Origin of the sequence: uncultured Stenotrophomonas sp. (assembly GCF_963519925.1) — a bacterium.
Taxonomy (GTDB): domain Bacteria; phylum Pseudomonadota; class Gammaproteobacteria; order Xanthomonadales; family Xanthomonadaceae; genus Stenotrophomonas; species Stenotrophomonas maltophilia_AE.
In genome coordinates this window covers 1-57,671 of sequence record NZ_CAUQPH010000007.1, presented here as the reverse complement: position 1 = coordinate 57,671, position 57,671 = coordinate 1, and the positions used below count along the sequence as shown (strand labels likewise).

Genomic DNA, 57,671 nt, shown 5'->3' with positions numbered 1-57,671 from the left:
TAGCGTCCCTCCGGGGGCTACCCGCCGGCCGCCCCCGATGGATTGCGCGGATCGGAACGAAGGGCATGCGTTGCACGTTCTTCGACGCGGCTGGTTCGGTAGGGTCGGTCGCCAGACGACCGCCCTCACCCTCCCAACACCCGATAACGCATTGCAATCATCACCCCGGTAGATATCGACCGTTGGTCGATACGCTCTTACCGCACGTCCACCCACACCAGGTGGTGGTCGCTGCCATCGGCAATCTTCGCCTCCGGGCTTTCATTGGCCGGCCAGAACACGCCGCTGCCGACGTACTCGAAACCTACCGACGGCAGCACGTAATCCAGGCGCATGGTGCCGGACTTCGGGCCGAAATCGCCGGTGGCGTGGAACGGCGCACCCTTCCGCACGATGCCCTTTTCGGCATAGGCCAGGCTGGTCTGTTCGGCACCCACGCTGCGCGGGGTCGGGTAACGCAGCACGCGCGCGTTTTCGATCAGTTCGACAATCGCCTCATGGCGGCCGTCGCCGTCCACCGGATCGTTGTTGAGGTCGCCGAGGATGACGAAGCGTGCGTCCTGGGCGAGGCCGCCGCACTGGCCGCGGTCGTCGCACAGCCAGGGCTTGTCGCCGGCCGACAGGTACTCCTGCCACAGCCGCAGTTCGTCATGGTTGCGCGCGGCGTTGCGCTTTTCCGGACCGTCGAACACCGGCGGGGTGGGGTGCGAGACCAGCGCGTGGACCACGCCGTTGGGGGTGCGTACCGGCACGTCCCAATGCGACTTGGACGACAGCCGCAGCTGCGACCAGACGTGGTCGTTGTAGAAGGATGTACCGGTACGCGGGTCGATCGGGCGCAGGGCACCGGGCAGGGTGCTCCACTTCAACAGCTGGAAGCTGCGCACTTTGGCTTCATCGATCGGGTAGCGCGACAGCACCAGCATGCCGTACTGGCCGGGGTGCAGGCCGTAGCCCCAGGCGTCGTTGCCACGGTTGCGGCCGTCGCCGCCGATCTGGCCGTTGTTGTCCAGGTCCAGGCCGCTCTGCACGCCGGTGTTGACCGGGGCCAGGTAGCGGTAGGCGAAGTGCAGCGGTTCGCCGCCGCCGGGCTGGGCGACGTCCAGGTAACGCTGCTGGAACAGGTCGGCGGCGCGGTGGGCGTCGTCGAAGTCGAATTCGTTGAGCAGCACCAGGTCCGGGCGCACCTGCTGCAGCACGGCGGCGATCTTGCGCGCGTGGGCGCTGTCGCCTTCGAGCTCGGCGATCAGGCCGCCGGTCTCGTCGCTGTACAGCGAGGTGTTGTAGGTGGCGATCCGCAACGGTGCGGCGGTGGCATCCGGCATGGCGGCGGTCTGGGTCGGGGAGTGGGCGCAGGCGCCGCAGAGCAGGGCCAGGGCAAGGATCAGGGGATGGGCTTTCATCCCGCTATTCTGCACAAGCGCGCGTTGCAATGGCGGGTCAAATGCCGTCGCGGGCGTCGTCGAACTCGTGCCAGCGGCGGCCGTCGTAGGCCTCCAGCGGGCGGAAGCGGCGCTTGTAGTCCATCTTGCGGTGGTTGCGGATCCAGTAGCCCAGGTACAGGTGCGGCAGCTGCTCGCGCCGCGCCCAGGCGATCTGCTGCAGGATGGCGAAGGTGCCCAGCCCGCGATGGGCGTGGTCCGGGTCGAAGAAGGTATAGACCGCCGACAGCCCGGTGGGGGTGACGTCGGTGACCGCCACCGCCAGCAGCGGGCCACGGTGGCCGTCCACGGCCGGGCCGCGGATCTCCAGGAAGCGGCCCTGCGACCACTGCCCGATCAGGAACTGGTCGAACTCGTGCGGACCATGTTCGTCCATGCCGCCCTGGGCGTGGCGGTGGGTCAGGTAGCGGTGGTACAGGGCGAACTGCTCGTCGGTCTGTTCGGCGGCGACGATGCGGACTTCCAGGTCGTCGCTGCGTGCCAGGCAGCGCCGCTGGCTGCGGTCCGGGGCGAAACGTGCCACCGGCACGCGCACCGACACGCAGGCGTGGCAGTTGGCGCAGTGCGGGCGATAGACCAGGTCGCCGGAACGGCGGAAGCCCCAGCTCAGCGCCATCGGGTAGAGGGTGCCCAGGCGCTGGTCGTGCGGGTCCAGCACCAGGTCGCGCGCAGCCCGTTCCGGCCAGTAGCCGCAGGGGTGGTCCCCGGTCTGGAACAGGCGCAGCTCGTCGTCGCGGTCGGTGTGGATCGCCATGCCCACAGCATAGCGCGGGGGCGTCGCAGGCGCCGCGACTGTCTGCCGGATTAACGCAGCCGGGCGCGCTGTCAACGCCGGCCACGCCCGGGCGTTTTCTCTCCCGTGGGTGCCAAGGCACCGCACGCGGATTCCCCCAAACACCCGGAGCAACTCATGCGCAATCGCAAACCCCTTCTGCTGCTGGCCCTGCTGCTGACCACCGGCGCTGCCGGCCTGGCGGTGGCCGCCGAGACCCCGGCACCGGCCGCCAAGCCAGCCCGCGCGACGCTGGATACCAACGGCGATGGTTTCGTCGACCGTACCGAAGCCGCACCGCGCCTGTCGGAAAAGTTCGACAGCCTGGACACCAACAAGGACGGCAAGCTGTCGCGCGAAGAGATGCCGCGCTGGCACGGCAAGCGCCACGGCCGTGGCCCGGGTGGGCATGAACGCCTGGAGAAGCTGGACGCGAACAAGGATGGCCGGATCAGCCGCGACGAAGCCAAGGCCGACCCGCGCCTGGCGGCCCGATTCGACCAGATGGACGTCAACAAGGACGGTTACCTGGACAAGACCGATCGCGAGCTAGGCATGAAGCAGCACCGTGACGCCTGGTTCGCCGCCGCCGACACCAACAAGGACGGCCAGCTGAGCAAGGCCGAGTTCGATGCGGCCAAGGGCCCGTTCGGTGGCCCGCGTGGCGCCAAGCCGCCGATGCCGCAGAAGCCGCGCTGACGTAGTGCCGGGCTCTGCCCGGCAACCACGCAAACGCTTGATCAACCAACATCGCGCCGGGCTCTGCCCGGCGCTTTTCCGTCATCCCTCAAAGCACCCCATGCGTGCGCGCCATCGCCAGCACCATCCCGATCACCACCAGGTTGGTCACCAGCAATGCGGGCCGTCCATACGTCGACTGGTACACCCAGCTCGGTCCAGTGCGCCCCTTTCGCGCCGCATCGCGCGCGATCATTGGGGCCATGATCCGCTCCAGCGGCACCATCAACTGATAGTTCACCAGACCGGTGCCCACCACCATTGCAATCAGTCCCCAGTACGGGGGCGCGTGCAGCAGGGTCAGCAGCAGCACGGTCATGCAGCACGCCATCGCGGTGAGGGTGCTGTAGTGCACGAAGCGCATCACCGCCGCGCGCTCGGTCGGCGTTTCGGTATAGCAGAGCAGGTAGCGGCCGGCGAGGTAGCTGCCGAGGACACCGCCCACCATCGCGCCGACCACCACGCTCCAGCCCATGCCCGGGCCGACGAGGGGGGTCTGGCTGGCCGCAGCGCCCAGCGACCCCATCGCCGCGCCACCGGACACGCTGGCGCCGCCCAGCCCGAGCTTGCCGCCACCGACACCCACGCTGGTGCCGAAGAGGATCGCCGCACTTGCGGTGCCGGGCGCGGCCACCATCACCATCGACACCACGGTGGTGGCGAAGGCGGCACTCGGCGCACTGCCGCGCGCGAACTCGCCGAATCGGCGCAGCATTTCCTCGCGCACGCTGGCCCGCGCGCGTGACAGGCGCTTGCGTACCGCGGCATCGCTCAGCCCGAGCAGATCGGCCACCTGCTGCGAGCGCTGGCCTTCGCGGTAATACAGCAGCAGGGTCTCGCGGCTGTCTTCGGGCAGCGCCGAGATGATCTCTTCGGCGGCCAGTTCTTCTTCCACCCGCTGCAGGTAATCGGGCGCGCTCGGGCCGGGATCGGCCGCCATGCTGATCGCGATCTCGGCGGCCTCGCCCGACAGCGGGCGACCGCGGTTGGCGCGCAGCCAGTCGCGGGCCAGGTTGCGGGTGATCTGGCGCAGCCAGGGCAGGAAGCTGGCCGGGCTGTTGAGCTGGTTGAGCTGCTGCCAGGCCTTGATGAAGGCTTCCTGCGCGATGTCCTCGCTGGCCTGTACGTCGCGCGTGATCGCCAGCGCGATGGCGGTCACCGTGTTCTGGCAGGCCTGCACGATGCGGCCGTACGACTGCTGGCAGCCGCCGGCGGCGGCAGGCAGGTCGCGGTCCAGCGTGTCGATCAGCAGCGTGGTCATGGCGTCGGTCCCGGTGGGTGGTGACATCATGACGGGATGGGGCGGGGAATGTGACCGCCTTGCTGGCGTCTTCGGATCGATTGAACCTCGGAAACGCGATCGGCAGGGTGCCGGCCGGTCTTCGGACGCTTGGGCCGCGCTGGCGCGCGGTTGCCGACTAACAGTCGGCACTACGGATTTTTTACGTGTGCACGGTGATCCGGATACGTCAGATACGGGCGCAAGGAGATCCGGATACGTCGTGTCGGCTCACGGTTGTTGGGTCGGAGGCGTGATCCGAACCCGGACCTCTTCTTCTTCCTGCGCAGGTGCCGGTTCGGCTGCCGGGGTTTGGGGTTGTGCCTGTTGCGTCTGTACTGGCGCAGCCGTCGGGGCGCTGCGGTGGCGCATCATCACCACCATGGCGACCGCGGCGATGACCAGCAGCAGGCCGATGCGGATGCGCCAGGCCCAGTTGCGGCGCGGGGCCACGTCGTCGACCTGGTCGCGGAAGGCGAATTCGGCGGTGGGATGGTCGCGGCGGGTGGTTTCCAGCAGGCGGGCGTCGCGCAGGATTTCGCGCGCGCGCGGCTGGTCGTTGGCATGCACCACCCACAGGGTCGGGTGAGTGCTGGCCTTGCTGGTGTCCAGGTAACTGAACTGGCTGCCGCGCTTGCTGTGGTACGAACGGCCGTTGGTGATGCGCACCTCGATGCCGGCATCGCGCAGCAGTTTGGCCACGCCTTCCACGGTTTCCACGCGCTGGCTGGTGAAGATCTGACGCATATCGAATTATTCCTTGGCCGGTACGGCGGCGGCCGCGGCGCTGTCATCCACCACGCGGATCAGGCCTTCCTGCGCGGTGCTGGCAACGAGTATGCCGTTACGGGTGAAGAACTGGCCGCGCGCCAGCCCGCGCGAATCCTGCGCGCTGGGGCTGTCCAGCGAATACAGCAGCCAGTCGTCGGCACGGAACGGGCGGTGGAACCAGATCGCGTGGTCGAGCGAGGCCATCTGCACGTGCGGCTGGTAGTAGCTGATCCCGTGCGGGAAGGTCGCGGTGCCCAGCAGGTGGAAGTCCGAGGCATAGGCCAGCAGCGCCTGGTGCAGCTCGGGCGCATCGCCCACGGTTTCGTTCAGGCGCAGCCACACCTGGTGGTAGGGCGGACGCTTGGGCGGGTGCAGCTCATCGCGCGGATAGACGTGGCGGAACTCGAACGGACCGCCGCGCGACAGCCAGCGCTGCACCTTGATCGGCAGGCGTTCGAGCACTTCCGGCGGCAGCGGGCGGTTCGGTTCGATGTCTTCCGGCTGCGGTACTTCAGGCATCTTGTGCTGGTGCTCGGCACCGCTCTCCGCCTGCTGGAACGAGGCCGCGCAGAAGAAGATCACCTTGCCGTGCTGGATCGCGGTGACCCGGCGCACCGAGAAACTGCCACCGTCGCGGGTGCGGTCCACGTCGTAGACGATGGGGTGGTCGATGTTGCCCGCGCGCAGGAAGTAGGCGTGCAGCGAATGCACGTGGCGACCGTTGTCCACCGTGGCCTGCGCGGCTGACAGGGCCTGGCCCAATACCTGGCCACCGAACACGTACTTGGTGCCGATGTCGCGGCTCTGGCCGCGGAACAGGTTGTCTTCCAGGCGCTCGAGCGTGAGCAGGTCGATCAGCTCGGAAACGACGGGTTCGTGCGGCTGGGACAAGGCGGCGGCCTGGCAGGAGCGGAAGGCGATTATACCGGGGTCGGTTGATTGCGACTCCGCGGGATCGGGGAGCGCGTGGGCCGGCTAACGGCCGGCGCTACCGGGTGGATGTCGCGCGATCGGACGGGATGCCGGTTCGATACCGCGCGCGGTCGGCCGGGGTCACCGGGTTGCGCGCCGGTAGCGCCGGCCGTTGGCCGGCCCTCGGGGTATATGGCTCAGCCTTTCCCCAACCGCGCCACCAGCGTATGCAACGCCTGCTGCGCATCCGGCGCGAACCAGGCCTCGACGAACCGGTGCAGCTGGATCAGCTCCGGGTCCAGCGCCTCATGCAGGTCCACACGGGCGGTAGCGCGGGTCAGCAGCATCGGCTGGCGCGGCTGCGCCAGCAGCCGCTGCAGCCAGGCCAACGCCCGCGGCACCACCTGGTCGCCGTCGGCCAGCTCGTCCACCAACCCGATCTGCAGCGCCTGCTCGGCCGGCACCAGCGCACCGGTGGTCAGCAGCACGCTGGCCCGGTGCGGGCCGACCACGCGGCGCAGCAGGCGCTGGATGCCCTCCGGCGCCACCAGTCCCACCTGCACCTCGTTCAACCCGATCCCATACGGCTTGGCCGGATCCACGCTGCGCGCCATCACCCGGTAATCGCAGCACAGCGCCAACACGCAGCCACCGGCCGGGGCGTGCCCGGTCAGCGCGGCCACAACCGGAATGCGGCTCTGCGCGATGGTGCGCACCGCGCCGAAGAACGCGTTCCAGCTGTCCAGCAGCTTGTGCTTGTCCTCGCCGTGCGACAGCAGGTGCGGAACGTCCATGCCGCCGGTGAAGATGCGTTCGCTGCCCGAGAGGATGATCCCGTGCGCGTCCTCGGCCATGGCCAGCTCCACCTCGTGGATCAGCTGACGGCACAGCTCGGTGTCCAGCGCATTGACCGGCGGGCGGGCCAGCCGCAGCTCGCGGATGGGGCCATGGTTGATCACCTCGATAAGCGTCGTCATGCTGCGATCTCGTTGCGGGCAGGGAACTGAGGCGATGATAACCAAACCATTCGTGTGCGTATTGTTGGCGATGTGTGCGGCTGCAGCATCGGCCACAGCGGCGGAGCCGTCGTGTGTGACGGTGCGCGAGGGCTGGGTGCGGTTGCCGCCGCCGGGGGTAACGATGGCCGCCGGATACGGCGAGATCCATAACGGCTGCAGGACGCCGGTGACCGTGGTGGCTGCCGGCAGCAAGGCGTTCGGCGATGTGTCGCTGCACGAAACCACGCTGGTCGACGGCGTGAGCCGGATGCGCGCGGTGGAGCGGTTGCCGATTGCGCCGGGTGCGAGCGTAGCGTTGAAGCCCGGCGGCCTGCACCTGATGTTGATGCAGCCGGAAGTGGCGTTGGACGTTGGCAGGACGTTGCCGTTGCGACTCAGCCTGCAAGGCGGGAGCAAGGTCGACGCAACGCTGGTTGTGCGCACGCGCTGACCATGGCGTTCGGCGCGTTGCGCCGCCGCCCGACCAACGGTCGGGCGCTACCGGGAAGGGTGGTGGCACGCATCATCGGTAGGTACCGACCGTTGGTCGGTACGCCCTGGTAGGTACCGACCGTTGGTCGGTACGCCCTGGTAGGTGCCGACCGTTGGTCGGCACATGCTCAGCTGCAGGCCGCGCGCAGCGCGTCCGGCAGCGGGGCGCTCTTGCCGGTCTGGGTATCCATCCACACCACCACTACGTTGCCGTCCGAATACAGCGTGCTGTCGTTCTTCTGGTCCACGATGCGGTGGCCGATGGTCACGCTGCTGTTGCCGAGGCGCTCGACGAACAGCTCCACCACGATGTCGTTCGGCCACACGATCGGCAACCGGTAGTTGACGTTGGTGGCCGCCACCACCGGCGCGATGCGGTCGGTCATGGAAACGCCTTCCACGCCCAGCATCCAGCGCACGCGCGCCTCTTCCAGGTAGGAGATGTACTTGGCGTTGTTGACGTGGCCCATGCTGTCCATGTCGCGCCAGCGCACGCTGATCGGTACGCGGGCCAGGATCTTGTGTTCGTCGCTCATTACTTCTTCTTCGCCTTCGTGGTCTTGGCAGGGCTGGTCTTGCTGGGGGTGGTGGCGCGCTTGGCGGCCACCGCCTTTTTGGCCACCTTGGCCGGCTTCTCCGGCTTGGCCTTGCGCGGCGGACGGGCGTCGGGCTTGTTGGCCACCGCCGCCGGTGTTTCCGGGCGCGCGCTGACCGAGGGCAGCATCTTGGCAAGGAACTGGCCGGTGTACGACGCCGGGTGCGCGGCCACGTCTTCCGGGGTGCCGGTCACCAGGATGGTGCCACCGCGGTGGCCGCCCTCCGGACCCAGGTCGACGATCCAGTCCGCAGTCTTGATCACGTCCAGGTTGTGTTCGATCACCACCACCGTATTGCCTTCGTCGCGCAGCTTGTGCAGCACGCCGAGCAGCGCTTCGATGTCGTGGAAGTGCAGGCCGGTGGTCGGTTCGTCCAGGATATACAGCGTGCGCCCGGTATCGCGGCGCGACAGTTCCTTGGACAGCTTCACGCGCTGCGCTTCACCGCCGGACAGGGTGGTCGCGCTCTGGCCCAGCTTGATGTAGCTCAGGCCCACATCGACCAGCGTTTCCAGCTTGCGCGCGATGCTCGGCACCGGCTCGAACAACTTCAACGCATCTTCGACGGTCATCTGCAGCACGTCGTTGATGTTGTAGCCCTTGTACAGGATCTCCAGCGTTTCACGGTTGTAGCGCTTGCCGTGGCACACATCGCAGGGCACGTACACGTCCGGCAGGAAGTGCATTTCCACCTTGATCAGGCCATCGCCCTGGCACGCCTCGCAGCGGCCGCCGCGCACGTTGAAGCTGAAACGCCCCGGCGAATAGCCGCGCGCACGTGCTTCGGGCACCTGCGCGTACAGCTCGCGCAGCGGCGTGAACAGGCCGGTATAGGTGGCCGGGTTCGAGCGCGGGGTGCGGCCGATCGGCGACTGGTCGATGTCCACCACCTTGTCGAACAGGTCCAGCCCGTCCACCGACTTGTACGGTGCGATCGGATGCGAGGAGCCGTTGATCTCGTTGGCGGCCAGCGAGAACAGGGTGTCGTTGATCAGCGTGGACTTGCCCGAACCGGACACACCGGTGATGCAGGTGAGCAGGCCCGACGGAATGTCCAGGTCCACGCCCTTGAGGTTGTTGCCGCTGGCCCCGCGCAGGTGCAGGGTCATCTTCGGATTGGGCTTGTGCCGGCGCGCCGGGATCTCGATCGCGCGCTTGCCCGACAGGTACTGGCCGGTGAGCGAGCGCGGTGCCTCCAGGATGTCCTGCAGGGTGCCCTGGCCGACGATCTCGCCGCCGTGCACGCCCGCGCCCGGACCGATGTCCAGCACGTAGTCGGCGAGGCGGATCGCGTCTTCGTCATGCTCAACCACGATCACCGTGTTGCCCAGGTCGCGCAGGCGGGTGAGGGTGCCCAGCAGGCGTTCGTTGTCGCGCTGGTGCAGGCCGATGGACGGCTCGTCGAGCACGTACATCACCCCGACCAGGCCGGCGCCGATCTGGCTGGCCAGGCGGATGCGCTGCGCTTCACCACCGGACAGGGTGTCGGCCTTGCGCTCCAGGGTGAGGTAATCCAGGCCCACGTCGACCAGGAAGCCCAGGCGTTCGCCGATCTCCTTGACGATCTTGCCGGCGATCTCGCCGCGCCAGCCGGGCAGGGTCATGCCGCTGAAGAACTTCAGCGCTTCGTCGATCGGCAGCACCACCAGTTCCGGCAGCGCACGGTCGGCCACGAACACGTTGCGCGCGGCCTTGTTCAGGCGCTGGCCCTGGCATTCGGGGCAGTTGCGTTCGCTGATGTACTTGGCCAGCTCCTCGCGCACCGCCGCCGATTCGGTTTCCTTGTAGCGGCGTTCCAGGTTCGGAATGATGCCCTCGAAGCGGTGCTTGCGCTGGGTGCGGCCACCGGCTTCGGTGAAGTAGGTGAAGGTGATGGTTTCATCGCCGCTGCCGTACAGCACCGCCTGGCGCACGCTCTCGGACAGGGTCTGCCACGGCGCGTCCACGTCGAACTTGTAATGCTTGGCCAGCGAGGCGATCAGCTGGAAGTAGTACGCGTTGCGGCGGTCCCAGCCGCGCACGGCACCGGCCGAGAGCGACAGCTCCGGGTGCACCACCACGCGCGAGGGGTCGAAGAACTCGGCCATGCCCAGCCCATCGCAGCCCGGGCAGGCGCCCACCGGCGAATTGAACGAGAACAGGCGCGGCTCCAGCTCCGGCAGCGAGTAGTCGCACACCGGGCAGGAGTACTTGGACGAGAACAGCACCGGCTCGGCGCCTTCCACGTCCAGCGACTGCACCGAGACCATGCCGTCGCCCAGCTTCAGCGCGGTTTCGAAGCTTTCGGCCAGGCGCTGCTTGATGTCCTCGCGCGGGCGGAAGCGGTCGATCACCGCCTCGATGGTGTGCTTCTGGCGCAGCGCCAGCGGCGGCACCGCGTCGATCTCATGCAGCACGCCGTCCACGCGCACGCGCACGAAGCCCTGCGCGCGCAGCTGGTCGAACACCTGTGCGTGTTCGCCCTTGCGCTCGCGGATCACCGGGGCCAGCAGCATGTAGCGCTGCTCCGGGTCCAGGGTGAGCACGTGGTCGACCATCTGGCTCACGGTCTGCGCTTCCAGCGGGTAGCCGTGGTCCGGGCAGCGCGGGCTGCCGACGCGGGCGTACAGCAGGCGCAGGTAGTCGTAGATCTCGGTGATCGTGCCGACCGTGGACCGCGGGTTGTGCGAGGTCGACTTCTGCTCGATCGAGATCGCCGGGGACAGGCCTTCGATATGGTCCAGGTCCGGCTTTTCCATCACGCTCAGGAACTGCCGGGCATACGCCGACAGCGACTCCACGTAACGACGCTGGCCTTCGGCGTAGATGGTGTCGAACGCCAGCGACGACTTGCCCGAGCCGGACAGGCCGGTGATGACAATGAGCTTGTCGCGGGGGAGGTCGAGATCGATGTTCTTGAGGTTGTGCGTCCGCGCGCCGCGGATGCGGATGAAATCCATCGCCATGGGGGATCCGTTGTGGGGCTCTGGCCGGCAATCGGTCAGCCTACCGAGCTTGGGATTTGGGGGCAATCAGCGACATTGCCAGCCCTGCGTCTCATCTATTGAGACCTGTGGGGCCTGAACCTGAACAGGGTTCAGCCTGTCCGGCGTCAGGGCAGGGGGTGGGTTGACCCGGGGTGGGGGGAGTCATTAAAATCCCGCTTCTGTCCGCCCTCGATGGCGGCAGTCCATAGACCACAATAACTACAGAGGAAGTCTGGTCATGTACGCAGTACTGGTAACCGGCGGTAAGCAATACCGCGTGGCGCAGGGCGAAACGCTCCGCGTTGAAAAGCTCGAAGTCGAAGTCGGCAACGAGATCAAGTTCGAAGAAATCCTGCTGCTGGGCGACAGCGATGGCATCAAGCTGGGCGACGCGCTGAACGGCGCCTCGGTCACCGCCAAGGTCGTGTCCCAGGGTCGTGCCGACAAGGTCCGGATCATCAAGTTCCGTCGCCGCAAGCACCACATGAAGCGCCAGGGTCACCGTCAGTACTACACCGAAATCGAGATCACCGGCATCGCCGGTGGCAAGAAGTAATAAGGAGAAGCAGTCATGGCACATAAGAAGGGCGTAGGCTCATCGCGCAACGGTCGCGACTCCAACCCGAAGTACCTCGGCGTCAAGATCTTCGGTGGCCAGGCCATCGATGCCGGCAACATCATCGTGCGTCAGCGCGGCACCCAGTTCCATCCGGGCGCCGGCGTCGGCCTCGGCCGTGACCACACCCTGTTCGCGCTGGTCGACGGCAAGGTGGAGTTCTCGGTGAAGGGCCCGAAGAAGCGTCGTACCGTCAGCGTCGTCGCCGAAGCCTGATCTTCGCGATACGCAGGCGCCGCCCCCGCCCCGGCGTGGGGCCGCCGACGAAAGCCCCGCTTCGGCGGGGCTTTTGTTTTTCACGTTAGACTCTGCGGTCGGGCGCTTTCCCTGCCCACCGCCTCCAGTTGGCAACCAGAATCATGAAACTTGTAGACGAAGCAGAAATCCAGGTTACCGCCGGCAATGGCGGCAACGGCTGCGTCGGTTTCCGTCGCGAGAAGTTCATTCCGCTGGGCGGCCCGGACGGCGGCGACGGCGGCAATGGCGGCAGCGTGTACATCCGCGCCGACGAAAACCTCAACACCCTGGTCGACTTCCGCCACGAGCGCATCTTCAAGGCGCAGCGCGGCGAGAACGGCATGGGCCGCCAGGCCTACGGCAAGGGCGGCGAAGACCTGATCATCACCGTGCCGGTCGGCACCGTGGTGATGAACGTGGCCACCGACGAAGTGATCGGCGACCTGACCCAGCACGACGACATCCTGCTGGTGGCCAAGGGCGGCAAGGGCGGCCTGGGCAACATGCACTTCAAGAGCTCCACCAACCGCTCGCCGCGCCAGTCGCTGCCGGGCGAAGAGGGTGAAGAGCGCCTGCTCAAGCTGGAGCTGAAGCTGCTGGCCGATGTCGGCCTGCTGGGCTTCCCCAACGCCGGCAAGAGCACCCTGATCCGCGCCGTGTCCGCTGCCACCCCCAAGGTGGCCGATTACCCGTTCACCACCCTCTACCCCAACCTGGGCGTGGTGCGCGTTGAGAACTACCGCAGCTTCGTGATCGCCGACATTCCCGGCCTGATCGAGGGTGCGGCGGATGGCGCCGGCCTGGGCGCGCAGTTCCTGCGCCACCTGCAGCGCACCCGCCTGCTGCTGCACCTGGTGGACATCTCCCCGATGGAAGGCGGCGTGGAAATCTCGCCGATCGAGCAGGTCCGTGCGATCGAGCGCGAGCTGGAAAAGCACGACCCGGAGCTGCTGGAAAAGCCGCGCTGGCTGGTCCTGAACAAGGCCGACCTGATGTTCGAGGACGAGGCCAAGGCTGCGGCCGAGAAGATCATCGCCGAACTGGGCTGGACCCAGCCGTGGTACCTGGTCTCGGCGCTGGGCCGTGAAGGCACCTGGCCGATCATGACCAACATCATGGCCTTCTTCGACCGCCAGAAAGAAGACGAAGCGGATGCGCGCAACGCGCTCTGACGCTGTCCGGTCTTCAAAGGGGAACCCGGCTCCGGCCGGGTTTTTCCGTTTTGCCGTAGAGCCACGCCCTGCGTGGCTGCCGTCGGCGCAGGGTCCTGGATCGCAGCCAGCCAGCCACGCAGGGCGTGGCTCTACGCGGGGTGCTTTCCGCGTTTGGTCGGCCAACGCAAAAAACCCGGCCGGGGCCGGGTTCTTTTCCTGCACGCCGCGCGTGGCGCGGCGTCGCAGCGACGTATCAGGCGGCCTTGAGGGCCTTGATGCGCGCGGTCAGGCGGCTCTTGTGGCGAGCAGCCTTGTTCTTGTGGATCAGACCACGCGAGCTGAAACGGTCGAGGATCGGCTGGGCGACGGCAAAGGCTGCCTCGGCGCCGGCGGCATCGTTGGCATCCAGAGCCTTGATCACCTTCTTGACAGCGGTGCGCAGCATCGAACGCTGAGCCGTATTGCGCGCGTTGCGCACGACGGTCTGCTTGGCGCGCTTCTTGGCGGACTTGATATTGGCCACAGTGGTGGTTTCCTGAAAAATCGGTGTAATGGGAACAGCAAGCTGGAAAGTATGATGGCTCGAAAAATGTACGTCAAGTCAATTGTCAAGAGGAAACACGGGTGAGTTCACCAAGGATGTTGCGCGGGTTGCTGTCCTTCAGCAGCATGACCATGATTTCGCGGGTGCTGGGGCTGGTCCGCGACCTGGCCGTGACCACCACCTTCGGCACCAATGCGGTGACCGATGCCTTCTGGGTCGCCTTCCGGGTGCCCAACTTCCTGCGCCGCCTGTTCGCGGAGGGGTCCTTCGCCACCGCCTTCGTGCCGGTGTTCACGGAAGTGAAGGAAACCCGTTCGCATGAGGAGCTGCGCGAGTTGATGTCGCGGGTCGCCGGCACGCTCGGCGCAGTGCTGATGCTGGTCACCGCGCTGGCGTTGATCTTCGCGCCGCAGCTGGCCACCCTGTTCTCAAGCGGGGTAGAGACCGACCCGGCCAAGCACGGCCTGCTGGTGGACCTGTTCCGGCTGACCTTCCCGTTCCTGCTGTTCGTTTCGCTGACCGCGCTGGCCGGTGGCGCGCTGAACAGTTTCCAGCGCTTTGCGATGCCCGCGCTGACCCCGGTCATCCTCAACCTGTGCATGATCGCCGGCGCGCTGTGGCTGGCACCTCGGCTGGGCGGCACTCCGGAAAAGCAGATCCTGGCGCTGGGCTGGGCGGTGCTGGCCGCCGGCGTGCTGCAGCTGCTGTTCCAGCTGCCCTCGCTGCACGGCATCAACCTGTTGACCCTGCCGCGCTGGGGCTGGCGCCATCCGGGCGTGCGGAAGGTGCTGACCCTGATGGTGCCGACCCTGTTCGGCTCCTCGGTGGCGCAGATCAACCTGCTGCTGGATACGGTGATCGCGGCCAAGCTGACCGATGGCTCGCAGTCGTGGCTGTCGCTGGCCGACCGTTTCCTGGAACTGCCGCTGGGCGTGTTCGGGGTAGCACTGGGCACGGTGATCCTGCCCGCGCTGGCCCGCCATCATGTGAGTACCGACAAGGCCGGCTTCTCCAGCGCGCTGGACTGGGGCCTGCGCACCACGCTGCTGATCGCCGTGCCGGCCATGCTCGGCCTGTTGCTGTGCGCCGAGCCGCTGATCGCCACCCTGTTCCAGCACGGCCAGTTCACCGCGTTCGACACCCGCATGACCGCGCTGTCGGTGTATGGCCTAAGCCTCGCGCTGCCGGCCTTCGCCCTGCTGAAGGTGGTGCTGCCGGCGTTCTACGCCCGCCAGGACACCCGCACCCCGGTACGTGCCGGCCTGGTCGCGCTGGTGGCCAACATGGTCTTCAACTTCATCCTGCTGGCCGTGCTCTACCACCTGATGGTGCCCGAGGCGCTGAAGGCGCAGGGCGTGTGGGTGGCCCTGGGCAAGCAGCCGGGCCTGCACCTGGCGCTGGGCATCGCCAGCGCGCTGTCCAGCTACCTGAACCTCGGCCTGCTCTGGTACTGGCTGGGCAAGACCGACGTCTACCAGCCCAAGCCCGGCTGGGCCGGCTACGTGACCCGCCTGGGCCTGGCCTGCGCGGCGATGGTGGCGGTGCTGCTGGGCCTGCTGCAGCTGATGACCGACTTCACCGACATGGACAAATGGCACCGCATCGGCAACCTGACCCTGCTGGTCGGCGGCGGCGGCCTGACCTACCTGATCGCCCTGGTCGCCATGGGATTCCGCCCGCGCCACCTGCGCGAGCATTGATCCACGACCACATCGCCACCACCTGTAGAGCCACGCCCTGCGTGGCTGCTTCCCTTCAACGCCCGGCTATACTTGAGGGTCATGCATTGCAACACATTGGCCCGAATGGGCCGGATCTCCATCAGATGAGCACCTTGTTCCGATCCATCGAAGGCGGGCCTCTGTTCCCGCACGGAAGCGTGGTCTGCATCGGCGCATTCGACGGCCTGCACCTGGGCCATCGTGCGCTGGTGCGGCATGCGGTGGCGCGTGCCCGCGCGCTCGGCGTGCCGGCCGTGGCGGTCGCCTTCGAACCGCTGCCGCGCGAGTACTTCGCCCAGGGCGAGCCGCCGCCGCGGCTGACCCTGGCCCGCGACAAGGTGGCGATCCTGCAGGGTTTCGGCGTGGACGCCATCGGCCTGCTGCGCTTCGACGCGCGCATGGCGGCCATGCCCGCCGAAGCCTTCGTCGAACAGCTGCTGGCCCAGCGCCTGGGCGCCCGCGAAGTGTGGATCGGTCCGGAATTCTGCTTCGGCAACCGCCGTCGCGGCGACCTGGCCCTGCTGCAGGCGATGGGCGGACCGCTGGGCTTCAGCGCCGGCGAAATCGAAGCGGTGGACCTGCACGGCGAACGCATTTCCGCCACCCGCATCCGCCAACTGCTGCGCGACGGCGACTTCACCCGCGCCGCCGACCTGCTCGGTCGCCCCTATGCGATCAGCGGGCGGGTCGTGCGCGGGCGCCAGCTCGGCCGCACCCTGGGCTTCCCGACCGCCAACCTGCGCTTTCCGAAAACGCCGGCGCTGGCGGGCATCTACGCCACCTGGGTGCACGGCGTGTTCGACCAGCCGTGGCCGTCGGTGTCCAGCTTCGGCACCCGGCCCACCGTGGACGGCGTAGAGCCGCTGCTGGAAGCGCACCTGTTCGATTTCCAGGGCGACCTGTACGGTCGGCACATCGAAGTCGAGTTCGTGGCCAAGCTGCGCAACGAAGAAAAGTTCCAAGACCTGGCGGCACTGACCGACCAGATGCACCGTGACGCCGATCAGGCCCGTCACATCCTTTCCGAACACAGATTGCGAGCCACTGCGTGAGCCAGGACTACAAAGCCACCCTTCATCTGCCGGCCACCGAATTCCCGATGCGCGGCGACCTGCCCAAGCGCGAGCCGGGCATTCTGTCGCGCTGGGAGGACGAGGGCCTGTACGCCCGCCTGCGCGAAAACGCGCAGGGTCGCCCGCTGTTCGTGCTGCACGACGGCCCGCCGTATGCCAATGGCCAGATCCACCTGGGCCATGCGGTCAACAAGATCCTCAAGGACATCATCGTCAAGTCGCGCTACCTGGCCGGCTTCGATGCGCCCTACGTGCCGGGCTGGGATTGCCACGGCCTGCCGATCGAAATCGCGGTCGAAAAGAAGTGGGGCAAGGTCGGCGTCAAGCTCGATGCCGTCGAGTTCCGGCAGAAGTGCCGCGAATACGCCGAAGAGCAGATCGAGCTGCAGCGCCGCGACTTCAAGCGCCTGGGCGTGGTCGGCGATTGGGACAACCCGTACAAGACCCTGAGCTTCGATTTTGAAGCCAATGAAATCCGTGCGCTGTCGAAGATCTTCGCCAACGGCCACATCGTGCGCGGCGCCAAGCCGGTGCACTGGTGCTTCGACTGCGGCTCGGCGCTGGCCGAAGCGGAAATCGAGTACCAGGACAAGACCTCGCCGGCCATCGACGTGGCCTACGTCGCACGCGACAGCGCACAGCTGGCCGCGCGCTTCGGCGTGACCCTGCCGGCCGATGTCGAGGTCGCCGTGCCGATCTGGACCACCACGCCGTGGACCCTGCCGGCGTCGCTGGCGGTGTCGCTGGGCGCGGACATCCAGTACGCGCTGGTCGAAGGCCCGGCCCACAACGGCAAGCGTCGCTGGCTGGTGATCGCGGCCAGCCTGGCCGAGCGCGCGCTGCGCCGGTACGGCGTGGACGAGGTGCTGGCCCACGGCCATGCCGCCGGTGCCGCGCTGGAAAACCTGCTGCTGGCCCACCCGTTCTACCCGCAGCGCGACATCCCGCTGCTCAACGGCGCGCATGTGTCCGATGAGGACGGTACCGGTGCGGTGCACACCGCCCCCGGCCATGGCCAGGAAGACTTCGTGGTCAGCCAGCAGTACGGGCTGATGGACACCTACACCGCCGCGCAGATCAACCCCGTCGACGGCCGTGGCGTGTACCTGCCGTCCACCCCGCCGGCGGGCGAGGTGGTGCTGGCCGGCGTGCACCTGTGGAAGGCGCAGCCGATGATCGTGTACGTGCTGCGCGACTCCGGCGCACTGCTGGCGTTCGTGGAGATCGTGCACAGCTACCCGCACTGCTGGCGGCACAAGACCCCGGTGGTGTTCCGCGCCACCCCGCAGTGGTTCATCTCGATGGAAAAGGCCAACCTGCGCAACGACGCGATGGCCGCCATCGACAACGTCGGCTGGTTCCCGAGCTGGGGCAAAGCGCGCATCGGCAGCATGGTCGACGGGCGCCCGGACTGGTGCATTAGCCGCCAGCGCACCTGGGGCGTGCCGATCGCACTGTTCACCCATCGCGAAACCGGCGAGCCGCATCCGCGCACCGTCGAGCTGATGCTGCAGGTGGCCGACCGCGTGCAGCAGGGCGGCATCGACGTCTGGTATGCGCTGGACGCCGCCGAACTGCTCGGCGATGACGCCGCGCACTACGAGAAAGTCACCGACATCCTCGATGTCTGGTTCGACTCGGGCGTCACCCACGAAGGCGTGCTGCTGGAGCGTGGCTTCGGCAAGCCGGCCGACCTGTACCTGGAAGGCTCGGATCAGCATCGCGGCTGGTTCCAGTCCTCGCTGCTCACCGGTGTGGCCATCGACAAGCATGCGCCCTACAAGCAGTGCCTCACCCACGGCTTCACCGTGGACGAGAACGGCCGCAAGATGTCCAAGTCGCTGGGCAACGGCATCGAGCCGCAGGACATCATGAAGACCCTGGGCGCGGACATCCTGCGCCTGTGGATCGCCTCGGCCGACTACAGCAATGAAATGTCGCTGTCGCAGGAAATCCTCAAGCGCAACGCCGACGCCTACCGCCGCCTGCGCAACACCGCGCGCTTCCTGCTCGGCAACCTGGACGGTTTCGATCCGGCCCGCCACCTGGTGGCGCCGGCCGACATGGTCGCGCTGGACCGCTGGATCGTGCATCGCGCCTGGGAAGTGCAGGAGAAGATCAAGGCTGCCTACACCGGCTACAACATGGCCGAGATCGTGCAGCTGCTGCTGAACTTCTGCAGCGTCGACCTGGGCTCGCTGTACCTGGACGTGACCAAGGACCGGCTGTACACCATGCCGACCGACTCGCGTGGCCGCCGTTCGGCGCAGACCGCGATGTACCACATCGCCGAAGCGTTCACCCGCTGGGTGGCCCCGATTCTGACCTTCACCGCCGACGAGCTGTGGGGCTACCTGCCGGGCGCGCGCAAGGACAACGTGCTGTTCGCCACCTGGTACGAAGGCCTGGCCCCGCTGCCGGCCGACGCCCCGTTGAACGCGGCCGACTTCGACCAGCTGCTGGCCCTGCGCGAGCAGGTGGCCAAGGTGCTGGAGCCGATGCGCGCCAACGGCGCCATCGGTGCCGCGCTGGAAGCTGAGATCACCGTCGCCGCCAGCGAAGACACCGCAGTGCGCTGGCAGCCGCTGGCCGATGAGCTGCGCTTCCTGTTCATCAGTGGCGACGTGAGCGTGCGCCCGGCGACCACCGACGAGGTGTTCGTCAGCGCCCAGCCGACCAGCAAGCAGAAATGCGTGCGCTGCTGGCACTACCGCGCCGACATCGGCACGGTGGCCGCCCATCCGGAACTGTGCGGTCGTTGCGCAAGCAACGTCGACGGTGCCGGCGAAGACAGGAAGTGGTTCTGATGGCCGCCCCGCGTCCGCGCCCGAGCGCGCTGGTGTGGCTGGTGCTGTCGGCCGCCATCATCATCCTCGACCAGTGGAGCAAGGCCTGGGTGCTGTCCAGCCTGCCCGAGTTCCAGCCGGTGCCGGTCATCGACGGTTTCTGGAACTGGTACCGCACCTACAACACCGGCGCTGCGTTCAGTTTCCTGAGCGACGCCGGCGGCTGGCAGCTGTGGTTCTTCACCGCGCTGGCGGTGGGCATCAGCGGCCTGATGGCGTTCTGGCTCTCGCGCACCCCGCGCGCGCACTGGCGCAGCGCGGTGCCGTACGCGCTGGTCATCGGCGGCGCGATCGGCAACGTGATCGACCGCCAGGTGCACGGCCACGTGGTCGATTTCATCCAGTGGTACGTGGGTGAGCACTACTGGCCCGCGTTCAACATCGCCGACGCCGCGATCGTGGTCGGTGCCATCGGCATCGCCGTGTTCGGCCTGCTCGACGGCAAGGCCGCCAAAAAGGCGGATAATGCCAACCCGTAACCCACCGCCGGCCGCTGCCGGGAGACCTGTCTGATGGATGTGCTGCTCGCCAACCCGCGTGGATTCTGTGCCGGTGTCGATCGTGCGATCGAGATCGTCAAGCGCGCGATCGAAACGCTGGGCGCGCCCATCTACGTGCGCCATGAAGTGGTGCACAACCGCTTCGTGGTGGACGACCTCAAGCAGCGCGGCGCGATCTTCGTCGAGGAACTCGATGAAGTGCCGGATGGCAACACGGTGATCTTCAGCGCGCATGGCGTTTCCCAGGCCGTGCGCCAGGAAGCCAACCGTCGTGGCCTGAAGGTGTTCGACGCCACCTGCCCGCTGGTGACCAAGGTCCACTTCGAAGTGGCGCGCCACTGCCGTGCCGGGCGCGACGTGGTGCTGATCGGCCACGCCGGTCACCCGGAAGTGGAGGGCACCATGGGCCAGTGGAAGCAGGAAGCCGGCAGCGGCAGCATCTACCTGGTGGAAGATGTCGAGCAGGTCGCCACGCTGGTACTGAACCAGCCGGAGAACTTCGCCTACACCACCCAGACCACGCTGTCGGTGGACGACACCCGCGGCATCATCGACGCACTCCGCGCGCGTTTCCCGGCGATGCAGGGCCCGAAGAACGACGACATCTGCTACGCCACCCAGAACCGCCAGGACGCCGTGCGCGACCTGGCCAAGCGTTGCGACCTGGTGCTGGTGGTGGGCTCGCCGAACAGCTCCAATTCCAACCGCCTGAGCGAACTGGCGCGCCGTGATGGCGTGGAAAGCTACCTGATCGACGGCGCCGACGAGATCGACCCGGCGTGGGTGCTGGGCAAGAAGCACATCGGCCTCACCGCAGGTGCGTCCGCACCGCAGGTGCTGGTGGACGGCGTGATTGCGCGCCTGAAGGAACTGGGCGCGGGGAACGTAGGCGAGCTGGAAGGCGAGCCCGAATCGATGGTGTTCGCGTTGCCGAAGGAATTGAGGCTGCGCCTCATTTCCTGATCGGTGTGACGACCAACGGTCGTCACCTACCTGCGATGACGGCCAACGTCGTCATCTGCCTGCGTGACGACCAACGGTCGTCACCTACCTACCGGTGCGTGGCTTTGCCGTTCGTGGCGGAAATCGCCCGGTAGGTACCGACCGTTGGTCGGTACGCTCTTTCGCACCGAAGACATGACCTTTGGCCATGGGGCTGCACCTCCCCGCAGGTCTAGCATCGATCCTTTCGTATGCCGGAACCGTCTTCGATGAAACTGCGTGCCGCCGTCCTATCCGTGCTTCTTGCCGCCACCACCACCGGCGTGCACGCGCAGACACCCCCGCCGCAGGACGTCGCCTTCCCGGGCACGCTGCGCATCGACGTCGACGCACGCGACATCGGCCGCCGCATCTTCAAGGTCAAGGCCACCGTTCCCGCCAAGCCCGGCCCGCTGACCCTGCTGTACCCGCAGTGGCTGCCCGGCGCGCATTCGCCCAGCGGCCCCATCGACAAACTCGCCGGCCTGGTGGTCACCGCCAACGGCAAACCGCTGGCGTGGAAGCGCGACCCGTACAACGTCTACGCCTTCACCGTGGACGTGCCGCAGGGCGCCAGTGAAGTCGTCGCCAACTTCAACTTCCTCTCCTCGCAGGGCGCAGGGCAGGGCCGCGTGGTGATGACCCCGGAAATGCTCAACCTGCAGTGGAATGCCAACTCGCTGTACCCGGCCGGCGTGATCACCCGCAACATCCAAGCCCAGGCCAGCGTCACCCTGCCGCCGGGCTGGTCCTACGCCACCGCGCTGGACACCGAACGCCGCGACGGCGACACCGTGGTGTTCAAGCCGATCAGCTACGACCACCTGGTCGACTCGCCGCTGTTCGCCGGCCGCTACTACCAGCAGTTCGACCTCGACCCCGGCGCCAAGGTGCCCGTGCGCCTGAACGTGTTCGCCGACGACGCCAAGTCGCTGGTGGCCAAGCCCGAACAGCTGCAGGCGCACCGCGCCCTGGTGCAGCAGATCTACAAGCTCTACGGGGCCCGCCACTTCGACCACTACGACTTCCTGCTCGCCCTCACCAGCAAACTTGGCGGCATCGGCCTGGAACACCAGCGCTCGAGTGAAAACAGCGGCGACACCGGCTATTTCACTGACTGGGACAAGACCTGGCTCGGCCGCGACCTGCTGCCGCACGAGTTCAACCATTCCTGGAACGGCAAGTACCGTCGTGGCGCCGACCTGACCACCGCCAACTTCAACGTGCCCATGGGCGACAGCCTGCTGTGGCTGTACGAAGGGCAGACCCAGTTCTGGGGCCACGTGTTGGCCGCGCGCTCGGGCCTGTGGAGCAACGACCAGACCCGCGACATGCTGGCCAATGTCGCCGCCACCTACGACCGCGGTCGCCCCGGCCTGGCCTGGCGCAACCTGCAGGACACCACCAACGACCCCACCATCGCCCAGCGCCGCGCGCTGGCCTACCGCAACTACCAGATGAGCGAGGACTACTACTCTGGCGGGCAGATGGTGTGGCTGGAGGTGGAGGGCAAGCTGCGTGCGCTGACCGGCAACAAGCGCAGCCTGGATGACTTCGCCAAGGCCTTCTTCGGCATGCACGACGGCGACTGGAACGTGAATCCGTACACCTTCGATGACGTCGTCAGCACCTTGAACGGCATCGCCCCGTTCGACTGGGCCAGCTTCCTGCGCGAGCGCCTGGACGGCCACGGCCCGCTCATCGGCGGCCTGGAAGCCGCCGGCTGGAAGCTGGTCTACACCGACACCCCGAACGACGCCTTCAAGGCGCAGGAAACCCGCGCCAAGAACACCAACCTGCTGTACTCGCTGGGCCTGGCGGTCACCGAAGCGGGCGCCGTTACCGACGTGCTGTGGGACAGCCCCGCCTTCAACGCCGGCCTGGCCCCGGGCATGAGCGTGCTGGCGCTCAACGGCCGCGTGTTCAAAGGCGAGGACCTGAAGGACGCCGTCGCCGCCGCCAAAACCGACAAGGCACCGCTCACCCTGCTGGTGCGAAACTTCGACCGCATCGACACCATCAAGCTCGACTACCACGGCGGCCTGCAGTACCCCACGCTGCAGCGCATCGCCGGCAAGCCCGACCGCCTGGCCGAGCTCTGGAAAGCGCGATGAACCCGCGCCGCGACGTGCCGATTCTGCTGGCAGCGGTAGCCGCCATCATCGGTGCGTCGCTCGACGGCGACGGCCGCTGGCTGCACTGGATCGCCAAGCCGCTAACCACGCTGCTGATAGCGGCGATGGTCCTGCGTAATACCGGCCTCTGGCCGGCAACCGACACACCCTCCGCCCACCGCACCTACGCCCGCGCGATCCTGCTCGGCATGGCGTTTTCCTGCATCGGCGACATCGCACTGATGCTGCCCTTCGACGCCTTCGTGCCCGGCCTGATCGCCTTCCTGTTTGCGCACGTCTGCTACATCGTCGCCTTCCGCGAAGGCTTCAGGGCAGGGCGGGGCATGCTGTTCGCAGCCGCATTGCTGGCCGTATTCGCCGGCATCAACCTGGCCGGCCTATGGCCGCTGCTTCCCAACGACCTGCGCATCCCGGTAGTGGTTTACGTAGTAGTGCTCGCGCTGATGGCCACACTCGCCCTGGCGCGCGCATGGACGAAGAACGCGGCAACACCATCGGCACCCACAAGCGCCCGCTGGGCTGCCATCGGCGCCGTCCTGTTCGTCATCAGCGACTCCGTACTAGCCTGGGACCGCTTCGGCGGCGGCCTCCCAGCCGCAACCCTGTGCGTACTAAGCACCTACTACGCAGCGCAATACTGCATAGCCCGCTCGGTCCGATAACGGCTCGCACGCACCTGTTGGCTTGACCGGGGTTGGACGACTGGCATCATTGCCTGCCTGACGCGGCCGTGGTGGCGACTTTACCCATGCTGCCGTGACCCTGGTAGGGTCGGTTCCCAAACGACCGCCGACCAACTCCGCGACCTCTTTAACGCATGACCCCAGCTGGGCACGCGCTCTTGCCCCTGCTCACTCCCCAACATCCCCCGCCGACTCACACCGCTTCCCGTCATCACACAACCGATCCAACAACGCCACCGCCACCCCATTGCTCCACCCAAACCCATCCTGCAACGGGTACTCCCCACCACCACCACCACCCGCCGACCCATCCACCACATACTTCTCCACCAGCTTCCCCTCACGGTCATACACCGTCTGCACCGTTCGCAGGAACCGCACGCCAATCTGCCGCGCCAGCGCCTCCTGCCGATACCGCTGCAATCCGTCCACCGCCACCCACTGCAACGGCGCCCACCCATTCGGCGCATCCCACTGCTGCCCGGTGTTTTCGGTGGTGGTCAACAACCCGCCCTCGCGCACCAGCTGCGCCTCCACCGCCTGCGCGGTCCGCTTCGCCTGCACCGGGCTGGCCACCTGCAGCCACAACGGGAACAACGCCGCGGCAGTCAGGGCAGGGCGGGGCGTACCACGCTCCAGATCCCGATCCGCATACCACCCCTGCCGCTCATCCCACAGCAGCGCGTTGATCGCCTGCTGCCGCTGTTTCGCCTGTTTCTGGAATTCGCGCGCTGAAGTGCGTTCCCCCGCCGCACGACTCGCCCGCGCAATCGTCGTCTCCAGATGGAACAGCAGACTGTTCAGATCCACCGGCACGATCTCGGTGGTATGAATGCTGCCCAGCTCCGCCGGATGCACCAGCCACCGCGAACTGAAATCCCACCCCGATTCCGCCCCGGCCCGCAGATCGCGATACACCTGCGAAGGCGCGCGATCCGGCACCGTGGCCGCCGTCGCCAGATCATCCGTCCACGACTCGGTACGCGGCACCGCCCGCGCATCCCAGTAGCGGTTGAGCACGCTCCCATCATTCATCCGCACCACACGCTCACTGGCCGCGCCGGGCGCCAAACCCTCCGCCCCACGCATCCAGAACGCATGCTCGGTGCGCAGTTGCGGCAGATACCGGCGATACGCGTCATCCCCCTCATGCGTAGCCAGCAGATCCACCATCAAACTGAAGAACGGCGGCTGCGACCGGCTCAGGTAATAGCTGCGGTTGCCGTTGGGAATATGCCCGTACTGGTCCAGCTGCCACGCGAAGTTGTCCACCATGTCGCGCACCTGCTGCCACCGGCCACTGGACGCCAGGCCGAGCAGGGTGAAGTAGCTGTCCCAGTAGTACACCTCGCGGAAACGCCCGCCGGGGACCACGTAAGGGTGGGGCAGGGGCAACAGCGAGCCGCGCGGGTCTACCGTGTGCGTGGTGCGGGTCAGCACCGGCCACAGGCCTTCGATGTGGGCGCGCAGGGTTTCCCCGGCGGGTGGCACGTAGGCCGCGCCTTCCACGGGCGCCGCGAAGTTCTTGGCGACGAACGCGTCCAGCGAGTAGCCCGGATGCCCCTTTTCGGCCTCCCACGCGGCAAGGATCCCGCCGGGATCTGCCATGGGAACAGCGTCCGCGAAGGTCTTCTGGTCTTTGAACAGGTGCGCGCCCTGGACCTGCTGGAACAGAGGCTGCCATTGCTGGTCCGGCGGCGCGGGAGTGGGGGACTCGGCGATCGCCGGGGAAGTACACAGCAGGGAAGCAAGCAGCAGGCCGGCCAGACGGGTGCAGGGGCGCATGGGGCTCTCCAGAGGGCAACGGGCCCACTGTAGGGCCGGGGGCGTCAACGCCCGGTGCCCCGGATGCCAGGCAGGGCCGGCCTTCCGGGAGGAGGGGGTCCCGCAATTGACCGCCTGACCCGCTCCCCTTAGAATTGCCTGCTCAGCCGGAATAGCTCAGTTGGTAGAGCGGCGCATTCGTAATGCGTAGGTCGTAGGTTCGATTCCTATTTCCGGCACCAGTTCAGCAAAAAGCCCCGGCCTTGGTCGGGGCTTTTTGTTCGTGGCTGAAGCGATGCCGGCGGACGCCGGCAATTTGACCTCGCGATGAACGCTTGCGATGGTCTGTCGGGGTAAAGAGCCCTGCCATGGCTGCCTTGAGGCACGGTGCAAGTCGGACGACGAAAATGACCTGCCAACGGGGATGCGTTCGCAGGCTCGAAGTTGACCGGCAGGGCCGAATACCCACAAATGACAATCAGGGTGGGCATGGAGCCGATCTGCACATTTGAACGCCGCCGGGGGCACTGTGCCCGCAGGTGCGTTTTAGTTGGCGGCATTGGGTTGAGCTGGACGTCCCACGCCCAGCAGGCAGTACAGCGGCCCTGACAGGAGTACGACAAGAAGCTGCGATCGGCTGAGCTGGTGGGCGCGCTGATTTCCGACCTGTTCGGGGCTGTTCAACGCAGACTACGGCTGGACATGTCGCGGGTAGCTGCGTTCCACGCCAATGAGTGCGGAACTGCCCTGGCATGCGAAAAATGCACGGTAGTTCGCCAGACTTAGCAAACAAAAAAAATCTCTTTCTGATCTTGATGCAATGCTCGCGTTCGGATATAAATTCATCTCACACACAGGAAGTGTCGGTGAGCGATGTCGGCGGAGCTCTTTCGCAGGGAAGTGTTGGAAGCAAAGCGTGTCGGTTGGCTGGGGTCTATCTCCATCGTCCAGCCCATCAGGTTCTGGGTACTGGCAATCAGTGCCGCCGTCATCGCGCTTGCCGTGGTGCTTTTGCTTACGTTCGGCACGTACACGCGCCGTTCGCATGTCGGAGGACAGCTTGTTCCAGTCAACGGACTGGCAGTTGTGGCAGCTCCCTCCGCTGGCTTCATGTCCAAGATCAACGTTGCCGAAGGCGAGCGTGTAGAGGCTGGCCAAGTGCTTGCTGTGCTGACGGTTCCACGTGCGACAACTGCCGATGGTGATACCGCTGCCGCGCTTGAATCACGCTTGGGACGTCGTGCCGCTGGCCTGGAAGCAGCACAGGACGCGCGGAAGCGGCAGTTCATGGCCCAGCGTACGGGTCTGTCTGGACAGCTTGCCAATGCGCGGGGTGAGCTGCAACAGATCGAGGTGTAGATCCTGACGCGCAGGGATCAGATCCGGATCGCTCAGGAAACGCTTGATCGCCTGCAGCTTCTTGAGGACGATCGTTATGTCAGCATTCTGCAGATCAAGCAGCAGGAGTCAGCGGTCCTCACGCAGAAGGGTGAGATGCAGGCGCTGCAGCGGCAGGCGATCTCCACGCGCAGGTTGATCGACCAGATCAACCAGGCGCTCAATGAGCTGCCGACCGAGGGTCAGGCCGTCTACGCAAACTTTCAGAAGGATCTGGCGATGCTTGAGCAGGAGCGCGTGGAGAATGCGGCGCGCGGTGAATTGGCGATCATTGCTCCTTCATCCGGTATTGTCTCGGCGCAGCAGATCAAGCCGGGGCAGGCAGTGCAGAGCGGTCAGTCCATCATGAGCGTGCTGCCCGGCGATGGCGTACTTGAAGCCGAGTTGCTGATTCCGAGCAGAGCGATCGGCTTCATCGAGCCTGACGACAAGGTGCTGTTGCGTTACCAGGCGTACCCCTACCAGAAATTCGGCCATCACGAGGGCCATGTGGCGCGGATCAGTCGCAGCACGCTGGCATCCGGCCAGGCGGACACCGTGAGCGAGCCGATGTATCGCGTCACCGTGGCGCTCAATCGACAGGTCGTCGACGCTTACGGAAGGCCTGAACAACTGAAGCCTGGAATGCTGGTGGATGCCGACATTCTTGGTGAGTCACGATCATTTTTTGAGTGGGTGCTTGAGCCGATCTACTCAGTCAAGGGAACTGTTTTCGGCCGCTGACTGCAGCAGCGGGCGAGACAGCTGGTCGCTGGAAAATGTCCAGCATGATGCACACGGATGGTGTGCGGTTATATCAAGGAAATGCAATGCGCGAACTTACGATTGAAGAGACCTTCGAAGTTGATGGCGAAGGCGCTACCACCGCGTTCCTGACCGGCGCTGGCGCCGGCGGCTTCGCCGGTAGCCTTGTTGGCGGTCCGGCGGGCGCAGCTGCTGGTGCGCTGATCGGCGGCGGCATCGGCCTGGCCCTCTACCTGATCTGATTGTCTTTCCAACCAATAACGAAAACTCAAAGGATACGAACATGCGTGAACTCAACTCTGCAGAAATCACCAACGTCGACGGCGCTGGCGAAGGTGCTTCCAACGGCTTCGCAGCAGGCGTCGTGGCCGGTGCGTCCATCGGCTTCTTCGTCGGCGGCCCGGTCGGTGCCTTCGCTGGTGCAGTCAGCGGTGGCCTGCATGGCGCCATCGTCGGCCACTTCCTGAATCTGAACTGATCGGGCGCACAAGGGGCGGCGATGGCCGCCCCTTGTGAGGGCGCCACAGGCTGCCGCAATGCCAGCAATCGCGGATTGTCAGATTTACATAGAAGGGGTGGTTTTCATGAAGATGCACGGTATCAACAGCAGTACATTCGCCATCGGTCTGTGTGCGCTGGCGGTCTTCGCCGCAACGGCCGACAAGAAATTCCTCCCGGTTGCCTGCATCGCCGGCATCGTACTGGTGGTCGCCAGGGTGGCCGATTCGTGGCAGAAGCGATCGCGCAACGGGTCAGCCGACACGGATTGACGCAGGTACGTCGCTGAAGAACCGGCCGACGATCCATGCTCGACCCGATACGTGCGGGGACGCGTCGCGGCAATGATCTGCATCGGCTGCATTGACCAGCCACTGTTATGGATGTCTATCGCACCTATGAACACGGTACTGCAATCCGAGGCGGCTGAATGTGGGTTGGCCTCGCTTGCGATGATCGCCGGGCATCACGGCAACAGAATTGGCCTGACAGGCCTTCGCCGTCGCTTTCCGCTGTCGCTGAAGGGCGCGAAGCTCAGCCATCTCATCCATATCGCACAGCAGCTCGGGATGTCGTCACGTCCACTTCGCCTGGATATGGAGCACCTGGATGATCTCAGGCTCCCCTGTATCCTGCATTGGGATCTCAATCACTACGTCGTCCTGGCAAAAGTAACCCGTTCCAAGGTCACCATCCTGGATCCTGCGATCGGTGAGCGTGTGTTGTCACGATCGGAGGTGTCCAACCACTTCACGGGCGTGGCGCTCGAGTTCAGCCCGACTGCTGCGTTCAACCGCGAAGAGAATGCCGCGTCGATCACCGCCAGGCAGCTGACCGGGCGCATCAGTGGCCTGTGGTCAGCGCTGGGCATGGTGTTGCTGCTGTCCCTCGCGTTGCAGGTGTTCGTCGTCCTGGCGCCATTTTATACCCAGTGGGTGGTGGACCAAGCGCTGGTCTCGGCGGACCGCAATCTTCTCACCGTACTAGGTGTGAGCTTCGGCCTGGCCATGCTGCTGCAGGTGGCCATCGGCCTGCTGCGCGGATGGGCCGTCATCTATATGTCCTCCCGGCTGGGACTCGCATGGATGGGAAACGTCATCGCTCACCTGCTGCGCCTGCCTTTGGACTTCTTTGAAAAGAGGCATCTGGGCGACATCACGTCCCGGATCTCGTCTGTGCAGTCGATACAGAAAACGATGACAACCAGCTTTGTCGAGGCGCTGATCGATGGACTGATGGCGCTGGTGACGTTTGGTGTCATGCTGCTGTACAGCTGGAAGCTGGCGCTGGTCACGCTGTTGGCCGTCGTGGTTTATACCGCAATACGCGCGCTGGCTTATCGGCCTGTCAAGACCCGTACTGAACGGCACCTTGTTTCAGGCGCCAAGCAGCAGTCCCATCTGTTGGAGTCCATTCGGGGTGTGCAGAGCATCAAAATCGCCGGGCAGGAGGCCTCCCGTCAGTCCACCTACCAGAACTTGATGGTGGAGACCGTCAACGAGGAAGTTCGCCTGGCCAAGTTGACTCTGGGGTTCAGCAGTTCAAGCCAGCTGGTATTCGGTATTGAGCGCGTGGCTGTGATCTGGATCGGTGCGACGCTTGCGATGAACAGCGTGTTCTCCGTCGGCATGCTTGTCGCCTACCTGGCCTACAAGGATCAGTTTGCCACCCGTGCGGCTGCGCTTATCGACAAGGCCGTGGAGTTCCGAATGTTGAAACTGCATGGCGAGCGCTTGGCGGATATCGTTCTGTCCGAGCCGGACGAGGCGCTTGATGTGCCTGAGGTGGCGGCGCCAACCGAGACGTATATCGAGTTGTCCGATGTCTCGTTCCGCTATGCCGAAGGCGAGCCTTGGATCATCCGCAACTGTTCGTTCCGGATCGAACAGGGGGACGCCGTAGCCATCATCGGTGCGTCCGGGTGCGGCAAGTCAACGCTGATGAAGATTATTCTGGGCCTGCTGAAGCCGACGGAAGGAACCGTCAGCATTGGTGGCGTGGACATCCAGAAGGCTGGCCCACGCAACATACGCTCGATCGTCGGCGCAGTCATGCAGGACGACCAGCTGTTCGCAGGCAGCATCGCCGAGAACATCAGCTGTTTTGACAACATGTTCGATCAGGAGCGCGTCGAACAAGCAGCGACGATGGCGGCAATCCACCAAGACATCGCGCAGATGCCGATGGGCTATCACGGCCTGATCGGTGACATGGGCAACTCGATGTCTGGCGGGCAGAAGCAGCGCCTGATTCTCGCGCGAGCGCTGTATCGAAACCCGAAGATACTCTTCCTGGACGAGGCTACGAGCCATCTGGATGTCATGAAGGAGCGAATGGTGAATGAGGCCATCCAGAAAATGAGCCTGACCCGGGTCATCGTCGCGCATCGACCCGAGACCATCAATAGTGCGGATCGGATCCTGGTCATGGAGCAGGGCAGGATTGTTCAGGATGTGCGACCGAAGCGTAATCCCGAACCCGCGCAAGCAGATGCTGAGCAAACGGCGGCCGGTTGAGTCCGCCATCAATCGACTCAAATCTGCGGTGGAGCGAATGATTGGCTGCCTGTGGTGCGGGAGATCGGCTGCGCCACTTACTCCACCGCCATGCTGATTCGGTTGCGACCGCCCGCCTTGGCCCGGTAAAGCGCCTCATCCGCGCGCGCGATCAATTCGGCCAGCAGCGGCTGGTCACTTCCCGGCAGCGCCTCACCCAGCGCGGCGCCGATGCTCACCGTCACATTGATGCGCGCGTCGCCAACATCAATCGGCGTGGCGGCCACGGCCTGGCGCATCCGTTCGGCCACCGCCGGCGCGTCCTCGACGGCAGGCGCCGCCAGCAGCGCGACAAACTCCTCGCCGCCAAAGCGCGCGAACAGGTCGCGCTCGCGCAGCGCCTCACGGCAGCGCTTGGCTACCACCTTCAGCACTTCATCGCCCGCAGGATGACCATGGCTGTCGTTGATCTTCTTGAAATGGTCGACGTCGACCATCAGCACCGCCACCGAATGGCCGGTGGCTTCGCGCGCGGCGATGATCTGCGCGGAGCGCTCTTCGAAGTGGCGTCGGTTGGGAATGCCGGTCAACGGGTCGGAGGCGGCCAGGCGGCGCAGCTCGGCGGCCATCAGCAGTTCGGCGGTCACGTCGGTGAACAACCATATTCGGCCATACTCGCCGTTCCCGCGAACGGGATGGGTATCCACCTCGATCGTGCGTTCGCCCAGCGCCCAGTTCAAGGTGGAAGCGAAACTGACATTGCCCACCTGCGCGCCGTACGCCTGCTCAAGCTCGGCGTGGTTGTCGCACCGCTGCCGTAGGGTACGCATGGGTTCGGCAAGGTCGCGCGCGCGGTGGTTACCAGGCGGGCAGCCCAGCAGGTCGGCGGCACGCTCGTTGATCACCGCGCTCACTCCGTCGCCTTCCATCAGCACGATCCCGGCGGGCACGCTTTCGACCAGGTCGATGAACTGGTTCTGCACCGTCACTTCGCGCAGCTTTTCGCGCCGGGCAGACAGCAGCCGGGCCACGCTCGTGGCCAGCAGCGGAACCTGTGGGGTCAACGGCGCGGCGGACGGCTCGCCCTTCCACAGCACCAGCAGGCCGCTCAGCGGTGCGCCGAGGGATGGCGCGGGCACGAACAGCAGCCGCGCCGGTGGACCGTTCAATCCATGCAGCAGGGCCGTGGGCAAGCGGAATCCGGCGGCAGCCACGGGTTCCCCCGACCAGCTGTGCTCCAAGATGCCGCTACGGGCCAGGCTGAATCCGGAAAAAGGCATGGCCGGGAATGAAGCGGCCCAACCCGCCCAGCCATTGGCTTCGATCTCCACCGCCATGACCAGGTCCGCACCGGAAGCGAGCTGGGCGAAGTGGCACAGGCCGGCGAGGGCGTCGCTGTCGGTAGTGCTCATGCAGCGCAGGCCGCCAGGCGGCGCTCGAGGATGCGGACGACTTCATCGGGGGCGGTCATGTGTGGGAGATGCCCCTCGGCATCGATGACATCCAGCGTGGCGGTCGGAATGGCTGTCTCCAGCCAATGACCCACCTGCACCGGCACGGCCATGTCTACCGCGGTCTGGATCACATGCACGGGGCGGGTCAGCTGCGCGGCCAGCGAGCGCATATCGGAGTTGAAGATCGTGCGCGAGGTATTGAGCGCGATGTCCGGCCGCATCTGGAACAGCGTGCGCGAGAAGTCGGCCACCACCTGCCCGTTGTCCACACCCACCACCATCGGCGCGAACCCCGCCACCCAGGCCTGGTAGTTGGCGCTCATGCTGTCGAACAGGTTCTCCAGATCCGCTGCCTGGAAGCCGCCGATGTAGCCGGCGTCATCCAGGTAACGCGGCGAAGCCCCCACGGTGATCAGCCGGTCGAACAGTTCCGGGCGGGCCACCGCGGCCACCGCACCGATCATGCCGCTCATGGAGTGGCCGACGTACACGCAGTCGCGCAGCGCCAGGTCGTCCATGATCTCAAGCAGGTCGTCGGCATAGCCGAACAACGAACCGTGCCGGTGGAAATCGTAGGTGTCCGCGCCGTTGGGTCCGCAGCCGGCGAGGTCGAACGACACCACGTCGTAGCGCGCCTCGAACCATGGGCGCAGGGCGCTCCACGCGGTCTGGTCGGTTCCGAAGCCGTGGGCCAGGATGGCAACCTGACTGCCCTTGCCGCTACGGCGGCCGTTGAATCTTTCGAAGCTGTTCACGCACATCCAGTCATGGGCATTCGGCAGCTGCCGATACTAGGCCAGGCTGGCATGCGGGTCCATGACAGATCGGCGCGCGCGCGGGTTTCGATCGACCGTCGTTAACCTCGGCGTCAGGGCCAAATTCCGCGGGCCGTGGTCCGGCTACGGAAGCCATGCAAGACTTGCGCGCCGCGGTGTGCCTACGTTTAGCCGCCCGGGCATTTGAGTGCGCGCACGCTTCGGGTGGATCCAGTCTCCAAGGTCCACTGACCGCGCCAGGGGCGGCGGGGATGAAGTGACAGTGGATGGCACATTTACCACTTACTGCCGCTTTTGCTGTCTACCCGAGAGAGTATTGTGATATCAACTCCGAGCGCCGCAGGTGCATACGCCAAGGGGACGCTCTATGCAGGGAACTTGTGACACGGATCACGACCATGCCGTGTGGACGCCCGTGGCAGCGGCAACGACCTATGAGCTGCTCAAGGACGGCACGCCCGCCGCCTGCAACGGCCCATTGACAAGCAGTGGCTCGAGCAGCCAGAGATACTGCGCCACGTCGCAGCCGGTGCGGGCATGCAACCCCGCAGGCCGTTCGCCCTGGTCGAAGCTGCCATCCATCAAACAGCTGGCTATAGGAGATACCTCATGAGTAAGCAGCGAAACGGTCGCGGGCTGACGGAGCGTCTTTTGCACCATCCGAAGTCCTTGATGAGCGCTTGGCTCTGTTGCGCGATGATCATAGGGTTGGCCTGGGTGCCATCCGCCAGTGCCCAGACATTCACCTACTACCATACAGATCCGCTTGGCTCAGTGGTCGCCAAGACGGACGAGAGCGGGAATGTGATCGAGCGCTACGACTACGAGCCCTACGGGGCCGTGGTCGGTGGGCAGGTCAAGGATGGGCCCGGCTACACGGGACACGTAAGCGACGCTGCGACAGGGCTGAGCTACATGCAGCAGCGCTACATGGATCCGCAGCTGGGGGTGTTCCTGTCGGTGGATCCGGTGACGGCGTATCAGAAGCCGGTTGATCAGTTCAATCGGTTCCGGTACGCGAACGGAAACCCGTACAAGTTCACTGATCCGGATGGCAGACAAAGTCTTCCGCGATCGGTCTACGAGACAGACTGGACTAAGCCTGAAACTAGACAGGCGTTCCGCGACGCGGCCGCCATGGTCGCAGATCTCACCCCTGTTGTTGGCGACGCTAAAGGCGCCATTGATGCAGTGCGCGACCCCTCTGCGATCAATGTGGTTGCGGCTACCATCGGTCTCGTTCCAATCGTTGGAGATGCGGGAAAATCCATTCTTAAGCACGGGGATGAAGCTGCCCAACTAGGTAAGAAGATGGCAAGCGAGCAGCAGATGGCTGAATTGGCGAGTGGAGGCGGCACGGTGACACACGGTGCCGCGACGAAGCAGCCGCTACGGCAGGGTGAGAGGCTTGCCGCCCAACACGGAGGTGAGGCGGGCTCATATCAGAAAGTTTCCAGCTCGTCGTATAAGGCTGCCGATGGCGGGCATGTGGAAACGCATGCGTTCCGCAATTCTGATACGGGTCAGATCATCGAACCAAAAACTGTGATCAATCCATAAGTGAGGACTGTATGAAGGTACGGGCAATAAAAACATGCATGGATGTGTCACCTTCGTGGGGCACAGATCCGAGGAGGGAGTTCCCTATCAAGATTGGGCATGAGTACCTTGTGTACACGGTGGCCTGCATCTTCGAGAAGGGCGAATACCATGGCTTGACTCTCTACGGAGTCGAGGATGAGTTCGGGAGGTTGATTCCTGTTCCATCCGGACTGTTTGAAATCACTGATCCCAGGGCGTCACGCTTTTGGTTGGCCTCCAGTGACGAGGGCTCGTTCTATATGCGGCCACGCGAGTTCATAGAAAACGTCTATCTTTCAGACGACATCCATGAAGATCTCCCTGGGGCGCGAGCGACGTTTCAGAAGATCAAGGTTCGCCTGGAGGCTGAGGCTGGCGGCGAGCCTGCGGGGGGCAAGTGACATGCTTCAAGGGTATAGACGGTGTCGCGCGCGAGATGTTGTCGATACCCGGAGCTTGCAAAGAGTGCAGCGTAGCGTTGAGTTCACCGATGAGGGCCGAGCGTTTGATGCAGTGAAAAATGAAGTTGTTAGTGAGAAGTTGAGTTGGTGGGCGGGGGGGCTGTCGCCAAGTTGGCGGCGTGAGAGCGCTGGTCCCGTTGCTCCCCAGCCAAGCGCTCAAGCTCTTCCTGCATCCTATGACGCTCCCTGGTGGTTGCCGATCAAGAACAAGTAGGGAGGTGGACGCATCATGAGTATTGAATCTAGGCTCGCTGAAATGACGCTGCTTGTGCAGAGCTTCGCCTCCGGGAGTGTTTCTGCACGCGAGTTCGAAGAGAAATATTCAGATTTCTACTACTACGAGGCATTGGACGGGCACGAATCTTCGAGTGCGCAGGAGCCTCAAGATCTTTCGAAGCTTGCGCCTGCAGTGGAACTGCGCCGTCGCGTGCAAGAGGAGATCGTAAACCGGCTGGCTCTTGATGCAAATTTCACGGAACAGCAAATGAAGTTGGCTGGCAGGTTGACGGAGTCTGAGGCGAGCTTGCACATGCCGAAGATATGCCATGAGTTGGGATTGATTGGATGATCATCAGCCACCGCGCGCGATTGACGTGTCACACGTACGGAATGTAGGTGTTTGTGGATTGCGGACAATCCTCATCCACAAACCGCCTCGCTTCCTGTCCTTCGTCGGCCTTATCGCCACATACGGACGGTCTGCCAGAGTTGGGGTTATGGCTGTTGGGGGTGTCGCCTTTCTATTCATCCAAGGGGCGAAGGGTTGTGGTGACAGGAATATTCGATTCCAGATTGCAAGGTCATCTGGAGAAATGGCCGGCAGGGGTCTGTGTCGCCAAGCTTGTGGAGGTGAATCTCAAATGAGATCATGCCGAGTCAGTGCAATGCATCTGCTGGCTGGGGGCGAGGATCAAGTAGTTCTAATCATGGAGGAGAGAAGATGAAAACCAGTGACGCAGCAATAAATGTCTATCAATGCCCGGCTTGCCAAGCTGCGATCCCCTCGGGCAGATCATCAGCGAAGTGTCCCAAGTGCTATGCGGACCTGCCCAAGGCAATTGTTGAATCGATCGTGCGAGCGCGAACGCCCGGCAAGAGCGCGGCTCGACATCGGCATGCGTGGCATTGGGTCTAGCTACCCTCGCTATTGGGCTCTACTTCCTGATCAACCCCTCAGCAAGCGGTTACGGCAACATTGCAAACATGCATGCGCTTGCAGTGGGTCAGGCCCTAACCGTCGCTGGGGCTGTGTTGCTGGGGCTTGGCATCCGCCCTCGCTAAGCAAGTAAGGATTTCGCGACCGGGCCCGCCGACGGCAACGCCAGCAGGCCGCCTCTATGTGGGCTTATTCCTCATCCTGTCTGCTGCTTGTCAGCGGAAATCAAAATGACCAGGGAATCTCGGCCTCACCAGCAGCCTGCTCGAATCGCGGTCGGCCGAACCAGTAGCCCTGCATCAGGCGGATGCCGAGATCGGACAGGCATCGCGCCTCATCCGCGGTTTCGATTCCTTCGGCAATCACCTCGATATCCAGTTCGTCGCACATCGAGATCACCCCGGCCACGATCGCGCGCCGTGACCGGCTATGGTCGATGCCCTGGATCAACGCCATATCCAGCTTGACGATATCCGGGTGGAAATCGGCCAGCAGATTGAGGCCGGCAAAGCCAGCACCGAAGTCATCAATCGCCGTCTTGAAGCCGATGCGTTTGTACTCGCTCAGGATTTCGGCCAGCCATTTGCCGTCACTGACCTGCTCCCCCTCCACGGTTTCAAAGATGATCCGCTCTACCGGAAAACCATACCGCTCGGCGGCCTGCAGGGTGGAACGAATGCAGACCTCCGGCCGATAGATGGCATTGGGCAGGAAATTGATCGAAAGACAGGACGACAGCTGCAACCCGGCCGCAATACGGATGGCCTTCTCACGGCACGCTTGATCGAACGAATAGCGGTTGTCGGCGGTCACGCGCGACAGCACCGTGTCGGCAGGTTCGCCCGCCGGACCGCGTACCAGCGCTTCGTGCGCGAACACCTTGTGCGCTTGTATGTCGACAATGGGCTGGAACGCGTAGCTGAAGTCGAACGGCAGAGGCTCCGCATCGCGGCACAAGGCACATCCGGCACGCGTGGGGGGAGAGGGCATGCAATGGGGTCCGTCTTCAGGTCAGGCAGAAAGCATAGCTGATGCCCCATCCGGCGCATGTGGAAGCCGCGCGGCTGCCGTCCCGCCGGCAAACCGCTGTGGCGGGGTCGGCGTCAGCTGCTGGGTGCCTGTTCGCGCTTCCACCAGTTGGCACGTCCTTTCCCGGTGCGACGCGCATGCTCCCTGCGTTGGGCCTCCCGTTGCTCAAGGGGTGAGCGCTGGTCCGGCCCCATGAACAGGTGGCCAAACATCTCCGGGCGCTCGGCGCGGTGGTTCGATGGTTCGTTGGGGGTGCTGTGGTCGTGAACTGTGCTCATGGCGCAGATCGTAGTGTCGGCCGGAGTCACAGGTTGAGACGGGGCGATACCGGGGCCTGTTCCAATGACGGGGATACATATCACCCATGCATGGGTCATATGTCCCTCGCGCACTTTTTCCGTTACTCCCGCGCGCGTAGTTTCTGCTGATTGTCCGTCACGGAGTGGTCCATGCAGACTCGCACGATCCCCCGCACTGTGCTTCCTGGCCTGACCTCCGCATTGATGTGCATCGCGGCCCTGCTCGGTACCGCGACCACCCGCGCCAGCGAGCCGCTGCAGATTCAATCGCAGGGAAGCTTCGTCGCCGGCGGCACGGTACAGCAGCAGCCAGGCGCCTTCGACGCGCTGCATCCTGCCAAGCCCGATGGCCAGAGCTACCACGGCGATCATGTCTATGCCTTCTACCAGGTGCCGGTGAACGCGCGTCCGCTGCCGATCGTGATGTGGCACGGCGCGGGGCAGTCGTCCAGGAGTTGGGAGACCACGGCCGACGGCCGGGAGGGCTTCCAGAACCTCTTCCTGCGCCGCCGTTTCACGACTTACCTGATCGACCAGCCACGACGCGGCAGGGCCGGACGAAGCATGGTCGAGTCCACCCTGAAGCCGGTGGCGGATGACCAGATGTGGTTCAACCAGTTCCGCATTGGCCTCTGGCCGGACTACTTTGCGGGCAGCCAGTTCCCCAAGGGCGAGGCCACGCTGGATCAGTTCTTCCGCTCGTTCACCCCGAATACCGGGCCGTACGACATCGGCGTGGTCTCCGACGGCGTCACCGCGCTGTTGCAGAAGACCGGGCCGGCGATCCTGTTCACGCATTCACAGGCCGGTGGCCCGGGCTGGATGACCGCAATCAAGAGTCCCAACGTGCGCGCCATCGTGGCCTTCGAGCCCGGCAGCAGTTTCGTGTTTTCCAAGGACGATGCGCCGGCACCGATCCCCAGCGCGTTCGACACCGTCGCACCCGTCGTGGTCTCGCCGGAGGAGTTCAAAGCCCTTACCCGGATGCCCATCCTGGTGCTGTACGGCGACAACATCCCTGAAAAGCCGATCAGCGCGCCCGCGCAGGACAGCTGGCGCGCACGCCTGGAAATGGCGCGTGCCTGGCGCGACGCCGTCAATCGGCAGGGCGGCGATGTCACCCTGATCCATCTGCCGGAGAAGGGGATCCGTGGCAACAGCCACTTCCTGTTCTCCGACCTCAATAATGTCCAGATCGCCGATCTGGTGAGCGGGTTCCTGCAGGAGAAGCAGCTGGACCGTTGAGCGGGAAAGACGACCGCAATCAACGCCGCTGCGCCGCCACCGATGATTCATGCTTGTGCTGCATGACTGATATCCAGTTGATGCTCTGTTTCCATAAATCGGTGGCGGTTAGATTTGGTCCCTGACCTCGTCGACGCGGGCATGACGCGTCGGTGAGGAAATGTCCGGACTGGGAGACCCCCCGAATGAAGCACCTCGTGCCCGCCACACTGCTGGCGATGTCCATCGGCCTGGCCGCAGGCAACGCCGCCGCCGCCGACTACACGCGCAACCCCTACACCCTGGCCTACGAAGGCGCGATCACGCGCAACGTGCCGGATCAGGTGAACATCCATCCGGTCACCTATTCGCTGGATGGCATCGAGATCTCGGCCAACTTCTATACACCGGCCAATTTCGATGCATCGCGGAAGTATCCCACCATCGTCGTTGCCCATCCCAATGGCGGGGTGAAGGAGCAGGTGGCGGGCTTGTACGCCCAGCGCCTGGCCGAACAGGGCTACATCGCGATTACCGCGGATGCGGCCTATCAGGGTGCAAGCGGCGGCCTGCCCCGCAGCGTGGATAAACCATCGCACCGCATCGAAGACATCCACGGCATGGCGGACTACATGAGTCGTTTCCCCTGGGTGGATAAGGCGCGGATGGGGTTGCTGGGCATCTGCGGCGGAGGAGGTTACTCGCTCGCGGCGGCGCAGACCGACAAGCGCTTCAAGGCCGTCGCCACCATCAGCATGTTCAATTCCGGTCGCGTCCGCCGCAACGGTTATGTGGACTCGCAGCTGCAGACGATCCAGCAGCGCCTGCAGCAGGCCACCGATGCGCGCGCGCAGGAGGCGGCCGGCGGTGAAGTGATGTACTCAGGCGATGCCAACCTCAGCGACGAACAGATCGCCAAACTGCCGTTCGACCTGTACCGCCAGGGCTATGCGTACTACTGGAAGACCCACGCCCACCCCAACTCCACGTTCCGCTACACCACCAGCAGCCTGCTGGAGCTGATGCGGTTCGACGCCACCGACCAGATCGCGCTGATCGACCAGCCGCTGCTGATGATTGCCGGCAGCAAGGCCGACAGCCTGTACATGACCGAGGACGCCTTTGCGAAGGCGACCGGCACCATCGACAAGGAGCTGGTGCTGCTAGACGGCGCAACCCATATCGATACCTATTGGGTGCCGCGTCACGTGGATGCCGCAGTGGCCAAGCTCACCACCTTCTATGCAAGGACCCTTACCCCATGACCGATCAACCTACCTCTGCCGGCCGCAATGCCATGCTCGGCCTGGCACTCAGCGTAGCGGCACCGTTCGCCGGCGCGGCAGAATCCCCAACCCAGCAGATCACCCGTGCCGGCACCCAGGCGTCGTTCGCGGGCCCTGCGGAGAACTTCGTCGGCAAGGTACGCGTAGACCCTCTGTTTGCGGCCGACGCCAACGTGGAAGCCTCGGCCGCGTATGTCAGCTTCGAGCCGGGCGCGCATTCGGCATGGCATACCCACCCGGCGGGCCAGCGCCTGGTGGTGACCTCCGGCATCGGGCTCACCCAGGAATGGGGCAAGCCGGTGCAGCAGATCCATCCCGGCGACGTGGTGGTGTGCCCGCCCGGTGTGAAGCACTGGCACGGCGCGGCGCCGCACAGCGCCATGACCCACCTCGCGGTGACCGGCGTGGCCGATGGCAAGACCGTGACGTGGATGGAGCAGGTAAGCGACGCGGAGTATGGCGAGGCAGGAACGGCCACCGACGTTCCGCTGCCCGGCGCGCTCTCGGAACGGCAGCAGGCGATCCCGCTGATTGCGGCCGCGGCGGCGACCAGCAACCTGCCCCAGCTCAACGCCGCGTTGAATCGCGGCCTGGATGCCGGGCTGAGCATCAGCGAGGCCCGGGAAATCCTGGTGCAGATGTATGCCTATGCCGGCTTCCCGAAGAGCCTCAATGCGCTCACGGAGTTGATGACCGTGGTCGATACGCGCAGGGAACAGGGCAAACAGGATGCGCCGGGTAAGGCGCCGCAGCGCGAGATCCCGGTGGGCGATGCGCTGCGCAAGGTGGGCACCGCGAACCAGACCCGCATCTCCGGCGCGCCGGTGACCGGGCCGGTGATGACGTTCGCGCCGGTCATCAACCAGTACCTGCAGACGCACCTGTTCGGCGACATCTTCGAGCGCGACAACCTGGACTGGCAGAGCCGCGAACTGGCCACGGTAGGCGCGCTGGCCGCCATGCCCGGCGTGGAAGGCCAGCTGCGCTCGCACATGGCCGCCAGCCAACGGGTGGGGCTGACCCGCGCGCAACTGGAGCACGTCGCCCAGGTTCTGGCGCAGTACGGCGATCCCGCCGCGTCCGACCGCGCGGTGCAGGCACTGGAACAGACCCCGGCACCCTCGCCCTGATGCAACGCCGTGGCGGAAGCGCTCAGCCCTGGTAGCGCAGCGCGTCCCGCAGCAGGGTGAACGCCGGCGAGGATTGTCGGCGGCTGGGGTAGTAAAGATGGTAGCCGGGGAAGGAGGGGCACCAGTCCTGCAGCACGTGCACCAGCGTTCCGGCCTGTACGTGCGGGCGCACCAGGTCTTCGGGCATGTAGGCCAGGCCCAGGCCTTCCAGTGCCGCGCCCAAGCGCAGGGCGATGTTGTTGAACACTAGTTGCCCCTCGACGCGGACCTTCAGCTCCTGGCCCTTCTTTTCGAATTCCCAGGCGTAGATGCCGCCATGGGTAGGCAGGCGGATGGTGATGCAGTTGTGGCCGGTGAGATCGTGCGGCGACTTCGGTTTCGGGTGGCGCTGGAAGTACGCCGGCGCGCCGACCACCGCCATGCGCAGGTCTGGCCCGACCCGCACGGCGATCATGTCCTTGGCCAACTGCTCACCCATGCGGATGCCTGCATCAAAGCCTTCGGCCACGATGTCGGTCAGGCCGTAGTCGACGATCACTTCGATGTTGAGGTCGGGGTGTGCGGGCAGCAGTTTCCCCAGCACCGGCTGCATGATGGTCAGCGCTGCATGTTCGCCGGCGGTGATGCGGAGGCGGCCGGCCGGCTTGTCGCGGAAGGCGTTGAGCTGGGCCAGCTCGGTGTCGATCTCCTCGAAGCGCGGGGCAATGACCCGCAGCAGCTGTTCACCCGCCTCGGTCGGCGACACGCTGCGGGTGGTGCGGGCGAGCAGGCGCACGCCAAGGCGCTCTTCGAGCTGGCGCATGGACCGGCTCAGCGCCGGCTGGGACATGCCCAGCTGGGCGGCGGCGCGGGTAAAGCTGCGTTCGCGCGCTACCAGCGCGAACATGGCCAGCTGCTCGTAGTTCTCCACACTCATTGATACGCCCCGGCTATAAGCGATATTCGATTATGCCCCTGCAAGCATGGAAGGTGGGGGCGTAGATTGAGTCCATGGAGGAATTCGCAATGAAGATTCGTACGCTTGGATAAGGCCTGCAGGTCTCCGCGCTCGGCCTGGGCTGCATGGGCATGAGCTCGGCCTACGGACCCGCGCCGGACAGGCAGGAGATGATCGCGTTGATCCGCACCGCAGTGGAGCGTGGCATCACCCATTTCGATACCGCCGAGGCCTACGGTCCGTTCGCCAACGAAACGCTGGTGGGCGAAGCGCTGGCACCGGTGCGCGACCAGGTGGTGATCGCCACCAAGTTCGGCTTCGACATCGACCCGGTCACCGGCACGCGCGGGCCGGGTACCAACAGCCAGCCGGCGCACATCAAGGCGGCGGTGGAGGCCAGCCTCAAGCGCTTGCGCACCGACCGCATCGATCTGCTGTACCAGCACCGGATAGACCCGGCGGTACCGATCGAAGACGTGGCCGGTGCGGTGAAGGAATTGATTGCGGAAGGAAAGGTGGCGCACTTCGGCTTGTCCGAAGCAGGCGTGCAGACCATCCGCAGGGCGCATGCCGTGCAGCCGCTCACCGCCGTGCAGAGTGAGTACTCGCTGTTCTGGCGCGAGCCGGAGCAGGCGCTGCTGCCGCTGCTGGCAGAACTGCGCATTGGCTTCGTGCCGTTCAGTCCACTGGGCGCGGGGTTCCTGACCGGCAAGATCGACGAACACACGCAGTTCGACGCCAGCGACTTCCGCAATGTGGTGCCGCGCTTCTCCGCCGAGGCACGCCGGGCCAACATGGGGTTGGTGGAAGTGGCGAAAGCGATGGCGACGAAAAAGGGGGCAACGCCCGCGCAGGTGGCGCTGGCCTGGCTGCTGGCGCAGAAACCGTGGATCTCGCCGATTCCAGGAACCACCAAGCTGCATCGGCTTGATGAGAATCTCGGTGCCGTTGATCTGGTACTGGACCAGGCTGACCTCGCCAGCATTGATGGAGCGCTGGCCAAGATCCGCCTCAGCGGCGAGCGATTGCCGGAAGCGGCGTTGAATATGACCGGCAGGTAGGCGAGCGGCGGTGGCCCATCCTCAGCCGACCCTTAAGTAAAAATACCGGCCGACCGACCGTGCCTTTGCTGAGGCGACATCGGTTGGCCCGGAGGAAGCTGGCATTCGTCAAGGCCGGTAGAGGGAATCGCAGATGGCGACCAGGATGTGGGGCGCGGCTCCGGCTGTCGGTCTGGGTTTGATCCTCGCGCTGCTTCTTCCGGCATGCAACCGCGAGACCACGAGCACAACTCCCACCCCAGCACCTGCGGCTGCCCGCCCTGCGGAGCGGCCTGCAGCAACACCGCCCAACATGCCGGCACCGAACCCGTGGCTGGCGGAGAGCGTTTACCCGACCTCCCACTTCAATCCAGCGGCAACCGATTCGGTGCTGATCGCAGGGCCTGTCGGCAGCAGGAAACTGACTGAGGCGGACGTGGCCACCGTGCCCACGCTGATCACTTCCAATCCCACCATGAAGCGGGTGGGCGGGGAGGTGATCGCCTTTGCCAGCGGTGCGGTGGGTGTGCAGAAGATCCGGGTGACCGGTGACGCGTTCGAGGCGGTGGGCGGACTGCTTCCTTACCCCGGTTTTGAAAAGTCGGCCGCGATGGCTACGCCCACTGCGTTGGACACCGCACTGGCGCAGCTGGACGCCGCCTACCGCGCCAAGGACGAGACGAAGATCCTCGATGCACTGAAGGGGCTGGGTGCCGCCGGCCTCAACATGGAGAGCGGCATCAACGGGGTGTACAACCTGTTTGATCGCGACGGCAATCATTATTGCGTCTACGGTGGCACCCGCGTGCTGAAGACAACCGATGGCAACGTGGTCGGTGACCCGCCGCGGATCGTTAAGACCGCTGACGTCGCCAAGGGCCTGCCGGCAGATGTCGCCAGGTCGGTTACGCGCATCATCGGCCTGAACATGACCTACGACGGCTTCCTGGCAGCCGCCGCCCCGGGAGCGTTGATCATCCTGGACCGGGACCTGAACGTGAAGGCGTCAGTGACCTTCAATGGCGAGGCCGTCGACAACAGCATCGTGATCGATGAGAACAACGGCATCTACGTGGTCACCGAGAAGCACATGAACAAGGTGATCTGGAACGGGACCACATTGTCCACCGACGAAAAGGATGGCGCCTGGTCGTCTGCCTACGATTCCATGCCCGGCGAGAAAGCTTTGGCGCTGGGCGCGATTTCGCGCGGCTCGGGCACGACCCCGACATTGATGGGATTCGGCAGCGACCCGGACAAACTGATCGTGATCGCCGACGCGGCCGAGACCGGCAGCAACGCGGTGGCGTTCTGGCGCGACGCGATTCCGGAAGGCTTCCAGCAGAAGCCGGGCACCCAGTCCAACCGTATCGCCGACCAGATCCGCGTCGATATCAGCCAGATGACCATCGAGCCCTCACCCAATGTGCTGGGATACGGCGTCGCATTCCTCAACAGTACGTATCCCAAACCGCTTCCGGCCGGCCCCGGCAATGGCTTCACTGGTGGCGTCACCCGACCGGCGCCAATCGGCATACAGAAATTCATCTGGAACCCGGAAAAAGACGCGTTCGAGAAGGCCTGGATCAACCATGAGGTCGACAACACCGACATCATGGTGCCGGTGGTCTCGGCCGCAACCGGGCTGCTGTATGCCGCGCACAAGGACAAGGGCGTGTATCAGTATGTCGGCCTGGACTGGACGACCGGCGAGATCAAGTCGCGCTGGGTTTTCCCGGACGACAGCCGTCGTTGGAACGCCCTGGGTGGCATCACGACGGTCATGGAAAATGGCGACCTGTTGATCGGCGGAGTATTTGCCGTCAAGCGGCTCAAGATTGGCGGCGGTGGCACGACGGGGCGGCCGTAGCGGCCGTCAGCAGCCGCTTGCGCCAGATGGGTTGCATGGGCGTTTCTATCCTCGGCGGGATTCTGGTCTACTGGGCATCACGCTTTCTCAGGGTTATCCCATGAAAACCGCCGTTTTCAGTGCCCGTCCGTACGACCGCCATTTCCTTGATGAAGCGAATGCGCGCGATCACGGCGGGCGGGGGTTTGAGTTGGCCTATTTCGATGTGGCGCTGGACGCCACGACCGCCGGCCTGGCCCAAGGTTTCGACGCGGTCTGCGTATTCGTCAATGACCGCCTGGACGCGCCCGTGCTGCGGGCTCTGCATGGGCTGGGAGTGCGGGCGATCCTGCTGCGCTGCGCGGGGTTCAACAACGTGGACCTGGTGGCCGCCGCGGAACTGGGGCTGCTGGTGGCACGGGTGCCGGCTTACTCGCCGGAGGCGGTGGCCGAGCATGCGCTGGCGCTGATCATGACCCTCAACCGGCACACCCACCGCGCCTACAACCGGGTGCGCGAGGGCAACTTCATGTTGGATGGGCTGCTGGGCCGAACCCTGCACGGCAAGACCGTGGGCATCGTGGGCACCGGCAAGATCGGGCTGGCGACGGCGCGTATTTTCAAGGGAATGGGCTGCACGGTGCTGGGCAACGATCCCTACCCGTCGCCCGGATTCTCGGCGGTGGGCGAGCACGTGGCGCTGGAGGAACTGCTGGCCCGCTCGGACATCGTGTCGCTGCATTGCCCGCTTACGCCTGAAACCCATCACCTGATCAACGAGGAATCGCTGGCATTGATGAAGCCGGGCGCGATGCTGGTGAATACCTCGCGCGGTGGACTGGTCAACACCGATGCGGTGGTGCGCGCGCTCAAGTCGCGCCATCTGGGGCATCTGGCCATCGACGTCTACGAACAGGAAAGCGCGCTGTTCTTCCAGGACCTGTCCGGGGAGATCATCGACGATGACCTGTTCCAGCGCCTGATGACCTTCCCGAATGTACTGGTGACCGGTCACCAGGGATTCTTTACCGTGGAGGCGCTGCAGGAGATCTGCAGCATCACCCTGCGCAATTTGGCCGACGTCGCCAGCGGGGTGGAGTGCCGCAACCGGGTGATGGCGGGCTGACCGGCTAGCGATCCATCACTTCGGCGTATCGCACGACGGGTTTCTTGGGCTCTTCCTTGGCGACGGTGGCGGGGTCGCCGGTCCAGAGCGGCCTGAGAATGATCTGGTCGGGCGTGGCCTCGATCCGCACCTGCAGGCCCACGGTGAAGCCGAAAGTTCGCAGCCAGGCGCCGCTGAGCGTGATCATGGGGAAGGGGCCGAACTTGTCCCGGTTGAGTTCGCTGATCTGCGGCATGGCGCGGATGTTGTGGTGGTAGTGCGGGGTGTAGCGGGGCAGGCGGGGAGGGGTGTCCTCTTCTGGCGCCTGGGCTGGATTGTGGGTCATGCGCTTGCCTCCTTGAGGGGAAAATAGCCCTCGCCGATGAGGGCGAGGGCGTCGGGAGGTCAAAACCGTGTACTACCGAACGGCGGGCGTATTCCCCCGTGAAGGGTCTTGTATTAGCCGCCCTCCCGACATGGGACATCCACTATTTTTGGTAGTACGGAGTTTTGCGCTCCGTCGCCGACCTTGAGGATCCCCGTGGATCGAGGCAAGGTGATTGTTTCTGTTGGAATTTGCGTTTCGATAGGCGAGGCCTACCGCTTGTCGGGTATGGCGCGTGCAGCGCACCGGATGGCGCATATAGATGTGAGCGCGGGCACATATTTCGTCGGTCCGCAGACGTCACACCGCGCGCTGGGCGATAATCCAGCAGGTCGCAATCGGACCGATCATCCGGAACCCGCGACGTAGAGCCGGGCTCTGCCCGACTGCCGTTCGCATGGACCCGGGCACCGCGCTGGCCGGGCAGAGCCCGGCGCGACGGGTTCTTGTCTATACATGACTGGCGGACTGTGCCGAATTCGGCCATCTGCCCGGTGTGCGACAACGTGTCGCAGCTGTTTCCGGGCCTTTCCTGCGCCAGATCATTGTCAATGCCTTTCTTAAATGGTGCGTGACGGCATAAAATTAGAGGGCTGACATGTTTGTCCTCTGCGCCGTCCCCCCTGGGCTGGCGCAGCCGGCTTTGGCCGGTGGGGATGGGCGTGAGAAGGCATTCCCTACGCAATTGGATCGACCGATGATTCCGTTGAAATCCCTTGGGCGCTGGCTGCGCCCGGGCCTGCTGTTGGCGTTGTCCGTGTTCATGACGGGCTGCAGTTCGGCCATTCTGGCCCCGAAGGGCCAGGTCGGCCATGACCAGAAGACCCTTCTGATCACGGCCACCGTGCTGATGCTGCTGGTCGTCGTGCCGGTCATCATCATGACCCTCACCTTCGCCTGGAAGTACCGTGCCAGCAACACCAAGGCCCGTTACGAGCCGAAGTGGTCGCATTCCACCGCGATCGAAGTGGTCGTCTGGTCGATCCCGTGCATGATCGTGCTGGTGCTGGCCGTGCTGACCTGGCGCTCCTCGCACTCGCTGGACCCGTACCGTCCGCTGGAGTCCGAGACCAAGCCGGTGGTGATCGAAGCCATTTCGCTGGACTGGAAGTGGTTGTTCATCTACCCGGAAGAGAACATCGCGACGGTCAACGAAATCACCTTCCCGGTGAACACGCCGCTGAACTTCAAGATCACGTCCGATTCGGTGATGAATGCCTTCTTCATCCCGCACCTGGGCAGCATGATCTACTCGATGACCGGGATGGAGACCAAGCTCCACCTGATCGCCAACGAGACCGGCACCTTCCCGGGCATGTCCTCGCACTACAGCGGCGCGGGCTTCAGCAAGATGCATTTCGACGCCAACTCGGTGACCCCCGAGGAGTACCAGGCGTGGCTGGCCAAGGTGCGTGCGCAGAGCACCCCGATGGACCAGGCCGCGTTCGGCGCGCTGGTGGATGACAAGAACCACGACTGGCACCCGGTGACCTACTTCGGTACCACCGAAACCGGCCTGTTCGACTGGGTGGTTGCCCGCCACATGGGCGACAACCAGCACTACGGCATGGACCACAAGGCCATGGACCACAAGGCGATGTCGCACGGCGCCGCTGGCGAAAGCCACGAAGGCCACGAAATGCCGGCCGCTGCCCATGACATGCCGGCCGAACATGCCGGACACACTGCAGACGAGCACGCCGCCGCCGGTCACACCGGCCACGCAGGCTCGGGAGAATAAGCATGAATCCGTTGGGTAAACTGACATTCGCTGACATCCCGCACGACCCGATCATCATCTCCACGCTGATCGGCGCGGGGATCGGTGGCCTGCTCGTGCTGGCCCTGATCACCAAGTTCAAGCTGTGGGGCTATCTCTGGAAAGAGTGGTTCACCTCGGTCGACCACAAGAAGATCGGCGCGATGTACCTCATCGTCGCCTTCGTCATGCTGCTGCGCGGCTTCGCCGACGCCATCATGATGCGCACCCAGCAGGCCATCGCCGCCAACGGCGCCGAAGGCTTCCTGCCGCCGCACCACTACGACCAGATCTTCACCGCCCACGGCGTGATCATGATCTTCTTCGTGGCGATGCCGCTGATCACCGGCCTGATGAACGTCGTGGTGCCGCTGCAGATCGGCGCGCGCGACGTGGCCTTCCCGTTCGTCAACTCGCTCAGCTTCTGGCTGTTCGTGGCGGGCGCGGGCCTGGTGATGATCTCGCTGGGCGTGGGTGAATTCGCGCAGACCGGCTGGCTGGCCTTCCCGCCGTTGTCGGGCAAGGAGTTCAGTCCAGGGGTAGGTGTCGACTACTACATCTGGGGCCTGCAGGTAGCAGGCCTGGGCACGACACTGAGCGGTATCAACTTCTTCATCACCATCCTGAAGATGCGTACCCCGGGCATGAAGCTGATGCACATGCCGGTGTTCACCTGGACCGCGCTGGTCACCAACGTGCTGATCATCGCCGCCTTCCCGGTGCTGACCGTCACCCTGGTGCTGCTGACCCTGGACCGTTACCTGGGCACGCACTTCTTCACCAATGACGGTGGCGGCAACGCCATGCTGTACATCAACCTGATCTGGATCTGGGGCCACCCGGAAGTCTATATCCTGGTGCTGCCGGCCTTCGGCGTGTTCTCCGAAGTGATCGCCACGTTCTCGCGCAAGGCGCTGTTCGGCTACAAGGGCATGGTGTACGCCACCGCGTGCATCGGCGTGCTGTCGTTCATCGTGTGGCTGCACCACTTCTTCACCATGGGTTCGGGTGCGAACGTCAATGCCTTCTTCGGCATCACGACGATGATCATCTCCATTCCCACCGGCGTGAAGATCTTCAACTGGCTGTTCACCATGTTCCGCGGCCGCGTGCAGTTCACCAGCCCGGTGCTGTGGACGATCGGCTTCATGGTCACCTTCACCATCGGCGGCATGACCGGCGTGATGCTGGCCATTCCGGCCATCGACTTCGTGCTGCACAACAGCCTGTTCCTGATCGCCCACTTCCATAACGTCATCATCGGCGGCGTGGTGTTCGGCATGTTCGCCGGCATTACCTACTGGTGGCCGAAGATGTTCGGCTTCCGCCTCAACGAAACCTGGGGCAAGGCCGCGTTCTGGTGCTGGTTCATCGGCTTCTACGTGGCGTTCATGCCGCTGTACATCCTGGGCTTCATGGGCATGACCCGCCGCATGCAGAGCTACCCGAACCCGGAATACCAGCCGCTGCTGGTCATTGCGATGGTCGGTGCGTTCATCATCGGCGCCGGCATCCTGTGCCAGATCATCCAGGTGGCCGTGTCGATCCGCGACCGCAAGAAGACCGCCGACCTGACCGGCGACCCGTGGGATGCGCGCACGCTGGAGTGGGAAACCTCTTCGCCGCCGTCGTTCTACAACTTCGGTTCGCTGCCCAAGGTCACCGAACTGGACGACTTCTGGGAGCGCAAGCAGCGTGGTGAGGCGTGGGAACGCCCGGCCAAGTACACCGACATCCACATGCCGCGCAACACCGGCACGGGCGTGGTGATTGGTGCCTTCAGCCTGGTCTTCGGCTTCGCGATGATCTGGCACATCTGGTGGCTGGCCATCGTCGGCCTGGTCGGCATGATCGGCACCTTCATCTGGCGCACCTTCGACAAGGACGTGGATTACTACGTGCCGGCTGCCGAAGTGGAGCGCATTGAAAATGAGCACCGCCGTCACCTGCAGGCGCAGGGTCTGGTGAAATCGGAGTTGCAGGCATGAGCAGCACTATCGCCAACAACGTGAACCACGGGCACGCCGCACACGCGGCGGCCCATGGCCATGACGACCACGAACACCACGACACCGGCGAGAACACCGTCTTCGGTTTCTGGGTGTACCTGATGAGCGACTGCCTCATCTTCGCCAGCCTGTTCGCGACCTACATCGTGCTGGCCGGCGGCACCAACGGTGGCCCGGGTCCGAAGGACCTGTTCGACCTGACCTTCGTGGCGTGGGAAACCACGCTGCTGCTGGTGTCCTCGCTGACCTTCGGCCTGGGCATGATCGCGCTGCACAAGCACAAGGTCGGCCAGATGTACCTGTGGCTGGGCCTGACCTGGCTGCTGGGCTTCGGCTTCATGGTCATGGAAGTGTGGGAGTTCAACCACCTCATCCATGAGGGCTTCGGTCCGGACCACAGTGCGTTCCTGTCGGCGTTCTTCGCGCTGGTGGGCACCCACGGCCTGCACGTGAGCGCCGGCCTGCTGTGGCTGCTGATCATGTTCATCCAGATCAAGCAGAACGGCCTGACCCCGACCAACAAGACCCGCATGGCGTGCCTGAGCCTGTTCTGGCACTTCCTGGACCTGATCTGGATCGGCGTGTTCTCCGTCGTCTACCTGAAGGGAGCGCTGTAATGGCACATGACACTCACGCACACGACCACGGCCATGGCGCCGCTGGTGAAAGCCACGGCAGCGTCAAGTCGTACCTGGTCGGTTTCCTGCTGGCCGCCGTCCTCACCATCATTCCGTTCTGGGCGGTGATGAAGGGTGGCTTGCCGGTGTTCACCACCGGTGTGATCATCGTGGTGGCGGCGATCCTGCAGATCTTCGTGCACCTGGTGTTCTTCCTGCACCTGAACCGTTCGTCGGAACAGCGCTGGAACGTCAGCGCGGCGGCCTTCACCGTGGTGGTGATCGGCATCATCGTCGCCGGCACGCTGTGGGTGATGCACAACATGAACGTGCACATGATGCATTGACCCTTCGGGGTGCGATGCACACGAAGAGGCCGCCCAAAAGGGCGGCCTTTTTGTTTGCGGTACTGCCGACTGTTAGTCGGCAACGCCGCCCCGGACGGTAGTGCCGACTGTTAGTCGGCAACGCCATGCATGAAGAATGCAGGGGCGGGTCCGCGCGAAGGGCAGCCGACTAACAGTCGGCTCTACCAGTCGGCTCTACCGGTCGGTTATGCGGCGTTGCGCAGGAACGCTTCGGCATCCACTGGCTTGCCCAAGTGGTAGCCCTGCAGCAGGTCGCAGCCCAGCTCGTTGAGATACGCGCGCTGGCCGGCGGTCTCCACGCCCTCGGCCACGATCTGCAGCTGGAGCGAACGCCCCAGCGCCACGATCGAGGACACGATCGCCGCGTCTTCCGCGTTCTCTTCCAGGTCGCGTACGAAGGCGCGGTCGATCTTCAGCTCGGTGGCCGGCATGCGCTTGAGGTACAGCAGGCTGGAATACCCCGTGCCGAAATCGTCGATGGAGATCTTCACCCCCATCGCGGTCAGCCCGTGCAGGATCTGCAGGCTGGCTTCCACGTCCTGCATGGCAGTGGTTTCGGTCACTTCCAGGGTCAGGTGGTGCGGCGCCAGCTTGTGCTTCTCCAGCGTGCGCGTGACCGTATCCAGCAGCGTGGTGGAGGCGAACTGCAGCGGCGACAGGTTCACCGCCATCGACCACTCCACGTGCCCGGCGTCGTGCCATTGCCGCAGCTGCGCGCAGGCCTTGTCCAGTACCCAGTCGCCCAGCGGCAGGATCAGCCCGCTGCGTTCGGCGATGGGAATGAAGGTGTCCGGGCCCAGCAGCCCCAGTCCCGGGTGCTGCCAGCGCACCAGCGCTTCGGCGCCGATGACGCCACCGCCGTCGGCCCGGAACTTGGGCTGGTAGTGCAGCACCAGCTCTTCGCGCTGTATCGCACGACGCAGTTCCTGCAGCAGCTTGAGCTGGCGGTTGGCGCTGACGTGCATGGCTTCGGTGAAGAAGGTATAGCCGTTCCGACCCGATTCCTTGGTGTGGTACATGGCGGCGTCGGCGTGGGCCATCAGCTCGCGTTCGGTACCGGCGTCGGCCGGGTACAGGGCGATGCCCAGGCTGGCGGTCACCTGCAGGTCCAGGCCGTCGATCTCGAATGGCTCAGCCACCGTCGCGATGATGCGCTCGGCGATCACCGCCGCGTCCTCGGGTACGTCCAGCTGGAACACGATGACGAACTCGTCGCCGCCCAACCGCGCGAAGGTGTCGTGCCCGCGCAGCAGCCGGCGCACGCGCTCGCTGACCTGGATCAGCAGCTTGTCGCCCAGCTGGTGGCCGTAGGCGTCGTTGATCGCCTTGAAGCCGTCCAGGTCGCAGAACATGACCGCGAAGCTGAAATTACGCCGCTTGGCCTTTTCAATGGTCTGCTCGATCCGGTCCTGCAGCAGCATGCGGTTCGGCAGCTGGGTCAGCGGGTCGTGCAGGGCGGCCTGCAGCAGCTTTTCGTTCGCCTGCGCCAGCGACTCGGCGAGCAGGCCGGTGCGGGTGCGCATCTGCCGGTCGAACAGCGAGGCGATCAACGCGATGCCCAGCGTGCCCAGGGTGGTGACGATCACCAGCACCGCCAGCCACTTGGTGTCCAGGCCGCCCGTATTGGCGGCACCACAGATGCTGCCCTCGGGGAAGGTGGCGGCGGCCATGCCGGTGTAGTGCATGCCGACAATGGCCAGGCCCATCACCAACGACGCCAGCCCGCGCAGCAGGGCAGGGCGGCGCTGTTCGGTGCGCAGACGGAAGGCGATCCACAGCGCGGCGCCAGCCGCGACGATGGCGATCAGCAGCGAGGCGGCGAACCACAGCGGGTCGTAGACGATGCCCGGCTGCATGCGCATGGCGGCCATGCCGAGGTAGTGCATGCAGGCGATGCCCAGCCCCATCAGCACCGCGCCGGCGATCAGGCGCGGCCACGGCAGCTCGGCATGTGATACCAGCCACAGGGCGTAGGCGGAAGCGCCCACCGACGCCGCCAGCGAGTACAGGGTGATGGCCAGGTCATACCCGACCGGGATCGGCAGGTGGAAGGCCAGCATGGCCACGAAGTGCATGGACCAGATGCCCAGGCCCATGGCGGCGGCGCCACCGGCCAGCCACCAGCGGGCCACGCGACCTTCGGTGCTGGCCAGCCGGCCCGCCATGTCCAGCGCCGTGTAGGAGGCGAGGATGGCAACCAGCAGCGAGAAAACGACGAGACTCTGGCTGTAGGTGCCGGTCATGGAGAAGCCTGGAAGTACGGAAGAGGGGGAGGCGTGGGGGCCCGCCACGGTATCGGCCGCGCCGGGCATTGCTTGAGCGGCGTCCTGGTTGCCGTTTGGCGCACGTCTCGGTTGCTGCGACGCGGCTCGGCTATCCTGCCCGACAGCAAATGAATTGGATTTGACATGGCCAAGCGGCTTACCGCCTACGTGTGCAGCGAATGCGGCGCGGAATACAGCAAGTGGCAGGGCCAGTGCACCGAGTGCGGCGCCTGGAACGTGCTGAGCGAGATCACGCTGGAAAGCGCCACGGCGGCCAAGTCGCCGGCCGCGCGCCGTTCGGGCTGGGCGGGCAAGGTCGACGCGCCGAAGATCATGGCGCTCAAGGACGTGCAGCAGACCGAGCACCTGCGGGTCAGTACCGGCATCGGCGAGTTCGACCGCGTGCTGGGCGGCGGGCTGGTGGAAGGCGCGGTGGTGCTGGTCGGTGGTGACCCGGGCATCGGCAAGTCGACCCTGCTGCTGCAGGCGGTGGCGAAGATGGCGGCGACGCTGCCGGTGCTCTACATCACCGGTGAGGAGTCACTGTCGCAGGTGGCCGGGCGCGCCGTGCGGCTGGACCTGCCGCTGGACAACGTCAATGCGCTGGCCGAAACCCAGGTGGAGGCGATCCTGCAGCACGCCAGTGCGGCGAAGCCGAAGCTGATCGTGGCCGATTCGGTGCAGACCCTGTGGACCGAATCGCTCACCGCTGCACCGGGCTCGGTGAGCCAGGTGCGCGAGAGCGCGGCGCGGCTGGTGCGCTTCGCCAAGGAGACCGGCACCGCCGTGTTCCTGGTCGGCCACGTCACCAAGGAGGGCGGCATTGCCGGCCCGCGGGTGCTGGAACACATGGTGGACGCGGTGCTGTATTTCGAAGGCGAGAGCGGCAGCCGCTTCCGCCTGCTGCGTGCGTTCAAGAACCGCTTCGGTGCGGTGAACGAGCTGGGCGTGTTCGCGATGGGCGAGAAGGGGCTGAAGGAAGTCTCCAATCCTTCGGCGATCTTCCTGTCCGGCGGCAGCACCCGCCAGCCGGGCAGCTGCGTCATGGTCACCCGCGAAGGCACCCGTCCGCTGCTGGTGGAAGTGCAGGCGCTGGTGGATGCCTCGCCGTTGTCGAACCCGCGCCGGGTGGCGGTGGGACTGGAGCAGAACCGCCTGGCGATGCTGCTGGCGGTACTGCACCGGCACGGCGGCGTGCTGGTGGGCGACCAGGACGTGTTCGTGAACGTGGTGGGCGGCATCCGCGTGCAGGAGACGGCGGTGGACCTGCCGGTACTGCTGGCAGTGTTGTCCTCGCTGCAGGACCGGCCGCTGGCGGAAAAGACGATTGCCTTTGGCGAAGTGGGCCTTTCCGGCGAGATCCGCCCGGTGCCGAACGGCGAGGACCGCTTGCGCGAAGCGGCCACGCATGGTTTCAAGCGCGCCATCGTGCCCAAGGCCAATGCGCCCAAGACCGGCAGCGTCAAGGGCATGGAAGTCATCGCCGTGGAGCGGTTGTCCGAAGCCATCGACGCGATCTGAATCGGGCATTTCCGGCGCACGCGGCCGCGCAGGCAAACCGTGGCCGGGCTGTGCTAGTTTTCCGTTCCCGCAAGAGAAAACGATTACATGCAAGCGACTCCCCTGGACACGCAGGGCGCCAGCGAGATCCGTCGCGCCGGTGTCGACCTCAACGGATTGATGACGGTCCTTGGCAAACACCTGTATTCCACCCCGGTGGTGGCGCTGCGGGAACTGGTGCAGAACGCGCACGATTCGCTGGTGCGTCGGCGGCTGGAACAGGCGGACTGGCAGCAGGCCGGGCGGATCGAGGTGCATGGCGATCCCGTCAACGGCATCGTGCGCATCGTCGATACCGGCGCGGGCCTGACCCAGCAGGAAATCCACGACTACCTGGCCACCGTCGGCGTGGGCTATACCCGTGGCCTGCGCCAGGCGGGCGAGGATGACGAGGGGCTGATCGGCATGTTCGGGCTGGGCTTCCTGTCCGCATTCGTGCTGGCGCGCCGGGTCACCGTGCGCACCACCTCCTACCAGCAACCCGGGTTGGGCCATTGCTATGTGTCCAGCAATGCCGAGCAGTACACGGTATCGCCAATGCCTCCGCGTGCGGTGGGTACCGAGGTGGTGCTGGAACTGCATGGCAGCTACACGCACCTGGCCCAGGAGCAGACCCTGCGCGACATCCTGGGCAGCTACTGCGCGCTGCTGGGCGAACCCATCCATATCGGCCATGACGCGCGTGCGATCAATCCCGAGCCGCCGCCGTGGCGCCCGCAGGCCGGAGTAGCGCTGCATCCGCTGCAGGCGCAGCGCCGTGCGCTGGAATTTGCCGCGTACTTCGAGCGCAGCTTCGAACCGATTGCCTGCATGCCGCTGCGCGCCGAAGGCGGAAGCGACGCGGTGGGGCTGCTGTGGGTGCAGGACGGCGCGACCTACGGCACCAGCGACAACCGCAACCTGTCGGTGTTCGTGCGCGGGATGCTGCTCGACGACGACGCGCGCGACCTGCTGCCGCCGTGGGCCGGTTTCATTGGCGGGGTGATCGAATCCAGCCGGCTGACGCCCACCGCCAGCCGCGAGGACCTGCAGCGCGACGACATCTACAGCGCGGTGCAGCATGCGTTGGGCGAGGCGCTCATCGATGGACTGGTCGAGATCGCCCGGCAGCAGCCCGAAGCCTGGCGGCGCATCCTGGCCCGGCACAACGAGGCGCTGCTGGGCGCTTCGCTCTGTGATGACCGGCTCTTCCAGCTGCTGCTCGAGCACGTGCGCGTGCCCAGCTCGCAGGGTGACATCCGCGCCAGCGAACTGCCGTCGCGTGGCGCGGTCCACGTGATCCTGGACAGTGGTGGCGGCTTCGAGGAAATGCTGTTCCGCGCGATGGGCGTGCCGGTGGCGCATGGCAACCGCTATGCCGTGGTGCCGTTCCTGCGGCGCTGGACCCAGGCCAAGGGCATGCGCCTGGTGGAGCTGGGCACCGAGCAGGGCAATCGCGCGCTGTTCCAGACCGACACGCTGCCCGAGGCGGAACTGGCGTGGCTGCAGACCCATCTGGGCGATGGCGAGCAGCTGCTGCCGGCGCACTTCAGCCCGGCTGAACTGCCGGTGGTGGTGGTGCCCGATCGCGAGGCCGAGCTGAAGCGCCGCCTCGAAGACGACGAGAACGACAAGCGCGTTTCAATGGCCGCGCTGCGCCTGGCGCGGCAGTTCACTGCCCGTATCGTCGCACGTGCACCCTCGCGCCTGTATCTCAACCTGGACAACCCGGCCGTGCAGGCGCTGCTGGCGGCCATGCGCGCCGGCAATCCACAGGCCGAGGCCGCCGCGCGGCTGCTGCGCTCGCTGAAGGTGATCGTCAGCGCGCAGGGACGTGCGCAGGACGGCGGCGCGGCCAGCAGTGATCTCAACCGCGCGTTCGGCGACATCGCCGAGGCCCTGCAGCAGATGCTGCAGCCGCGCTGACATTTCGATTTTCTTTACGCATTACAGGACGGCACGACCGCATGGATATCTGGAACTGGGTGGAAAAACTGCAGGACGATCTGGGTGAGGCAGGGCAGGCGCAGAGCGCGCAGCTGCTCACCCGGCTGACCGACGAGGTCTGCGAGCTGCGCATCGATCGCGTGGATGCGCTGTTGCCCGAAGCGCGTGCGCTCGGCAAGACGCTGGGCAATCCCTGGCTGGACGTGTTCGTGGGTCACTGGGAGATGCGCAACCGGGTCGGCAACCGGCTGGAGGGCGAGTCGGCGCTGGGCGATGCGGTGGCGTTGTTCGAACGCGCGCACCGCGCCGACACGGTGGAGTGCCCACAGTCGGTGTGCGTGACCCAGGACCTGGCGGCGTGTTACGGCAACATCGATGGCCCGGGCTGGGTGCCCGAACGCATCGAGGTGTGCGAGGAAACCCTGGGGCGGATCGACCCGAGCTGGTCCTGCTTCCAGTGCCTGAGCTGCGAGAAGGCCGACGCGCTGCTGGATGATGGAAATCCCCAGGGCGCATTGGACTACCTGGACGTGCAGGCCGGTACCGTGCTGGCGCATGGTGGCAAGGTCTACGACAGCTTCCCGGAAATGCGGATCAAGATCCTGCTGGCCAGCGGCCGTGCCGCCGAGGCCCTGGCCTTGATCGACGCGCGCCAGGCCGAGGTGGAGGCCGAGGGCGACTATGAGCCGGCCAACTGCACGGTGCCGCGCCGGCTGTCGCGTGCATGGGCACTGGCGCAGCTGGGGCGCGATGAAGAGGCGCTGGAAGCCCTGGTGCCGTGGAACCAGGTGTCGCCGAATTACCGGCGCATGTGGGCGCACACGGCGGCGTTGCTGGTGCGCAGCGCGCCCGAGCGCAACGGCTGGGACCTGGGGCGCCGGATGAGCGCGACGCTGGCCCACTACGCCCAGGTGGGCGCGCACCGTTTCGTGATCGAGATCGCGGGGTTGTGCGTGGACATGGCCCTGCAGCGTGGCGCGGTGTGGACCGCGCAACGCCATCTGGCGCTGGCCCGCCAGCACCTGGACAGCCTGCGCCAGGACCTGGGCGCCCGCGATGCCGTGGCGGCGATGGCCGCGCGCATCGAGGCCGCCCCCGCTG

47 protein-coding genes, 1 tRNA gene and 2 pseudogenes are annotated in these 57,671 nt (G+C 65.2%); 34 read left to right on the top strand and 16 right to left on the bottom strand.

Features of this window, described 5'->3' with window-relative positions; translation table 11 throughout:
* Positions 1-197: 197 nt before the first annotated feature.
* Positions 198-1,403: an endonuclease/exonuclease/phosphatase family protein gene (locus RWO33_RS02810; protein WP_314101809.1), complete on the bottom strand. Its 1,206-nt coding sequence runs from the start codon at positions 1,401-1,403 to the stop codon at positions 198-200.
* Positions 1,404-1,440: 37 nt separating this feature from the next.
* Entirely contained in the window at positions 1,441-2,196 is a 756-nt protein-coding gene (locus RWO33_RS02805; RefSeq protein WP_314101807.1) for an arginyltransferase, read from the bottom strand.
* Positions 2,197-2,352: 156 nt separating this feature from the next.
* Here RWO33_RS02805 and RWO33_RS02800 point away from each other — a divergent pair, with 156 nt between their 5' ends.
* Positions 2,353-2,913 carry an EF-hand domain-containing protein gene (locus RWO33_RS02800; RefSeq protein ID WP_314101805.1) on the top strand — a complete coding sequence of 187 codons (561 nt, stop codon included), beginning with the start codon at positions 2,353-2,355 and terminating at the stop codon, positions 2,911-2,913.
* 88 nt (positions 2,914-3,001) lie between these two features.
* Here the strand turns inward: RWO33_RS02800 and RWO33_RS02795 are convergent, their stop codons facing one another.
* From RWO33_RS02795 to RWO33_RS02780, 4 genes are all read right to left on the bottom strand, one after another.
* On the bottom strand, positions 3,002-4,204 hold the full coding sequence (locus RWO33_RS02795; protein ID WP_314101831.1) for a sigma-70 family RNA polymerase sigma factor: 1,203 nt from the start codon (positions 4,202-4,204) through the stop codon (positions 3,002-3,004).
* Between the two features lie 258 nt (positions 4,205-4,462).
* Entirely contained in the window at positions 4,463-4,978 is a 516-nt protein-coding gene (locus RWO33_RS02790) for a pathogenicity-like protein (protein ID WP_314101803.1), read from the bottom strand.
* 6 nt (positions 4,979-4,984) lie between these two features.
* Positions 4,985-5,893, bottom strand: coding sequence for an acyl-CoA thioesterase II (gene tesB, locus RWO33_RS02785; protein ID WP_314101801.1), 909 nt, complete (start codon positions 5,891-5,893; stop codon positions 4,985-4,987).
* A 218-nt stretch (positions 5,894-6,111) separates the two neighbouring features.
* The gene (locus RWO33_RS02780) at positions 6,112-6,891 is read right to left on the bottom strand and encodes an enoyl-CoA hydratase/isomerase family protein (RefSeq protein WP_314101799.1); all 780 of its coding nucleotides are present in this window, start codon (positions 6,889-6,891) and stop codon (positions 6,112-6,114) included.
* Positions 6,892-6,925: 34 nt separating this feature from the next.
* Between RWO33_RS02780 and RWO33_RS02775 the strand changes: the two genes are divergently transcribed.
* Complete coding sequence (locus RWO33_RS02775) at positions 6,926-7,363, top strand: copper chaperone PCu(A)C (RefSeq protein ID WP_314101829.1); 438 nt, start codon at positions 6,926-6,928, stop codon at positions 7,361-7,363.
* A gap of 169 nt (positions 7,364-7,532) precedes the next feature.
* Here RWO33_RS02775 and RWO33_RS02770 read toward each other — a convergent pair whose 3' ends face one another.
* Positions 7,533-7,940 carry a thioesterase family protein gene (locus RWO33_RS02770; RefSeq protein ID WP_314101797.1) on the bottom strand — a complete coding sequence of 136 codons (408 nt, stop codon included), beginning with the start codon at positions 7,938-7,940 and terminating at the stop codon, positions 7,533-7,535.
* Entirely contained in the window at positions 7,940-10,945 is a 3,006-nt protein-coding gene (gene uvrA / locus RWO33_RS02765) for an excinuclease ABC subunit UvrA (protein WP_314101796.1), read from the bottom strand. Before uvrA ends, RWO33_RS02770 begins: the two co-directional genes overlap by 1 nt.
* 259 nt (positions 10,946-11,204) lie before the next feature.
* Here uvrA and rplU point away from each other — a divergent pair, with 259 nt between their 5' ends.
* The 3 genes from rplU to cgtA all read left to right on the top strand — a co-directional run bounded on the left by rplU (position 11,205) and on the right by cgtA (position 12,991).
* Positions 11,205-11,522 (top strand): 50S ribosomal protein L21, encoded by a 318-nt coding sequence (gene rplU / locus RWO33_RS02760; protein WP_145478253.1) that lies wholly within the window; start codon positions 11,205-11,207, stop codon positions 11,520-11,522.
* 15 nt (positions 11,523-11,537) lie between these two features.
* Entirely contained in the window at positions 11,538-11,798 is a 261-nt protein-coding gene (rpmA, locus tag RWO33_RS02755; protein WP_070209175.1) for a 50S ribosomal protein L27, read from the top strand.
* A gap of 143 nt (positions 11,799-11,941) precedes the next feature.
* On the top strand, positions 11,942-12,991 hold the full coding sequence (cgtA, locus tag RWO33_RS02750) for an Obg family GTPase CgtA (protein WP_314101792.1): 1,050 nt from the start codon (positions 11,942-11,944) through the stop codon (positions 12,989-12,991).
* Positions 12,992-13,226: 235 nt separating this feature from the next.
* On the opposite strand, the gene rpsT is transcribed toward cgtA, so the two are convergent.
* Positions 13,227-13,496 carry a 30S ribosomal protein S20 gene (gene rpsT / locus RWO33_RS02745; RefSeq protein WP_017354922.1) on the bottom strand — a complete coding sequence of 90 codons (270 nt, stop codon included), beginning with the start codon at positions 13,494-13,496 and terminating at the stop codon, positions 13,227-13,229.
* Between the two features lie 116 nt (positions 13,497-13,612).
* Here rpsT and murJ point away from each other — a divergent pair, with 116 nt between their 5' ends.
* The 7 genes from murJ (at position 13,613) to RWO33_RS02710 (ending at position 23,435) form a co-directional block, all read left to right on the top strand.
* A complete protein-coding gene (murJ, locus tag RWO33_RS02740) occupies positions 13,613-15,217 on the top strand; it encodes a murein biosynthesis integral membrane protein MurJ (RefSeq protein ID WP_314101787.1) in 1,605 nt (534 codons plus the stop codon).
* A 125-nt stretch (positions 15,218-15,342) separates the two neighbouring features.
* A complete protein-coding gene (locus RWO33_RS02735; RefSeq protein WP_145478251.1) occupies positions 15,343-16,290 on the top strand; it encodes a bifunctional riboflavin kinase/FAD synthetase in 948 nt (315 codons plus the stop codon).
* Positions 16,287-19,118 carry an isoleucine--tRNA ligase gene (ileS, locus tag RWO33_RS02730; RefSeq protein WP_314101783.1) on the top strand — a complete coding sequence of 944 codons (2,832 nt, stop codon included), beginning with the start codon at positions 16,287-16,289 and terminating at the stop codon, positions 19,116-19,118. The genes RWO33_RS02735 and ileS overlap by 4 nt, the downstream gene beginning before the upstream one ends.
* Positions 19,118-19,636, top strand: a complete 519-nt coding sequence (gene lspA, locus RWO33_RS02725; protein WP_314101781.1) for a signal peptidase II — start codon at positions 19,118-19,120, stop codon at positions 19,634-19,636. The genes ileS and lspA overlap by 1 nt, the downstream gene beginning before the upstream one ends.
* A gap of 33 nt (positions 19,637-19,669) precedes the next feature.
* On the top strand, positions 19,670-20,620 hold the full coding sequence (gene ispH, locus RWO33_RS02720) for a 4-hydroxy-3-methylbut-2-enyl diphosphate reductase (protein ID WP_314101780.1): 951 nt from the start codon (positions 19,670-19,672) through the stop codon (positions 20,618-20,620).
* A gap of 248 nt (positions 20,621-20,868) precedes the next feature.
* A complete protein-coding gene (locus RWO33_RS02715; protein WP_314101779.1) occupies positions 20,869-22,752 on the top strand; it encodes a peptidase M61 in 1,884 nt (627 codons plus the stop codon).
* Positions 22,749-23,435 carry a lysoplasmalogenase gene (locus tag RWO33_RS02710; RefSeq protein WP_314101777.1) on the top strand — a complete coding sequence of 229 codons (687 nt, stop codon included), beginning with the start codon at positions 22,749-22,751 and terminating at the stop codon, positions 23,433-23,435. The genes RWO33_RS02715 and RWO33_RS02710 overlap by 4 nt, the downstream gene beginning before the upstream one ends.
* A 189-nt stretch (positions 23,436-23,624) precedes the next feature.
* Here the strand turns inward: RWO33_RS02710 and treA are convergent, their stop codons facing one another.
* Positions 23,625-25,241: an alpha,alpha-trehalase TreA gene (treA, locus tag RWO33_RS02705; RefSeq protein ID WP_314101775.1), complete on the bottom strand. Its 1,617-nt coding sequence runs from the start codon at positions 25,239-25,241 to the stop codon at positions 23,625-23,627.
* A 145-nt stretch (positions 25,242-25,386) separates the two neighbouring features.
* Between treA and RWO33_RS02700 the strand changes: the two genes are divergently transcribed.
* The 6 genes and pseudogenes from RWO33_RS02700 (at position 25,387) to RWO33_RS02675 (ending at position 30,376) form a co-directional block, all read left to right on the top strand.
* Positions 25,387-25,462: transfer RNA gene (locus tag RWO33_RS02700), tRNA-Thr, on the top strand.
* A 631-nt stretch (positions 25,463-26,093) separates the two neighbouring features.
* Positions 26,094-27,341, top strand: a pseudogene (locus tag RWO33_RS02695) (HlyD family efflux transporter periplasmic adaptor subunit).
* Between the two features lie 86 nt (positions 27,342-27,427).
* Positions 27,428-27,604, top strand: coding sequence for a hypothetical protein (locus RWO33_RS02690; protein ID WP_314101773.1), 177 nt, complete (start codon positions 27,428-27,430; stop codon positions 27,602-27,604).
* 41 nt (positions 27,605-27,645) lie between these two features.
* Positions 27,646-27,840, top strand: a complete 195-nt coding sequence (locus RWO33_RS02685; RefSeq protein ID WP_314101771.1) for a hypothetical protein — start codon at positions 27,646-27,648, stop codon at positions 27,838-27,840.
* 106 nt (positions 27,841-27,946) lie between these two features.
* Entirely contained in the window at positions 27,947-28,132 is a 186-nt protein-coding gene (locus RWO33_RS02680; protein ID WP_314101769.1) for a hypothetical protein, read from the top strand.
* Between the two features lie 126 nt (positions 28,133-28,258).
* Positions 28,259-30,376 carry a peptidase domain-containing ABC transporter gene (locus RWO33_RS02675; protein ID WP_314101767.1) on the top strand — a complete coding sequence of 706 codons (2,118 nt, stop codon included), beginning with the start codon at positions 28,259-28,261 and terminating at the stop codon, positions 30,374-30,376.
* A gap of 77 nt (positions 30,377-30,453) precedes the next feature.
* Here RWO33_RS02675 and RWO33_RS02670 read toward each other — a convergent pair whose 3' ends face one another.
* Both RWO33_RS02670 and RWO33_RS02665 read right to left on the bottom strand, forming a co-directional pair.
* Positions 30,454-31,767, bottom strand: a complete 1,314-nt coding sequence (locus tag RWO33_RS02670; protein WP_314101765.1) for a GGDEF domain-containing protein — start codon at positions 31,765-31,767, stop codon at positions 30,454-30,456.
* Complete coding sequence (locus RWO33_RS02665; protein WP_314101763.1) at positions 31,764-32,570, bottom strand: alpha/beta hydrolase; 807 nt, start codon at positions 32,568-32,570, stop codon at positions 31,764-31,766. The genes RWO33_RS02670 and RWO33_RS02665 overlap by 4 nt, the downstream gene beginning before the upstream one ends.
* A gap of 624 nt (positions 32,571-33,194) precedes the next feature.
* Here RWO33_RS02665 and RWO33_RS02660 point away from each other — a divergent pair.
* The 3 genes from RWO33_RS02660 to RWO33_RS02650 all read left to right on the top strand — a co-directional run bounded on the left by RWO33_RS02660 (position 33,195) and on the right by RWO33_RS02650 (position 35,195).
* Positions 33,195-34,145 (top strand): RHS repeat-associated core domain-containing protein, encoded by a 951-nt coding sequence (locus RWO33_RS02660; RefSeq protein ID WP_314101761.1) that lies wholly within the window; start codon positions 33,195-33,197, stop codon positions 34,143-34,145.
* Positions 34,146-34,183: 38 nt separating this feature from the next.
* Positions 34,184-34,567, top strand: a complete 384-nt coding sequence (locus RWO33_RS02655; protein ID WP_314101759.1) for a hypothetical protein — start codon at positions 34,184-34,186, stop codon at positions 34,565-34,567.
* 289 nt (positions 34,568-34,856) lie between these two features.
* A complete protein-coding gene (locus RWO33_RS02650) occupies positions 34,857-35,195 on the top strand; it encodes a hypothetical protein (protein ID WP_314101757.1) in 339 nt (112 codons plus the stop codon).
* Positions 35,196-36,008: 813 nt separating this feature from the next.
* On the opposite strand, the gene RWO33_RS02645 is transcribed toward RWO33_RS02650, so the two are convergent.
* Complete coding sequence (locus tag RWO33_RS02645; RefSeq protein WP_314101755.1) at positions 36,009-36,773, bottom strand: EAL domain-containing protein; 765 nt, start codon at positions 36,771-36,773, stop codon at positions 36,009-36,011.
* Positions 36,774-37,261: 488 nt separating this feature from the next.
* On the opposite strand from RWO33_RS02645, the gene RWO33_RS02640 reads away from it, so the two are divergent.
* The 3 genes from RWO33_RS02640 (at position 37,262) to RWO33_RS02630 (ending at position 40,751) form a co-directional block, all read left to right on the top strand.
* The gene (locus RWO33_RS02640; RefSeq protein WP_314101753.1) at positions 37,262-38,356 is read left to right on the top strand and encodes an alpha/beta fold hydrolase; all 1,095 of its coding nucleotides are present in this window, start codon (positions 37,262-37,264) and stop codon (positions 38,354-38,356) included.
* A gap of 197 nt (positions 38,357-38,553) precedes the next feature.
* Positions 38,554-39,600: an alpha/beta hydrolase gene (locus RWO33_RS02635; RefSeq protein WP_314101751.1), complete on the top strand. Its 1,047-nt coding sequence runs from the start codon at positions 38,554-38,556 to the stop codon at positions 39,598-39,600.
* On the top strand, positions 39,597-40,751 hold the full coding sequence (locus RWO33_RS02630; RefSeq protein WP_314101749.1) for a carboxymuconolactone decarboxylase family protein: 1,155 nt from the start codon (positions 39,597-39,599) through the stop codon (positions 40,749-40,751). Before RWO33_RS02635 ends, RWO33_RS02630 begins: the two co-directional genes overlap by 4 nt.
* Positions 40,752-40,773: 22 nt before the next feature.
* On the opposite strand, the gene RWO33_RS02625 is transcribed toward RWO33_RS02630, so the two are convergent.
* Positions 40,774-41,667 carry a LysR family transcriptional regulator gene (locus tag RWO33_RS02625; RefSeq protein ID WP_314101747.1) on the bottom strand — a complete coding sequence of 298 codons (894 nt, stop codon included), beginning with the start codon at positions 41,665-41,667 and terminating at the stop codon, positions 40,774-40,776.
* Positions 41,668-41,783: 116 nt separating this feature from the next.
* Between RWO33_RS02625 and RWO33_RS02620 the strand changes: the two genes are divergently transcribed.
* The 3 genes from RWO33_RS02620 to RWO33_RS02610 all read left to right on the top strand — a co-directional run bounded on the left by RWO33_RS02620 (position 41,784) and on the right by RWO33_RS02610 (position 45,703).
* Positions 41,784-42,749 (top strand): aldo/keto reductase, encoded by a 966-nt coding sequence (locus RWO33_RS02620; protein ID WP_314101827.1) that lies wholly within the window; start codon positions 41,784-41,786, stop codon positions 42,747-42,749.
* A 133-nt stretch (positions 42,750-42,882) separates the two neighbouring features.
* A complete protein-coding gene (locus RWO33_RS02615) occupies positions 42,883-44,598 on the top strand; it encodes a hypothetical protein (RefSeq protein WP_314101745.1) in 1,716 nt (571 codons plus the stop codon).
* A 100-nt stretch (positions 44,599-44,698) separates the two neighbouring features.
* Positions 44,699-45,703, top strand: coding sequence for a 2-hydroxyacid dehydrogenase (locus RWO33_RS02610; RefSeq protein ID WP_314101744.1), 1,005 nt, complete (start codon positions 44,699-44,701; stop codon positions 45,701-45,703).
* A gap of 4 nt (positions 45,704-45,707) precedes the next feature.
* Here the strand turns inward: RWO33_RS02610 and RWO33_RS02605 are convergent, their stop codons facing one another.
* Entirely contained in the window at positions 45,708-46,028 is a 321-nt protein-coding gene (locus RWO33_RS02605; protein WP_314101742.1) for a SymE family type I addiction module toxin, read from the bottom strand.
* Between the two features lie 736 nt (positions 46,029-46,764).
* Here RWO33_RS02605 and cyoA point away from each other — a divergent pair.
* The 4 genes from cyoA to cyoD are packed head-to-tail and all read left to right on the top strand — an operon-like array spanning position 46,765 to position 50,799.
* Positions 46,765-47,808, top strand: coding sequence for a ubiquinol oxidase subunit II (gene cyoA / locus RWO33_RS02600; protein WP_314101740.1), 1,044 nt, complete (start codon positions 46,765-46,767; stop codon positions 47,806-47,808).
* A gap of 2 nt (positions 47,809-47,810) precedes the next feature.
* The gene (cyoB, locus tag RWO33_RS02595; protein WP_145478235.1) at positions 47,811-49,814 is read left to right on the top strand and encodes a cytochrome o ubiquinol oxidase subunit I; all 2,004 of its coding nucleotides are present in this window, start codon (positions 47,811-47,813) and stop codon (positions 49,812-49,814) included.
* The gene (cyoC, locus tag RWO33_RS02590; protein WP_068850257.1) at positions 49,811-50,452 is read left to right on the top strand and encodes a cytochrome o ubiquinol oxidase subunit III; all 642 of its coding nucleotides are present in this window, start codon (positions 49,811-49,813) and stop codon (positions 50,450-50,452) included. The genes cyoB and cyoC overlap by 4 nt, the downstream gene beginning before the upstream one ends.
* Positions 50,452-50,799 carry a cytochrome o ubiquinol oxidase subunit IV gene (gene cyoD, locus RWO33_RS02585; RefSeq protein ID WP_068850260.1) on the top strand — a complete coding sequence of 116 codons (348 nt, stop codon included), beginning with the start codon at positions 50,452-50,454 and terminating at the stop codon, positions 50,797-50,799. Before cyoC ends, cyoD begins: the two co-directional genes overlap by 1 nt.
* A 206-nt stretch (positions 50,800-51,005) precedes the next feature.
* Here cyoD and RWO33_RS02580 read toward each other — a convergent pair whose 3' ends face one another.
* Complete coding sequence (locus RWO33_RS02580; protein ID WP_314101735.1) at positions 51,006-53,063, bottom strand: bifunctional diguanylate cyclase/phosphodiesterase; 2,058 nt, start codon at positions 53,061-53,063, stop codon at positions 51,006-51,008.
* 165 nt (positions 53,064-53,228) lie between these two features.
* Between RWO33_RS02580 and radA the strand changes: the two genes are divergently transcribed.
* From radA to RWO33_RS02565, 3 genes and pseudogenes are all read left to right on the top strand, one after another.
* Complete coding sequence (gene radA, locus RWO33_RS02575; RefSeq protein WP_145478233.1) at positions 53,229-54,605, top strand: DNA repair protein RadA; 1,377 nt, start codon at positions 53,229-53,231, stop codon at positions 54,603-54,605.
* A gap of 87 nt (positions 54,606-54,692) precedes the next feature.
* Positions 54,693-56,549 (top strand): ATP-binding protein, encoded by a 1,857-nt coding sequence (locus RWO33_RS02570; protein WP_314101733.1) that lies wholly within the window; start codon positions 54,693-54,695, stop codon positions 56,547-56,549.
* 41 nt (positions 56,550-56,590) lie between these two features.
* Positions 56,591-57,671 (top strand): annotated as a pseudogene (locus RWO33_RS02565) (hypothetical protein); the annotation flags it as partial.

Excerpts from the sequence above, each read along its gene's own strand:
- RWO33_RS02645 (WP_314101755.1), bottom strand. The coding sequence starts at position 36,773 with ATGCCCTCTCCCCCCACGCGTGCCGGATGTGCCTTGTGCCGCGATGCG.
- uvrA (WP_314101796.1), bottom strand. The coding sequence starts at position 10,945 with ATGGCGATGGATTTCATCCGCATCCGCGGCGCGCGGACGCACAACCTC.
- RWO33_RS02810 (WP_314101809.1), bottom strand. The coding sequence starts at position 1,403 with ATGAAAGCCCATCCCCTGATCCTTGCCCTGGCCCTGCTCTGCGGCGCC.
- RWO33_RS02640 (WP_314101753.1), top strand. The coding sequence starts at position 37,262 with ATGCAGACTCGCACGATCCCCCGCACTGTGCTTCCTGGCCTGACCTCC.
- cyoB (WP_145478235.1), top strand. The coding sequence starts at position 47,811 with ATGAATCCGTTGGGTAAACTGACATTCGCTGACATCCCGCACGACCCG.
- RWO33_RS02630 (WP_314101749.1), top strand. The coding sequence starts at position 39,597 with ATGACCGATCAACCTACCTCTGCCGGCCGCAATGCCATGCTCGGCCTG.
- murJ (WP_314101787.1), top strand. The coding sequence starts at position 13,613 with ATGTTGCGCGGGTTGCTGTCCTTCAGCAGCATGACCATGATTTCGCGG.
- RWO33_RS02735 (WP_145478251.1), top strand. The coding sequence starts at position 15,343 with ATGAGCACCTTGTTCCGATCCATCGAAGGCGGGCCTCTGTTCCCGCAC.
- RWO33_RS02570 (WP_314101733.1), top strand. The coding sequence starts at position 54,693 with ATGCAAGCGACTCCCCTGGACACGCAGGGCGCCAGCGAGATCCGTCGC.
- RWO33_RS02685 (WP_314101771.1), top strand. The coding sequence starts at position 27,646 with ATGCGTGAACTCAACTCTGCAGAAATCACCAACGTCGACGGCGCTGGC.
- lspA (WP_314101781.1), top strand. The coding sequence starts at position 19,118 with ATGGCCGCCCCGCGTCCGCGCCCGAGCGCGCTGGTGTGGCTGGTGCTG.
- RWO33_RS02605 (WP_314101742.1), bottom strand. The coding sequence starts at position 46,028 with ATGACCCACAATCCAGCCCAGGCGCCAGAAGAGGACACCCCTCCCCGC.
- RWO33_RS02790 (WP_314101803.1), bottom strand. The coding sequence starts at position 4,978 with ATGCGTCAGATCTTCACCAGCCAGCGCGTGGAAACCGTGGAAGGCGTG.
- RWO33_RS02650 (WP_314101757.1), top strand. The coding sequence starts at position 34,857 with ATGAGTATTGAATCTAGGCTCGCTGAAATGACGCTGCTTGTGCAGAGC.
- RWO33_RS02615 (WP_314101745.1), top strand. The coding sequence starts at position 42,883 with ATGGCGACCAGGATGTGGGGCGCGGCTCCGGCTGTCGGTCTGGGTTTG.
- RWO33_RS02580 (WP_314101735.1), bottom strand. The coding sequence starts at position 53,063 with ATGACCGGCACCTACAGCCAGAGTCTCGTCGTTTTCTCGCTGCTGGTT.
- RWO33_RS02665 (WP_314101763.1), bottom strand. The coding sequence starts at position 32,570 with ATGTGCGTGAACAGCTTCGAAAGATTCAACGGCCGCCGTAGCGGCAAG.
- RWO33_RS02660 (WP_314101761.1), top strand. The coding sequence starts at position 33,195 with ATGAGTAAGCAGCGAAACGGTCGCGGGCTGACGGAGCGTCTTTTGCAC.
- RWO33_RS02690 (WP_314101773.1), top strand. The coding sequence starts at position 27,428 with ATGCGCGAACTTACGATTGAAGAGACCTTCGAAGTTGATGGCGAAGGC.
- RWO33_RS02780 (WP_314101799.1), bottom strand. The coding sequence starts at position 6,891 with ATGACGACGCTTATCGAGGTGATCAACCATGGCCCCATCCGCGAGCTG.
- cyoD (WP_068850260.1), top strand. The coding sequence starts at position 50,452 with ATGGCACATGACACTCACGCACACGACCACGGCCATGGCGCCGCTGGT.
- RWO33_RS02675 (WP_314101767.1), top strand. The coding sequence starts at position 28,259 with ATGAACACGGTACTGCAATCCGAGGCGGCTGAATGTGGGTTGGCCTCG.
- cyoC (WP_068850257.1), top strand. The coding sequence starts at position 49,811 with ATGAGCAGCACTATCGCCAACAACGTGAACCACGGGCACGCCGCACAC.
- treA (WP_314101775.1), bottom strand. The coding sequence starts at position 25,241 with ATGCGCCCCTGCACCCGTCTGGCCGGCCTGCTGCTTGCTTCCCTGCTG.
- RWO33_RS02800 (WP_314101805.1), top strand. The coding sequence starts at position 2,353 with ATGCGCAATCGCAAACCCCTTCTGCTGCTGGCCCTGCTGCTGACCACC.
- rpmA (WP_070209175.1), top strand. The coding sequence starts at position 11,538 with ATGGCACATAAGAAGGGCGTAGGCTCATCGCGCAACGGTCGCGACTCC.
- RWO33_RS02610 (WP_314101744.1), top strand. The coding sequence starts at position 44,699 with ATGAAAACCGCCGTTTTCAGTGCCCGTCCGTACGACCGCCATTTCCTT.
- radA (WP_145478233.1), top strand. The coding sequence starts at position 53,229 with ATGGCCAAGCGGCTTACCGCCTACGTGTGCAGCGAATGCGGCGCGGAA.
- rplU (WP_145478253.1), top strand. The coding sequence starts at position 11,205 with ATGTACGCAGTACTGGTAACCGGCGGTAAGCAATACCGCGTGGCGCAG.
- RWO33_RS02805 (WP_314101807.1), bottom strand. The coding sequence starts at position 2,196 with ATGGCGATCCACACCGACCGCGACGACGAGCTGCGCCTGTTCCAGACC.
- RWO33_RS02715 (WP_314101779.1), top strand. The coding sequence starts at position 20,869 with ATGAAACTGCGTGCCGCCGTCCTATCCGTGCTTCTTGCCGCCACCACC.
- ispH (WP_314101780.1), top strand. The coding sequence starts at position 19,670 with ATGGATGTGCTGCTCGCCAACCCGCGTGGATTCTGTGCCGGTGTCGAT.
- RWO33_RS02655 (WP_314101759.1), top strand. The coding sequence starts at position 34,184 with ATGGATGTGTCACCTTCGTGGGGCACAGATCCGAGGAGGGAGTTCCCT.
- cyoA (WP_314101740.1), top strand. The coding sequence starts at position 46,765 with ATGATTCCGTTGAAATCCCTTGGGCGCTGGCTGCGCCCGGGCCTGCTG.
- RWO33_RS02625 (WP_314101747.1), bottom strand. The coding sequence starts at position 41,667 with ATGAGTGTGGAGAACTACGAGCAGCTGGCCATGTTCGCGCTGGTAGCG.
- RWO33_RS02710 (WP_314101777.1), top strand. The coding sequence starts at position 22,749 with ATGAACCCGCGCCGCGACGTGCCGATTCTGCTGGCAGCGGTAGCCGCC.
- RWO33_RS02770 (WP_314101797.1), bottom strand. The coding sequence starts at position 7,940 with ATGAGCGACGAACACAAGATCCTGGCCCGCGTACCGATCAGCGTGCGC.
- RWO33_RS02680 (WP_314101769.1), top strand. The coding sequence starts at position 27,947 with ATGAAGATGCACGGTATCAACAGCAGTACATTCGCCATCGGTCTGTGT.
- RWO33_RS02775 (WP_314101829.1), top strand. The coding sequence starts at position 6,926 with ATGATAACCAAACCATTCGTGTGCGTATTGTTGGCGATGTGTGCGGCT.
- cgtA (WP_314101792.1), top strand. The coding sequence starts at position 11,942 with ATGAAACTTGTAGACGAAGCAGAAATCCAGGTTACCGCCGGCAATGGC.
- RWO33_RS02670 (WP_314101765.1), bottom strand. The coding sequence starts at position 31,767 with ATGAGCACTACCGACAGCGACGCCCTCGCCGGCCTGTGCCACTTCGCC.